Below are 43,439 nucleotides of genomic sequence, written 5' to 3' on the forward strand. Positions count from 1 at the left end.
AAAGGTTGCTCTATCGACCTCTTGGCGAATATTCCAGCCCCAGATCGCAATCGCCCGGTTCGCTACGGCCTAGGACAGCCAACAAACCAATTCTTGCTCAGCCTCGACGGGCAACGCAAGGTCTCGTAGCCCGGATGAGCGAAGCGACATCCGGGATCGACGGTGCGAGCGGCCCCGGGTATCGCTTCGCTCACCCGGGCTACGGCCACGCGCTACGGACCCGCGCGCCTGTGTTGATTTGCGCCACCAGCCCCTGCGTTGGTATGGTTCGTGCAAGCAACCTCAGCCTCTGCAATCTCCGACAGAAAAGACAATGCCAAACCCGATCTTCCCGAGTTCCAGACCCGATCGCATCCGCCATCTGCTCGCCGACCTCGTCGGCTTCGACACGATCAGCGATCGCACCAACCTCCCCCTGATCGCGCATATCGAGAGCTATCTCGCCTTCCTCGGCGTCAAGGGGGAACGCATCGTCGATGCAACGGGGCAGAAGGCCTCGCTGTGGGTCACGATCGGGCCGGAGGACCGGCCGGGCCTCGTGCTGTCGGGCCACACCGACGTCGTGCCTGTTGTCGGCCAGGACTGGAGCCACGATCCGTTCAAGCTGGTCGAGCGGGACGGCAAGCTTTACGGCCGCGGCACCACCGACATGAAGGGTTTTGTCGCGGTGTGCCTCGCGATGGTGCCCGAGATGCTGGAGGCGAAGCTCGCAACGCCGATCCATCTCGCCATCTCCTATGACGAGGAGATCGGCTGCGTCGGCGTGCGGCCGATGCTGCACGAGGTCGCGAAGAAGAAGGTCAAGCCGCTCGGCGCCTTCATCGGCGAGCCGACCGAGATGAAGGTCATCATCGGCCACAAGGGCAAGCACGGCGTGCGCGCGACGTTCCACGGCCTTGCCCGCCACTCCTCGATCGCGCCCGACGGCGTCAACGCGATCGAATATGCCGCCGAGCTGATCGTCGAGATCCGCCGCCGTGCCGTGAAGCTCGCAGGCCAGGCCGAGCGCAACAGCCTCTACGACGTCCCGCATTCGACGCTGCTCACCAGCATCGTCCATGGCGGCGCCGCGCTGAACATCGTGCCCGACACCTGCACGGTGGATTTCGAATGCCGCGGCATCGGCATCACGGAGTCGCGCGAGGTGACGGATGCGATCGTCGCCTGGGCCAAGGCCGAGCTTGAGCCCGCGATGAAGGCGAGACATCCCGAATGCGGCATCGATTTCGAGGAGATCCTCGACTACCCCGCGCTCGACACGAAAGCCGACGCCGCGATCGTCACGCTGGCCAAGAGCCTCGCCGGCCGCAACGACCACGCCAAGGTCGCCTTCGGCACGGAAGCCAGCCTGTTCGCGAGCATGGCCGACATCCCCTCGGTCGTGATCGGCCCGGGCTCGATCGCCCAGGCACACACGCCGGACGAGTTCGTCGAGATGGCGGAGCTGGAGAAATGCGCGGGCTTCGTGGAGAAGCTGATCGCGTATTGTGCGAAGGAGTAGCGGGAGTTCGTAGTTGGCTGTGTCCCGGCTCTGCGCCACAACGCTACGCGTTGCAGCGCGTCCGGGACACGAGAGCGAGGCCGGCCCCCAGCCTAAGAGGACGTTATAGGCGTCAAGAAATCCGGTCTCGTGTCCCGGACGCGGTGCGGCACGAAGTGACGCTCCGCAGAGCCGGGACCCAGAGGCGCTTGGCGACGCCATTCAAATATGCAATCTTAAGTCGAATAACTCATAAGCGCTGGTTGCACAGCAATGCCCTACTTCGTTTACATCCTTGCGAGCAAGCGAAACGGGACTCTCTACATCGGAGTAACGAACGATTTGGTTCGCCGATTGAGCGAGCACAAGGCCAAGCTCATCCCCGGCTTCACGCGGCAGTACGATGTGACGCTGCTGGTCTATTTCGAAACTTTCGAGTCGATTCTCGAGGCGCGAGCGCGCGAGCATACGCTGAAGCGTTGGCGGCGGGCGTGGAAGCTCAAGCTGATCGAAGAGCTCAATCCGGATTGGCGCGATCTTACCGATGAACTGAATACCCTGGCGACGTGACTGGGTCCCGGCTCTGCGCAGCAGCGTTGCACGCTGCTGCGCGTCCGGGACACGAGAGCGGAGCAAGCATGCGCGAAGGTCGCCAAAAGCAAAAAGGGCGCGGCCATCGGCCGCGCCCTTGTTGTTCCTATACCGCGCCCGCCTTCTGCGCGTATTCCCATGATGCCTTCGACAGCGGCACGGTGCGCTTGGCTGACTCCAGCGCCTTGGCGTTGGCGGCGGTGCCGTCGCGGACACGGCCGGCGATGCCTTGGGTGATGCCGGCGAGGCGGAACAGATTGTAGGCGAAATACCAATTGAGATCGGGCACCGTCATCTTGGTGACGTTGCAATAGATCTGCGCGGCCTCTTCCACCCTCGGGATGTTGAGCGCCTTGAGGTCGACGCCATCGAGGCCCGGCATGATCCACTGCATCAGCAGGTACGTGAAGTCGGCCATGGGATCGCCGAGCGTGGACAGCTCCCAGTCGAGCACGGCCTGCACGCGCGGTTCCGTCGCGTGGAAAATCATGTTGTCGAGGCGATAGTCGCCGTGAACGATCGAGACGCGCGCCTGTTCCGGCACGGTCTTCGGCAGCCATTCGGCGACCTTCTCGAACTCGGGAATGTGCTGGGTCTCGGACGCGCGGTACTGCTTGGTCCAGCGGTCGATCTGCCGCGCGAAATAATTGCCGGGCTTGCCGAAATCGCCAAGGCCAATCGCGACCGGATCGTACATGTGGAGTTTCGCCAGCGTCTCGATCTTGCTGGTGAAGATTTTGCGGCGCGCATCGTTGTCCTGGCTCGGCAGCGTCGGATCCCAGAACACACGGCCCTCTTCCATCGACATGATGTAGAAGGCAGCGCCGATGATGCTGTCGTCCTGGCACAGCGCATAAGCGTGCGCGACCGGAAAACCCTGTTTTCCAAGGGCTGCGATGACGCGGTATTCGCGATCGACCGCGTGCGCCGACGGCAGCAATTTGCCGAACGGCTTTCTGCGCATCACATAGGAGCGCTTCGGCGTGTTCAGGCGATAGGTCGGGTTGGACTGACCGCCCTTGAACTGGAGGACGACCAGCGGACCCTCATAGTCTTCGACGTGCTCGCGCATCCACGCCTCGAGGCGCAGCTCGTCGAAGCGATGACGCTCCTCGACCGGCTTGGTGCCCGAGAATTCTTCGTCTTTCCTGACGCCGTCAGCCACGGTGACGCTCCCTCTTCAGTCCTGACCTTGTGCAGGTCGAGCATGATCCTAATCGGTAACCGCTGACGCACTTGCGTCAAGCGGTCATTCCGAATGGGACCATGCCCTGTCGTTTCTTCAAATCGGGAGCGCCGCCTGGCTCTCCCTCTTAGTGACTGGAAGAGTTTGCATACTTCCGAACTTCGAGCCGTGCAATGGCGCGATTGTGCACCTCGTCCGGACCGTCGGCGAGACGGAGGGTACGGATGTGGGCGTAGTCCTTGGCAAGGCCTGCGTCATCGGAGACACCGGCGCCGCCAAAGGACTGGATCGCCTCGTCGATGATCTTCAGCGCCATGTTGGGCGCCGCGACCTTGATCATGGCGATCTCGGCCTGCGCGGTCTTGTTGCCGACCTTGTCCATCATGTCGGCGGCCTTCAGGCAGAGAAGACGCGTCATCTCGATGTTGGTGCGGGCATCGCCGATGCGCTGCTCCCACACAGAGTGCTCGACGATCTTCTTGCCGAACGCGGTGCGCGAGGTGAGCCGCTTCACCATCTTCTCCAGCGCTTCCTCGGCCTTGCCGATGGTGCGCATGCAGTGATGAATACGGCCAGGTCCAAGGCGGCCCTGCGCGATCTCGAAGCCGCGGCCCTCGCCGAGCAGGATGTTCTCCTTGGGCACACGGACGTTCTCGAGCAGCACCTGGGCATGGCCGTGCGGCGCATCGTCGAAGCCGAACACCGGCAGCATCTTCTCGACTTTGATACCCGGGGTGTCGAGCGGAACCAGGATCTGCGACTGCTGCTGATGCTTGGCCGCCTTGAAATCGGTCTTGCCCATCAGGATCGCGATCTTGCAGCGGGGATCGCCGACGCCGGACGACCACCATTTGCGGCCGTTGATGACGTAGTGATCGCCATCGCGCTCGATGCGGGTCTCGATGTTGGTGGCGTCGGACGAAGCCACCGCCGGTTCCGTCATCAGGAAGGCGGAGCGGATCTCGCCGTCCATCAGCGGACGCAGCCATTTGCGCTTCTGCTCCTTGGAGCCGTAGCGGATGAACACTTCCATGTTGCCGGTGTCGGGCGCGGAGCAGTTGAACACTTCCGAGGCCCAGCTGATGCGGCCCATCTCTTCCGACAGCAGCGCGTATTCGAGATTGGTCAATCCCGCACCGCGGAATTCGTCGTCCTCGTGCTCGGACGGCGGCATGAACATGTTCCAGAGGCCTTCGGCCTTCGCCTTCTTCTTGAGGTCCTCCAGGATCGGAATCACCTTCCAGCGCTCGCCGGTGCGATCCTGCTCGTCATAGACGGGCACCGCTGGACGCACGTGCTTGGCCATGAAGGACCGCACGCGGTCGAGCCATTCCTTCTGCTTGGGGGACAGATCGAAATCCATGGGACGCTCCTCGTTTCTCTCTCGCTGATCGTTTTTGCGCCGGACTGTCCTCCCGCCGCACGCGGCCCGCAAGCACGGATGCGGCTTGCGAAACGCTCCGGAACCTTTTCGCCAGTTGCGAACGAGTCCCGATTGCGGATTGACTTTTCCCGGCCTTCAAACGATAGTTTCATACAACTGTTTGAATTGCAACTCCCCTCCCCGAGGGCAAATCCATGGCCAGCGATCATACGAGGTCTGCCATTCTCGCCGCCGCCGAACGGCTCTACGCCGATCGCGGCTTTGGCGACGTGACGCTGCGCGACATCGTCGCGGAGGCGAATGTCAATCTGGCCGCGGTGAACTATCATTTCGGCTCGAAGGACGAACTGATCGCGGAATTATTTGTCACGCGCTCGATCGCGACCAACCGCGAGCGTCTGCGCGAACTGAAGGCGGCGGAAGAAGAAGGCGGCGGCCGCGCGCCGATCGAGGTGATCTTGCGCGCCCTCGTCGGGCCGACGCTGCGCGGCTGCCTCGGGCCGGAGAACCAGCGCTCCACCGCGGCGCGCTTCATGATCCGCGCCTCGATCGAATCCGTGCCGCCGATCCGCCGCATCAAGAACCGCGAGATCGACCATCTGCGCAAATTCGTAGGCGCGATGCGCCGCTCCCTGCCCGACCGCAGCGACGTCGACATCTATTGGGGCCTGAACTTCGCGCTCGCCATGGCCCACCACACCATCCGCGAGAGCGAGCGCCTGACCAAACTGTCGGAAGGCAAATGCGACCTCGACGACGTCGAGGACGTGGTCGCGCGCGTCGTCAGCGTGGCGACGATGGCGCTGACGGCGGGACGCAACGAGGCGAAGGCGCCATCGAAGGTCGCCGCGCGTTAGGCGGCGGTGCGCTCCCTCGCCCCCGCTTGCGGAAAGAGGTGAAGTAACGCCACCCCTCACATCATCGCGATGCAGTCGATCTCGACGTCGAAGGGGCCGAACCATTCCGGCGTGCAGACGAAGATCCGCGCCGGCGGATCCTCAGGGAAATAGCGCGCATAGACCGCGTTGAACGCGGCGAAGTGTTTCGTCGAGGTGCAGTAGACGTTGCACTTCATGACGTTGTCGAGCGAGGCGCCGGCCGTCTGAAGGCACAGCTTCATCTGCTCCATGATGATCTCGCTTTGCCGTTCGATCGGCATCTGCGCGAGTTCGCCCGTCTCCGGGTCGAACGGCGGCAGGCCGGCGACGAAGATCATGTTGCCGGCGCGCGTGACCGGCGACGTCGGCGCCTTCCAGCGGTCGAGGAACGTCGAGATCGGTTCGACGCGGAGCGCTTCGCGTTTCATGAGAGACCACCTTCGGTTCAAGCGAGACTGCCAGCTGACTACATTATTCTGTAGCCGGCATGCTTCGCTTCTGATCGAAGTGTGGTCGCGGGATCAGCCCCGCTGCGGCATCTCCTCGGCCTCTTCCTTGGCGAGCAGCAGCAGCATCTCGATACCCATCTCGCCTTCCTGCGGCGAGCGGATGAACTTGATTTCGTCGGCGCTTTGCCGCAGCGCGGCAATGATCGCGACGGCCTGGTTGGCCGTCGGAGCCTCGGTCGCCAGAATGGCCTTCTGATCCTTCGCCTGAAACCCGATCGTGTACGACATTCCAATTCCCTCCCGCACTCAGTGAGGAGATCGAATCTGAGTCGGGCGCGAAGCGGAAGCCTGTGCGAGTACGGATCGGGTTTATCTGGGGATTGCGCGCAAGCCTCGCATAAGCCGCACGCACGTCATGCTGACGTCACCAGCTTATGCGCAGCGATCCCGTGCCGGCATAGCTCTGGCCGACATTCGAGAACTCGCCGGAAAAGCGCGCCGACAGTTCCGCCCAGGCGTTGAGTGCCAGCCGCGAGCCGAGCTCGACGCGGGCAGCATCGCTTGCCGCACGCGCGCCCTCGACGGTGAAGGCGGATGCCGGCAGCGACACCAGCGCCGCGGTGACGCCGCGCGACGGCGAGAACTCGTGGACCCAGGCCACATTGGCGAACGGCATCCACATCATGCCATTGCCGAGATCGAACCGTGCATCGAATTTGCTACCGAGGAACAGCGGCAGCGAGGAGACGTCGCGCGCGGCATAGCTGAGGCCGAGCACACCGGGCCCAGCGCCAGTGACGCTGGTCTCGGTATAGCCCGCCTGCCACAGCCGTGCGGCCTGCAGCGCGGCGAACGGCGTCACCGCGACCGTGCCGAAGTCATAGGTGTGGCCGAGTTCCAGCCGGCCGCCGAGCTGGTCGCTGCCGAACGAGCCCTTGGCGATCTCGTCCGCGCCGACGCCGCTGATGGTGCGGGTCGTCGTGTTGTTGAAATGGCTGTAGGCGAGCTGCGCCGAGACATAGGTTCCGCCGAAGCGCTGCATCGCATAGGCGCCGACATGGGCGCCGTCGAGCCGGCCCGAGGTGGCGCGATCGCGGACGTCGAACGTGGCGCTCGAGCCGCCGGCGGCGATGCCGACCAGCAGGTCCGGATTGAGGAGATGATCGACGCCCGCCGAGCCGCCGGCAATGCGGTCGCTGAAGCCGGCGCTGCCGGTTGCCGCATCGCCGTTAAGCGATTGGTTCGCCCCGAAGCCGGAGGCCCAGGCGTGCCATTGCGGCTGCACCAGCGGCGGCGCTTTCAGCGCATTGAACGCGGAGGTTACCGGCCGCGCCTCGGCATAGCCGAGCGCGCCCGATCCCGCCGCACCCAAGCGGCCGCCGGCGCGCCAGGCATTCATCTGTCCGTCCATGCTCTGGCCGAACAGGCCGCCGGCGGCGAAGGCGGTGTTCTGCGTGCCGCTGGTGCCCTCGCCCGAGAGCCTGTCGAACACGCCCGCCGAGCCGGTCATCAGCAGTTGCGAATAGAACGCCGCCGCGGTGCCGGTGAGCGCGGGCGAATAGCCCGCCTCGAGCGCGTTGCCGACTGCGCGCTGGTTGGCCGTCTCCCCCGCGACCGCGCCAAAGCCCTGGCGGGTCAGGGTGACGTCGACAGAATTGGTATTGTAGGTCGCCGTCGCCTTGAGGAAGGCCGAGGTCGAGGTGACGTTGGCGAACTGCCCCGTGACCGCGCCGGAGGTCTGCACCACGTCTGTATAGGTCGTCGTGGTCTGATAGAGGCCGGCCTGGACCACGGCCCGGAAAGTGCCGCCGAGCTGGACGGCGTCGTTGGCAAAAAGGCCGTCGCGATTGCCGGCATTGTCGACGCGGAGCGCCAGCGTGCCCTGCGCGCTCTGGGTGAAGGTGCCGCCGAACATGATGTTGCTGGGCGACATCACCGTCGCCGGATCGCTGATCGTCACCAGCCCGTTGTTGGTGAGGCTGTTGCCGGTGCCGATGAAGAACATGCCGCCGTCGATCGTGCCGTTGTTGATGATGGTGTTGCCGGTGGCGCCGAAGGAGAAGAACACCTGGTTGTTGGTCCCGGCCCTGATCGTCCCGTTGTTGACCAGCGTATTGCCGGTGCCGTTGATGCCGATGGCGAGGCTGTTGGGGCCGCTCGCCAGGATCGTGCCGGTGTTGGTGATGGTGTTGCCGTTGTCCCAGACGCTGACGCCGATGCTATTATCGCCGGCAGCGTTGATGGTGCCGCTGTTGGTGAAATTGTTCGACGTCAGCAGGAAGATGGCCTGCCCGTTGGTGCCGCTGGCGCTGCCGATCGTGATGGTGCCGGAGTTCAGGATGGTGTTGCCGGTGCCGTTGGCGGAGATGCCGGTCGAGCCGGTGTCGGTCAGCACGATGGAGCCGGTGTTGGTGACGGAATTTCCGGCGCCGAGCACGTCGATGCCGACGCTCATGGCCGTCGAGCCGCTGATCGAACCCGAGTTGGAGACCGTATTGTCGCTGCCCAGCATGAAGATGCCGGTCGAAGCGGAGCCGATCGCGATCGTGCCGGCATTGGTGAAGAAATTGTTGTCGGTCCCGACCATGCCGACAGCGGTGTAGCCGACCGAGATCGCACCATTGTTGGTCGCGGTGTTCCCGGTGGCGAGATAGATCGCGATCGTGGACGAGGGGACCGTGATCGACGCACCGGACTGAACGGTCACGGCCAAATTGGTCTCGGCGCCGGTGCCGAAGGGGGTGCTGGTCGCCCCGCTGCAGGTGACGACATTGCCGGCCTGCACGCAGGCGGCCATGGCCGGCGTTGGCGCCAGGCTGACGACGGCCGGCAGCGACGCCACGACGGTCAGCGCGGCCAAGGACCGCCTCGCGCGAGATGTCGCCTTTGACTGGGTGTGGCGCGTCCGGCCGATCGTCGTTTTCATGAGGCATTCCCGGGTCTTGTCGAATTGTGGCCGAAGCAGCCACGCGCTCACATCACCCGGGCAGGTTCCGACTGTCTTGGCCCCGGCGGCACCGCATCGGACCAGGCGGCACAACCGTGAGTTTTCTTCACAGCGCTGTTGCGCCCGCGCCACCATCGCGGGGAAATTTTTGTCCTAGACGGAACAGCTTCGAACGCGATGGCGGCACAGTGCGTCAAAGGGCTCGACGCGATGTTTTCTGGCGGGGGCCAATGCAGGACACAGGATCGCTTCGGCGCGCACGTATCTCCACCGACGCATTTCCGGACACCAAGCGCCTGCAGATGTGGCGCGAGGTCTACGGACGCGGCATCGCCGCCGTCGACATCGAGCCGATCGGAGACACCCCGTTCCACGCCGACGTGACCTTCAGCCAGCTTCCCAGCGTTGGCATCGCCGCAGGCTCGCGCTCGCCGGCGCATTACCGCGCCTCCAAAGAGCTCGCGACGCGGGCAAAGGACTTCGTCGTCATCAGCATGCTGCGCTCGGGCCGCGCCAGCGCCACCCAGTTCGGCAAGGAGCTGATCTCAGGCGTCGGCAGCGCCAGCGTGATCGCGCCGCTGGAGCCATCGACCAGCACGATGCTGACGGAGGGCAGCTTCGTCACGCTGATCTGCGCGCTGCCCGTCATCGCCCGCCGCGCGCCGCACTACACCCAGGCGTTCGGCCGGCCGATCCCCAGCTCCAACGCAGCCCTGCGTCTGCTCGCCCGCTACGCCGACATCGTCGCGAACGATGCCTCCGCCGCCGATCCCGCGATCGCACGCAGCGCCTCCGAGCACTTGCTCGACCTCGCCGCGCTCGCGCTCGGTGCCCATGGCGATTATGCCGAGCTTGCGCGCCTGCGCGGCGGCACCGCGGCCCGGCTGACCGCGATCAAGTCGGACATCCTGAAGGGGATCGGCGACAGCGAGCTCTCGACCGAGGCCATCGCCATCCGCCACGGCATCTCACCGCGCTACGTCCGAAAACTGTTCGAGCAGGACGGCTCGTCGTTCTCCGCCTTCGTGCTCGCCGAGCGGCTGGCCAAGGCCCACCGCATGCTGGTCGACCGAAGCTTCGGCCATCTCAACATCGCGCAGATCGCGCATGAGAGCGGCTTTGGCGACGTCTCCTATTTCAACCGCGCCTTCCGCCGCCATTTCGGCAGCCGCCCCTCGGATTTTCGCGAGGCAGCGAAATGCGTGTGGCGGGAGCAGCGGGACTGAGCGCGCTCAGGCGAGCCCGAGCATCGCGCGCGCATCCTGCGCGGTCGCAACCGTCGCGCCCAAGCTCTTCAGGATCCCGGCGGCATGGGCGACCAGCTCGGCATTGGTCTTCGCCAGCACGCCCTTGGACATGTAGAGATTGTCCTCCATGCCGACGCGGACATGGCCGCCGAGCAGCCAGGCCTGCGCCACCATCGGGAATTCGGCGCGGCCGATGCCGAAGCCGGACCAGATCGCACCCGGCGGCAGCAGGCTGCGGGCGTAGAACATCGTCTCGGGCGTGGCGGAGAAGCCGTACTTGACGCCGAGCACGAGCGAGAACAGGCCCGGCCCCTTCAGCGAGCCGTCCGCGAACATGTCGCGCGCCAGATGGCAGTCGCCGGAATCGAACAGCTCGATCTCCGGCATCACGCCGGCCGCCTTCATCCGCTCCGCCATGATGCGGACGTTGCGCGGCGTGTTGATCACGACCTCGCCGCCGGAATTCATGGTGTTGAGGTCGAGCGTGCAAATGTCGGGCTTGAGCAGCTCGATATGCTCGACGCGCTTTTCGGGCTGGAGCAGCGTGGTGCCGGGACCGGCGACGCGCGGATCCTCGATCGAGGGCACGAAACGCCCGCCGGGGCCGGTGGTGAGGTTGATGACGAGGCTCTTGTTGCGGGCGCGGATGCGGTCCACGACATCGCGGTAGAGGTCGATCGACATCGAGGGCCGCCCCGTGGCGGGATCACGCACATGGATATGGGCGATGGCGGCGCCGGCTTCGGCCGCTTCCAGCGCGGAGGTCGCGATCTGCTCAGGCGTGATCGGCAGATATGGCGACTGCTCCGGCTTGGTGAGGTTGCCCGTGATCGCGCAGGTGATGATGGTTTTGCCTGATGTCATGGAAATCAAATGATCCCCTGCTGCTTCAGCTGCTCGATCTTGCCGGCATCATAGCCGAGCTTGCCGCCGAGCACCTCCTGGGTGTGCTCGCCGAGCAGCGGCGGCGCGCGGTAGTCCTTGATCGGGGTGCCCGAGAGGGTCACGGCGTTGCGGATCAGCGACAGATCGGGCTCGAAGGGATGCTCGACCTTCACCCGCATGCCGCGCGACTGCACGTGCGGATCGGCAAATACCTGCTCGAAATTGTTGATCGGGCCTGACGGCACGCCGGCCTCCTCGAGCTTCTCCAGCCAGTAGGCCACCGGCTTCTTCAGGAACAGGCCGGCGAAGATCGCCATGATCTCCTTGCCGTGCACGACGCGGTCGTTGTTCTTGACGAAGCGCTTGTCGTTCGCGAGCTCGGGCTCGCCGAGCACGGCGCAGGTGCGCTGGAATTGGCCGTCATTGCCGACCACCAGCATCAGTTCGCCGTCGGTGCAGCGGAACACGCCGGCCGGCATGCCGCCATTGCCCCAGGTGCCGCGGCGCGGCGGCATCTTGCCGTTGACGAGGAAGATCTGCAGCCAGTGCGACAGCGAGGCGATGACGGTATCGAACAGGCAGACGTCGATGTGCTGCCCCTGCCCGCCATTGACGTCGCGATGATAGAGCGCCGAGAGAATGCCGATCGAGGTGTTCATGCCGGTCATGTAGTCGACGATCGACGGGCCGACCTTCATCGGGCCCTCGCCCGGCTCGCCGTCGATATGGCCAGTGACGCTCATCAGGCCGCCCATCGCCTGCAGGATCGCGTCATAGCCGGCGCGCGGCGCGTAAGGGCCGGTCTGGCCGAAGCCGGTCACCGAGCAATAGATGATGCCGGGGTTGATCGCCTTGATGGTCTCGTAGTCGAGGCCATAGCGCTTGAGATCGCCGACCTTGTAGTTCTCCATGAAGACGTCGGCATCCTTGGCAAGCTCGCGGATGATCGCCTGCCCCTCGGGCTTGGCGATGTTGACCGTGACCGACTTCTTGTTGCGGTTGGCGCAGAGGTAGAACGAATTGTTGTTGTTCGCCTTGCCTTCGGGATCGGTCAGATAAGGCGGGCCGAACGCGCGCGCATCGTCGCCGGTGCCCGGCCGCTCGATCTTGATCACCTCGGCGCCGAGATCGCCCAGCATCTGGGCCGACAACGGCCCGGCAAGCACGCGGGTAAGGTCAAGGATCTTGATGCCTGAGAGCGGCAGGGCCGACATGCGATTTCCTCCGGGAACTGAATCTTGGCGCGGCGGCGAGATCGCGGGCCGCGCTCCTTGCGGATACACCATTTTCAGCCCCTGAGCACTGCATGCCGGGCATACGGCCATCCGCTGCCCCGCAGCGGAGACGGGCCGCCGCGGTGATTTTCCGCACTGCGAATATTACCTGCCAGGGCTCAGGTCGCGGCCGCCGCGGCCACCTGCGGCCGGCGCCGGCCGAGCAGAACCAGGATCAGCACCGTCGCGCAGGAGAAGACAAAGGTGAGACCGAGCGCGCCACGGCTGCCGAACTGGGTGAGCAGGCCGACGAGGAGCGGCGGCGAGATGGCGGAGGCCAGATTGAGCGGCAGCGCGATCATCGACATCGCCTTGGCGAACTCCGCCTGGTCGTAGAACACCAGCGGGATCGTCGCCCGCGCCACCGCCATCGCGCCGCTGCCGGCGCCATAGAGCAGGATGAAGACCGCCACCGCCCAGGTCGCGCCCTCGCTCATCATCAGCAGCAGCATGGCTACCGGCAGCGCCGTTCCGGCGACGAGCCCGGTCGTGATCCCGTCCCAGCGCCCGCCGCCGAGCAGATCCAGCCCGCGGGCGCTTACCTGGATCACGCCGAGCATCGATCCGAAGGCGAGCGCCTGCCCCGGCGCCAGCCCCTCCGCCCGGAGCAGCTCGATCAAGATGGCGCCGATACCGAAATTGACGAAAGCGTTCATCGTGATCGCGGCCACGACGAGACCGAAAGTGCTCCGGGGAATCGCAGGCGGCGGCGCGGCCTTGGCCAGCTCGCCACCATCGTCCTTCGCAATATTCCGGCGCGGTGCGACGAACGCGTAGAGCGGCAGGTTGATGAGCAGCAGCATCGCCGCGTAGACGAGACAGGTGCCGCGCCAGCCGAAATGGCCGCTCAGGAACGACGTGGTCGGCCAGAAGATGCTGCTGGAGAGACCCGTCACCAGCATCAGCCCGCCGATGGCGTTCTTGGCGCCCCGCCCTGCGACCTCGTTCAGCATGATATAGGCGCCGGTCGAGAGCGTCGCGCTGCCGCCCATGCCGAGAATGACCCAGCCGGCGAAATAGAGCATCGGCTCGTGCGCGAAAAACAGGACGACATAGCCGGGCGCGGAGACAACCGTGCCCACCATCATCACTTTGCGTGCGCCGTGCCGCCCGAAGGCCCTGGAAAGCCAGGGCGCACACAGCCCCATCGTGACATAAAGGACCGAACTGCCCGCGAATACCGCCGGCAGGCTCATGCCGAGACCGTCCGCAAGGTCGCGGCCGACGACGGCCGGAAGGCCAATCGTACCCCATCCGATGAGCTGGGTGATTGCAAGCACCAGCAGGACCCCGATGAGCCTGCTGTCAGATTTCAGAAACCGCATTCCAAACGTCGCCTGCCCGGCAGGCGCAGAGCGCGCCTGTGGACGCTGTCTACCCGTAGAGTCGGCGCGCGGGAACTCCGGCTGCCGAATGGCAGAACGCGGCCGGGAGCATGTCAGCAGGAGGCAGCAGCCCTTATCCCACGAGCCCGAGCAAGGATCGCGCCTCGGCCGCGGTCGCGACGCGCCGGCCGTGGCGTGTGACAGCCTCGCAGGCGATGGTCACGAGCTCGGCGTTGCTGGCGGCAAGGCGCGCCTTGTCGATCCTGATATTGTCCTCGAGCCCGGTGCGGACTGCATCAGCGCCTCGCGCCAGCGCCCAGCCCATGACCTCGGCCTGGTGGCGTCCGATCCCGGCCGCGGTCCAGGTCGCTTGCGGGATCAGCCGTTTCAACTCTCCCAGGAGGATGTCGAGCACGTGCTCGTCCGCGGGCATGGCGTTCTTGACGCCCATGACGAATTGCACATGCGGACGCGCGTCGATCAGCCCCGCCTCAATCAGGCGGCGAGCGCCATGCAGATGCGACAGATCGAAGATCTCGATCTCCGGCCGGATGCCATTCGCCTTCATGCCGGTGGCGAGCGTCTCGACCAGGGCAGCGCCGTTCTCATAGACGATCGTCGGAAAGTTCACCGAGCCCGTGGACAGCGAAGCCATGTCAGGCTTCAGGTAGAGCGACGATCCACGCGCCGAAGGATCGCGGCCGCGCCCGCCGGTCGAGAACTGAACGATCATTCCCGGGCAGTGCTTCCGGATGCCCTCCTGCACGAGGGCAAAGCGCCCGGGGTCGGAGGACGGCGTCTCGTCATCGTTGCGAACATGGATGTGGGCGAGCGTGGCGCCGGCCTCGAAGGCTTGTTGCGTCGATTCGATCTGTTCCGACGGCAGGATGGGCACCGCCGGATTGTCCTTCTTGCGCGGAACAGAGCCGGTGATGGCGACAGCAACGACGACGGGGTTCATCCCTTGACCTCATGATGATCGCGCTCGCGCGCGGAAGGTTCGACCAGGCAATCACGTGTCGCCTGCCGCTGCAAACATCACCGATCGCAGCGGCATGGCTTCTTTGCGCTCCCGTCAGGTCGGAATTGCGGCCGCACCGCTCGCCGCCTCCACGCGCTGCCGCTCATAATCGGCGCGCGCCATCGGGACGGCCTTGGGATTGCCGAGATCATCGATCCTGATCCGGTAGGTCTCCCGCGCCGTGACGGCTGCCAGCGCCGCGATGACCGTGATGCCGAAGGCGATCGCCCCGACCGTCAAGGGAATATTGGCCGAGCCGGGAGGCGCCACGGTCGCAAACAGCGCCGGGAGCAACGCGGTGATGGTCGTGCCGATGTTCTGCGAGATCGCCATTGCCGACACGCGGGTGCGCGTCGGAAACAGCTCCGGGTAGAAGCTCGGGAAGATCGCGTTGTAGCCCTGGTAGACGACGCCCCACATCAGCAGCGACAACAGGATCGCGAGCGGCACGTTCCTGATGCTGATGGCGTAGAGATAGCCGAACGCGAGCAGGCCGGAGAGAAGCGCGCCGACGATGATCGGAGGCTTGCGGCCGACCTTGTCGGAGAGATTGCCGACGAAGGGAATGACGAATATCGCCAGCATGTTTCCGAGGACCGGGATCCACAGATAGACGTCCTTGGCAAAACCGATGCCATAGGCCGGCTGCACCGCGTATGCCGCACCGAAGATAGTCGCAACAACGGGGATGACGTTCATCAGGGCCATACAGATGACCCTGAGCATGTCGCGCCAGCTCACCTTGATGGCCTGCACGATGGGCGACCGCGGCGTTTCTCCCCGCTCGTCCTCGCGCGCAAAGGCAGGGGTTTCGTCGACTTCGCGGCGAATGATGTAGCCAGCGACGATAACGAAGAAGCTGAGCAGGAATGGAATTCGCCAGCCCCAGCTGTTGAAGGCTTCGGTCGGCATATAGGCCGCCAGCGGCAGGAACACGGCCGCCGCAAGAATCTGTCCAGCCTGCACCCCCTGAAGAGCGAAGCTCGCATAGAAGCCGCGCCGGCCGAACGGCGCGTGCTCCAGGATCATCGAGCTTGCGCCGGAGATTTCACCGGCCACGGCAAAACCCTGCACGAGGCGAAGGATGACGAGCAGGATCGGCGCCAAAATGCCCACCTGCTGATAGGTCGGCAGAAGACCCACCGCCATGGTCGAGATGCCCATCAGGAACATGCAGACGATGAGCACGGTCTTGCGGCCATGGGTGTCGCCCCAATGTCCGAGCACGAAGGCGCCGATCGGCCGGGCCACGTAGCCGACGCCGTAGGTCGCCAGCGATGCGACGATGGCGACGGAGGGATTGTCCGACGGGAAGAAGATTTGCGGGAAAATCAGCGAGGCGGCGGTGGCGTAGATGAAGAAGTCATAATATTCGAGAGCCGAACCGATCCAGCCGCTGGCAGCAGCCTTCCTGGACTGACTCGTCTGACGGGTCGCGGTCATCTCAAAATTCCTCCACTGGTTTTTTCTGACGTCCCGTTGGCGGGCTTCGTTGACAATTGGGCAGCAATCTCCGGGCGCTCTGCGGAGTTCTCCGCGCGCTTGTCACTGCCGATAGGTGTCTGATTGGTCGCGACAATAGGCCATCGCCGGGCTAACACAATTACCCAGTTATTCGATAAACCTAACATGATGTTATTTTACGCGATGGAACGTTTGAAGCCCGCTGCGCTCAAAGCGCCGTCTTCAACGTCACGCGCGTTGCGCTTCGCCCGATCACTCAGTTTGCGACCGCGCCCTCGGCCGCCGGCTCTTGCGCCGATCCGGCATCGGGTCCATCGCCCGCCAAGGCACGAAGCCAGCGGCGATACTCCACGCCGAGAAGATCGCTTCTCAAGTGGATCTCGTCCTTGGGATGAAGCGGCAAAGTCTTCGGGCGTTGCGACTCGACGATCACGCGATCCTGTTCGTACACCTTGTCCAGGCGCGCCACGATCTGCTCGACGGCGACGTCAAAGCCATAGTTGATCGCCGCGGTCAGATGCAGCACGCAATTTTCCAGATCGACCGGCGTGACGGCCATGAACGTACAGAAGCGCTCAACCTCCCCGGTCTTCTTGTTGAAATAAGCCGTCGTGGGGCGGAAGCAGTAGTAATGATAGACCGCATTGATGGGAATGCCGCGATGATCGCCGTAGGGCTGAAACAAGGTGATTTCGCTCGTGCGCAAGCCTTCATCCGTCAGCACGACATCGTAATCCACGAGTTCGTCGGGATCATCGGGGTTGCCATTCAGGTTGGCGTGCACGAACGGGAAGTGCGCCGGATCGAGGAAGTTCTCCACGGCACGAAGGGCATTTGCGTTGTAATAGTATGGCCCGGCCTGGACCTTGCGATAGCTCGCATCCTCCCAAACGGGAAACGGAGGAACAGCGGCGACTGGATTGCCCATGCAGACCCAGATGTATCCATACCGCTCGACCGCGTGATGGCGGAATGCAGCGGCTCGGCTTGTCGGCCGGGTCGTCGGATGGGCCGGGTAACGGCGGCAGGCTCCATCGGTGCCGTATTCCCAGCCATGGTAGGGGCAGACGACGCAGCCGTCCTTCACCCAGCCGAGCGACAAGCGCGCACCGCGATGACGGCAATAGTCCTTCCAGGCGTGAACCTCGCCGTCATGGCGCCACAGGATGATATCCTCGCCAAGCAGGCACGCCGGCACGATGGCGTCTTCCGCGACTTCCTCGCTTCGGCGGACCACGTGCCATTCGTTGATGATGGCGCGATAATCGGCTCTCGCGGTGTCCCAGGTTGACGCGATCACCATGACCTCACCTCACTCGCCACTGGTCCAGCCGGACGGGCCGTCATCACGCATGCGGTCGCGCGGAGTGACAGGTGGGCCTCCCCTCCCGCAAATTCATGCCCTAAGGATCAATACAACCCCTGGATGCTTATACGTCAACTGGAATCTCGAGATTGCACGACTGCGGATGGGGCGCAGTCACCCTTTCACGTCGGCCTGATACGCCGCGTAGGCACGCGTCAATCCATCGTGCAGCGAAGTCGTCGCGCGCCAGCCGAGCCGCTCGAGACGGCTGACGTCGAGCAGCTTGCGCGGCGTTCCATCGGGGCGCGTCGTGTCGAAGCTGATCTTGCCGCTGTAACCGACGATCTCGGCCACGACACGCGCGAACTCGGCGATGGTGATGTCCTCGCCGGTGCCTATGTTGACCAGCTCTGCGCCGGAATAGGTCTTCATCAGGTGCACGCAGGCATCCGCCATGTCGTCGACATAGAGGAACTCGCGCCGCGGCGTGCCGGTGCCCCACACGACGACGTTTTTAGCACCAGACAGCTTCGCCTCGTGGAAACGCCGGATCAGCGCGGCAACGACGTGGCTCAGTTCAGGATGATAATTGTCGCCGGGGCCGTAGAGATTGGTCGGCATCACGCTGATGAAGTCGCATCCGTACTGGCTGCGATAGGCCTCGACCATCTTGATGCCCGCGATCTTGGCGATCGCATAGGGCTCGTTGGTCGGCTCCAGCGGACCGGTCAAGACCGAATCCTCGCGCAGCGGCTGCGGCGCCAGCTTCGGATAGATGCAGGAGGAACCCAAAAACATCAGCTTCTCGGCGCCGTTCCGATGGGCGGCCTCAATCACATTCGCCGCGATCGCGATGTTGTCGTAGATGAACTCGGCGCGCAGCGTGTCGTTGGCGACGATGCCGCCGACTTTGGCGGCGGCAAGGAAGATCACCTGCGGCCGCGTCCTCGCGAACCAGTCGAACACGGCGGCCTGGTTGCGCAGATCGACCTCGCGCCGGTCCACCGTGACGAGCTTGACGTCTTCCCGCATCAACCGGCGCGCGATCGCGCTGCCGACCATGCCGCGATGGCCGGCGACGTAGACGCTCTTGCCTCTCAGCTCAAAGGTTGCGTTTGCCACGGCCGGCGTCCTGCTTTGCCACAAGGCGAGCGCAGATATTCGGCGAGATAGGCGCCGTCCTGGCCGGTCACGCCAGTGATGAGAGCGATCCGCTCAGACATGTCCGCTACCTGCTCCCGACGCCGTCCAAGGGGGCGGCGGCTCGAATTCCGACCGAGCCCCGCCTTCTTTGACAGAACGGCCGCCGGGGTCAACCCGGCATGGCGGGCATCGCCCAACCGCCGTTGCGGGACATCACGCCCTCAACTATCAAACTGGAGCCGGTATGAACCACACCACGTTCGCACGCGTCGCATCGATCCGGTCTTCCGCCGACTCTTCGCGGCTGCGCGCTGTTGCGGATTGACTGAGGACTCCGAGATGCATCCCACCGATCTGCCTGCCCAACCCGGCGTCGTTCGTCCCGGCGCGATCGGCCACAGCCGCGCGGCCGTCGGCCGCAATTTCGCGTTCGTGCCGCCTGAAGGCGTCCTGAAGAGCCGGCTGCCGGCGTGGTCGTCAACGACCGTGCGCTTTCTGGCCGCGCCGTCGCTCGGCGCCGAGTTTGCCCAGTTCATGCTGGAGATCGAGCCCTCGGGCGGCACGGCCCGGCCGATCTGCGTCGACCTTCAGCATTTCTTCTACGTCGTGTCGGGCGCCGTCAACTTCACCCTCGGCGCCGAAGCCCCGACCTCGCTGACCGAAGGTGGCTTTGCCTATGTTCCGCCGGGCACGTCATTCACGATGTCCTGCCCTCCCACCGCGCCTGCTCGCGTTCTCGCGCTCAAGAAACGCTATGAAACGGCCGAGGACATCGCGGCACCGGCGGCCATCATCGGCCAGCAGCAAGCGATGCCGATGACGAACCACACCGGACTCCAGGGCCGCGGCTTCAAGCACCTGCTGCCGATGGGCGACCTGCGGTTCGATTTCGAGATGAACCTGATGTTCTTCCAGCCCGGCGTCTGCTTTCCGGCCGTCGAGACCCACATCATGGAGCACGGATTGTTCATGCTGGAGGGGCAAGGCCTGTATTATCTCGGCAATAGCTGGCACGAAATCTGGGTCGATGACTTCATCTGGATGGGTTCGTTCTGTCCGCAGCAATTCTATCCCACCGGCTCGAGCCAGTCGGTCTATCTCCTGTACAAGAACGTCAACCGGGATGTCGTGCTCTGACGAGAGCTGCGGGGCAGCGAGCGCAATCGCGCGAGATCATTGGTGCGGGTGGAGGGTTCGAACTCTCGTATTCAGCTTGGAAGTCTTCGAATTTGCCTTACGGGCTCAGAGCCCGTTCTGACAATTCAGAGCCTTCTCATGCGTCCTGCCCTCCGAGCGGCCTCCCTCCATTCGAAGCTGCTTGCCAGCGATACGCTCTGTCCTGGCCATCTCGGCAATCAGAAGCGCTAGCTCGAGGGCCTGGTTGGCGTTCAGTCGCGGGTCAACCGCGGTCTGGTACCGCAGTGACAACGACTCATCCGTGACGGATCCGGCTGTCCGAGCGCAGCGTCGCGCGACCGGATCCAATCTCGTCTCAGTCACCAGGGTACATGCTTCAATTTTTGTACCAGGAAATCCGAGAATACCCTGACCTTTGGCGCCAGATGCTTGCTGCTGCTGTAGGCAACGTAGACCCCCGCTTCGGGCACGCTCGTCCATTCCGGCAGCAAATGGACCAGATCGCCCTTCTCGATACTCTCATGGCAAAGATAACTCGCGACCAGACCGATCCCGCGATGACGTAGCGTGGTCTCATAGATCGCTTCAGAATTGTCGGATCGAAACTCCCCGGACACCTTCACTTCGTCAATCCGATCCTCGCGCTTGAAGCGCCAGACGCTGCCCGACGCGGAGTAGTGGCTGAAGCTGAGACAATGATGCGAGGCCAGCTCTGACGGCTCCTTCGGCGTGCCATGCCGCTCAAGGTAACAGGGCGATGCAACGACGAACCGGCGATTGTCGGAAATCTTGCGGGCGATGAGCGTGGAGTCGGGCAGGCTGCCGATCCGCACCACCGCATCGTAGGATTCTTCGATCAGATCAACGAAGCGATCGGTATAGTTGGCTTCAACCCGGACCTTCGGATAAGCGTCAAGGAATTCGCTGATGATCTCGGACAGCTTGAGCCGACCGAATGCAACCGGAAAGCTGACACGCAGCAGTCCACTCGGTTCGGAATTCAGCGATGCGATCATCGCATCCGCATCGGCCAGATGATTGAATATCTGCACGCATTGTGCGTGATAGAGGCGCCCGGCTTCGGTCAACGCGACCCGCCGCGTGGTGCGCTCGAACAGGCGCAATCCCAACGCGTCCTCCAGCCGCGACACTTTCCTGCTCACCGTCGAAGGCGAAGTGCCGATCACGTTCGCGGCGGCGATGAAGCTCAGATGCTCGGCCACCGATACAAACGAAGCAATCAGATTTAGTCGGTCGACATCGATCGACGATCTGGCGCTTGAATCAACATTCCGCATTGCCACCTCTTGCTCTGGAACCCTCCTCTCCCTTTCTCCGTTGTTGAAGGAGCTAAGCAAGTCGTGTGCCATGCACTCACCGCGGTGGGATACCAGGCGCCGATCCCGGACAGCGCCAATCTATCGGCGCTCCGATCGCATTCGCGGACGCGCGCCCAGGCCGTCACGTCTTCAGGTCGCCTGCAAATCTTGCAGTTGCTCTTGCAGCACGCGCCATGCGCGATGAAGAGGCACTCTTCATCGGCAGGTCCCGATCCTCTCAATCGACGTCACGTTGCGATGTAGACGCGCGCCATGGTTCCTTCAAACCCCTCGGCATCGGTGGTATGATCCTTGATCTTGGCTTGGCTGATGGTCAGCCAGGAGGGCTGTGCGATCGGGAAATTGGGCACGTCGCGCATCACGATCTCCTGGATCTTCTTCCATTTCGCGATACGGTCCGCCTTATCGAGCGACACCGCCGAAGCCTCGAGCAGCTCGTCGACCTCGGGATTGCTGTAACGCGTCCCGTTGGAAAACGGCACGCCCTTGATGTAGTTCTTTGACCAGTAGAGGCGCTGCACGCCCACTTGCGGGTCGAACAGATTGCTGATCGACGCGAGATGGAGCGCGAACCCCCGGTCGGTGTAGACGCGCTTGACGAGCGTGCCCATGTCCTGGCCGCGAAGCTCGACGCCGATCCCCGCGCGTCCGACCGCTGCCCGGAGGAATTCGGCGAGCACACGCTGCTCTTCGCTGGTGTAGTCCAGCGTCAGGGTAAATCGCATGCCGCCGCCCTGGCGCTTGTATCCGGCTTCGTCGAGCAGTTTGTTCGCGGCAGCAACATCGAACGGATAGGGCGTCGGCTGAACGCTGTGAAATTCCTTGTGGTACGGCACGACCGGTGCGGCCGAAGGAATGGCGTTGCCGAAGAACACGATTTTGCAGATCGCCTCCCGGTTGATGCAGTGAGCAATGGCCTGCCGCACCTTGAGGTCTTTGAGATAGTCGTTGTCCAGATTGGCTTCGAGGATGATGATGTTCGGCGGATCGTATTCGTAGCCTTTCTCGTCAAAACTGATCTTGGGGTTCGCCTTCAGCCGATCGACGTCGCGATACGGGACCGGCGTCCGGTAGCCGAGATCGACGTCACCGACCTCGAAGGCGACGGTGCGCGCAGCCGGATCGGGAATGAAGCGCGAGACGATCCGGTCGATATACGGCAGATCCTTGTTCCAGTAGTTCGGATTGCGATCCAGGATGACGTGACTGCCACGCACCCATTCCTTGAACATATAGGGACCGGTACCGATCGGCGCAGTGTTATTGGCATGAACCAGCGGATCGGCATCGCCGTAACGATGTTTCGGTGCGATCGGCGATTCTGCCGATGACATCGCCGTCAACAGATATGGCGTCGGCTTTTCCAACCTGAGAACGACCGTGTATTTGTCCGGCGTCTCGATCGCCTTGACCTGACCGAAGGTCGTCCGGCCGCGCGGATGCAGCTTCTTCAAGACCGAGATCGAGAAGGCGACGTCCTCGGAGGTGAACTCCTGGCCGTCATGCCATTTGACGCCCTGGCGCAAGGTGAAGGTATAGGTGAGGCCGTCCGCAGCGACGTCCCATGCGGTCGCGAGCAACGGCTGCGGCTTCATGTCGAGATCGAACTGAAGCAGGCCCTCCGTGATCCGGGGGCTCAGCACGAGGCTCGCCGTATTGACCAGCGAGAGCAGCGCGGGCGGATCGCCATACTGCACGATGGTCAGCACGCCGCCCTTCTGCGGACCGCTCGCTGCGCGTGCGACCCGCGGGTCGATGACCGTTCCAAGGCCCAAGGCCGGCAGCGAGCAGAGTCCTGCAAGTACGGTACGCCGATCTGGATTCATCTGCCCCAATTTTCCACTCCTCGGTTGCTCGATTTGCGCTGGAACGATCGCTATTCCGCTGCCGCTGGGAGCTCCAGGCCGTAAAGTTCTCGGGCGGCCTCTGCAGAGATCAGCTCGTGGGCGAGATCAACCTCGATCATCGCACGCTCGCGTGTCCTGGGATCGCCGACGCCGCCGCCGCCGGGCGACATGATGATGACGCGGTCGCCGGCCGGAATCCGGTGCTGCCCCTTGCCCGCGAGCCTCGCGCCGGACCGCAGCCGGATGATGCCGGCCGCGCCGAAGTCCCCGCCATCGACGCCGCGCGCCGGATGGTCGACCCGCTCATAGGTCGTGTTGTAGAGGAACGTCTCGTCGATGGTGTTCTCGATCTCGATGACCTGGCCGAGACCACCTCGCGTGCGACCCGCGCCCCCGGAATCCTGCCGGTAATGCTTGCGCCAGACGATCACCGTGGACATCGATTCGAAGATTTCGACCGAGCCACCGCGCACGCCGCTCGGAAAGCCGGTTGCGGACATGCCGTCGCGGAACGGCAGCGCCCCCATGCCGCCGGTCGTGGTGATCTGAACCTGAAAGCGCTCGTCAACCCTGGCCGGGCTGGTGCGCGGTCCCATGATCGTGATGTTCCACAGTGCGCAGGCGCCCTCCGCAGGCACCCGGTCCGGAATGGCCTGGCGCAGGCAGCCGAACACCAGGTCCGGCAGCATCAGGCCGACCTGGCTGCGGGAGATCACCGCCGCCGGCTTGATGGCGTTGAGGATGCAGCCTTCCGGCGCGAAGATGGTGCGCGGCTCCAGCGAACCGGCGTTGTTGGGAATGTCGCGGGCAATGATGCAGCCGAGCGCGTAGGACGTATAGGCCAGCGTGTAGCAATACGGCACGTTGAAATTGTGCCGGGTCATGCCGACCGTGCCGGTGTAGTCGACGTGAATGCGATCATCGGAGATGGTGAGCGCGGCCTTCAGTTCGATCGCCTCGCCCTGCCCGTCCAGTGCCAGCGAAGCATGCCAGGTGCCTTTGGGAAGTTTTGCGATCTGCGCCTTCACCGCGGCGCGCGAGGCATCGATGACGTGGTCTGCGAGTTCATCGAGGTCTTCGAGCGCGAACTCGTTCATCATCTCCAGAAGACGCAGGCAGCCCACGTCGTTGCAATTCATCAACGAATAGACGTCGCCGACGGTCTCGACCGGCTGGCGCGTATTCGCGCGGATCACCGCCATCAGGGATTCGTTCAGCACGCCCCCATCGACGATCTTGAGAATGGGCAGATACAGCCCCTCCATGAAGACGTCGGTCGAGCTGTGCCGGTCGACCAGCCCGCCAATGTCCATCAGATGGCTGTTGCAGGCCAGGAATCCGACCAGTTCGTCACCGCGAAAGCATGGCGTGGTCAGCGAGATGTCGTTGGTGTGCCCGGTGCCCATCCAGGGATCGTTGTGGATGAAGACGTCGCCGGGCTGCATGGTCTGGATCGGGTAGTGATCGATCACATGGCCGACTGCCAGCGCCATCGAGTTGATATGACCCGGCGTTCCGGTCACGGCCTGGGCCAGCATGCGTCCCTTGGCGTCGAACACACCGGCAGCGAGATCGCCGGATTCACGGACGATGGTGCTGAACGCGGTGCGCTGCAGCGCCTGCGCCTGTTCCTCCACCACCGCAATCAGGCGGCTCCACATGATCTGCTTGTCGATGAGACTGGTGCTCATTGGCCCATCCTTGCCTGCATTATTTCGCAGCCTCGACCAGTTGCGGCTCCGGCCGCGCCACGTCGAGCCCATAGAGCTTGCGCGCGGCATCCTGCGAGATCAGCCCGTTTGCGAGATCCGCCTCGACCAGGGCTCGCTCCCTCGTGCGCGGATCTCCGATGCCGCCGCCGCCGGGCGATGAAATGATCACGCGCTCGCCGACCGGCACCAGATGGCGCCCCTTGCCCGGCAGCTTCCTGCCGGAGGACAAGCCGACATAACCGGCGGCACCGTCCAGACCGCGATCGAACCCGCGCGGCGCGAATTTGATGCGCTCGAACGCGCAATTGAAATAGAACGGCTCGTCGATTCCGTTCTGCATCTCGATCGCCTGCCCTAGACCTCCGCGCGTCCGTCCGGCCCCACCGGAGTCTTGCCTGTATTCCTTCCGCCAGACGATGACCGTGGACATGGATTCGAAGATCTCGATCGGACCGCCGCGCACACCGCTCGGAAATCCGGTTGCCGAAAGACCGTCGCGGAACGGCAGCGCGCCCATGCCGCCGGTCGTCACCACCCCGACCATGAACTCCTCGCCGAAGCGCGCCGGGCTCGATTTCGGACCGCTGGCACCGATGTTCCACAGCACGCCAGCGCCCTCAGCCGGCACGCGATCCGGGATGGCCTGCCGCAGACAGCCGAACACGAGATCTGGCAGCATCAACCCGATCAGATGGCGGGCGACCACGGCGGCCGGCTTGATGGCGTTGACGATCGAGCCTTCCGGAGCCGACACCGTCCGCGGCTCCAGCGAACCGGCATTGTTGGGAATATCGCGCGCGATGATGCAACCGAGCGCATAGGACGTATAGGCCAGCGTGTAGCAATACGGCACGTTGAAGTTATGCCGGGTCATTCCCGACGAGCCGGTGTAATCGACGTGGATGTTGCCGTCAGACACAGTCAGGGCCGCCGTCAGTTCGATCGGATCCGCGTGCCCGTCGACCATGATCGAGGTCCGCCACGTGCCCCGCGGCAGCTTCGCGATCTCCGCCCTGACCGCCTCGCGCGAGGTACTGATGATGTGCTCGGCGAGTTCGTCGAGTTCCTCGAGCCCGAACTCGTCCATCATCTCGAGAAGACGGGTGCAGCCGACGTCATTGCAGTTCATCAGCGAATAGACGTCGCCGATCGTCTCCATGGGCTGGCGCGTGTTGGCACGGATCACCGCCATCAGCGATTCGTCGAGCACGCCGCCATCGACCAGCTTGAGAATCGGCAGGTACAGCCCTTCCATGAAGACGTCGGTCGACGCGGACATGTCTCGCAGGCCGCCGATGTCCATCAGATGGCTGTTGCAAGCAAGAAAGCCAACCAGTTCGTCGCCGCGAAAGCATGGCGTCGTCAGCGAGATATCGTTGGTATGCCCGGTCCCCAGCCAGGGATCGTTGTGGATGAAGACGTCACCGGGCTGCATGCCGTGCGCCGGATACTGGTTGATGACATGGCCCACCGCGAGCGCCATCGAATTGATGTGACCTGGCGTGCCGGTCACGGCCTGCGCCAGCATGCGCCCTTCCGCGTCGAACACGCCGGCCGCAAGATCGCCGGACTCGCGCACGATGGTGCTGAAAGCGGTGCGCTGCAGGGTCTGTGCCTGCTCCTCGACGACCGCAATCAGTCGGCTCCACATGATCTGCTTGTCGATGACGTTGAGACCTGGCTTGCTCACGCGTTCATGCCCTTGCGTTCCATCACGATCGACCCAAGGCTGTCGATCCAGGCATCGAAGCTTTCGGTGATGAAAGTCGATGTCTCTTCCTCGGCGATGATCGCCGGGCCAGCCAGACGAGCCCCGACCGGGAGCTTGTCGCGGCGATAACGCGACACGTCGATCGGCTTGCCGGCCTTGCCGTCGAAGATGCGAATGCTTTCGCCGGCCTGAGCCGAGGAGAATTGCGAGACGTCCTTGACCTGCTCGGGCAATCGCGAAATCGTCGAGACGTTGACGGACCAGGCCATGATCTCGATCGCCGCCGCCGGGATCGCGCGGCGGAACAGCTTCTCGTAATCCGCTTCATACCGCGCACGTAACGCCACGGTGTCGGTCGCATCGAGATCGCGCAGCGGCAATTCGACCGCGATCTCGTGTCCCTGCCCGACATAGCGCATGAAGGCGACCCGCCGCTCCGCGACGGGCTCCCCTTGCGCCGCCGGCTCGACCCAGGCGCGGATGTCACGCGACATGGCAGCCAGCAGTTCCGTCGCGGCTGCTGCGTCGAAACTCTCGAGTCGCATGTATTTGGTCTTGACCATCTCGTACGAGATCGGCGCGGCCAGGAACCCGACCGCCGACCCGACGCCGGCGTTCGGAGGCACGATGACCCGCTGCGCGCCGATCTTTTCGGCCACCCGAGCCACGTGCAGGGGCGCGGCGCCTCCAAACGCGATCACAGTATGGTTGCTGGCGACCACTCCGCGCTCGACGGTATGAACCCGCGCCGCGCTTGCCATGTTCTCGCAGACCATCTCATAGACCGCGTAGGCCGCCATCTCGGCGTCCAACCCCAAAGGTTCACCTATGGCGCTCTGAAGCGCAGTCTTGGCAAGATCGGGATAGAGCTTGATGGTGCCGCCGGCGAACGTCGCCGGATCGATCAAACCGAGCGCGACGTCCGCGTCGGTCACCGCGGGATTTGATCCGCCTATATTGTAGCAAACAGGTCCGGGCACCGAAGAGGCGCTCTCGGGGCCCACCGTCACACGCTTCAGATTGTCGAGCCGTGCGAGCGACCCGCCGCCGGCGCCGATTTCAACCATCTCGATGACCGGAATGCGGACCGGCAGACCACTGCCCTTGAGGAACCGCGCGGCGCGATCCACTTCGAACACGCGTGAAGTCTCGGACCTGTACTCGTCGATGATCGACACCTTCGCCGTTGTGCCGCCCATGTCGAAAGCCAACACCTTGCGCTCACCGAGCCGCGCCGCCACCTGGGCCGCGAACACCGCACCGCCGGCCGGCCCGGATTCCACCAGTCGCACCGGAAATTTGCGTGCAGTATCGACCGACGTCAGTCCGCCGCCCGACGTCATCAGGCACAGCGCGCCGCGAAAGCCCATCGTGTCGAGCTTGGACTTCATGCGCGCCAGATAGCTGTCCATCAACGGCTGCACATAGGCATTGGTGACGGAGGTCGATACGCGCTCGTATTCGCGGATCTCGGGGCAGACCTCCGACGACAGCGTGACGTAGAGGCCCGGGATGACCGATCGCAAGAGCTCGGCGGCAGCCTTCTCATGCGTCGGATTGGCATAGGAATGCAGGAACGCGATCGCCACGCTCTCGATCCCATGGGCCGCCAGCTGCTCCGCCACGGCACGCACGTCCGCTTCGTTCAAAGCGAGACGGATCTTGCCGCGAGCATCCACGCGCTCGCGGATCGTGAAGCGCAGCGGCCGTTCGACCAGCGGCTTGGGACGTATCAGCGCAAGCTCATATTGATCATAGCGGCTCTCCGTGCCGATCTCGAGCACGTCCCGGAACCCGTCCGTGGTCAGCAGTGCCAGCTTCGCGCCACGACGCTCGATGATCGCATTGGTCGCGAGCGTCGTGCCGTGAACGAAGATGTCGACATCCGCAATCGATCTTCCGGCACGCGTCAGGATCTCCCCGACACCACGCAGCACGCCCTCTTCCGGCGACGCCGGCGTCGTCAGCACCTTGCCGGTCCAACGCTGCGCCCCATGCTCGAGAACCACGTCGGTGAAAGTCCCGCCGACATCGGCAGACAGTTTGAGCTTCGGTTCGCTCATGGATCTCACGCCCTCCATCATTGCGGCACGAGGTCGCACCGCTCACGAACCACGGCGTCATTCCTCACACGGCAATTTCTGACATGAGCGGCGTCACGATGAATAGTTTCATTTTTGAAATGATCTTTTGCAAAAGACCCAGCAAAGCGACACCGAAAGCGATGGCAAAGCAGGCGGCCATCTGCACTAATCATCGGCGCGGGATCGACATTGATCGATACCGCAGTACTCATCGTCAGCTGACTAGCCAACGCATCCGGTTCTCGGTCCACATGCCCCAATCGATCGAATATTACTTCTCCATCAGCTCACCGTGGGCCTATCTGGGCCTGGAACGACTGATCGCTTTGGGCCAGCGCACCAACGTCACGATCGAGCCGCTTCCGATCACGACCATCGATGAGCACGGGTGGATTCCGATGAAGCGCAAGTCCGCAGCGCGCCAACGATACGGCCGCGCCGAGATCGGGCGCTGGAGCCGACATCTCGGCATCGCCATGCAGCAGGACCGGCCGATCGATATCAAGGATCCGACACCCGCCGCGAGAATGGTCGTCGCAGCAGACGTCGATGGAAAGGATGCGCTGGCGCTCTCGCTTGCCCTGCAGCGCGCATATTGGGAGCGCGCAGCAGACATCGGCGCGCCGGCCGTTCGGGGCGAGATCGCCGATGCGATGGGATACGACGGCCGGCGACTGCTCGACGCGGAAAGCAGCTCTGCAGTGGCTGCGAAATGGCAGGACAACAGAACCCGCGCGATCGAACTCGGCGTGTTCGGATCGCCGACTTACGTGTTCGACGGCGAACTGTATTGGGGTCAGGACCGGCTGGACTTTCTCGAACGTCATGTCGTCGAGGGCGCTCCGGCATGACCACGGCAAGCATTCCGGCGCCGCGCGGCCGCGCAGGGAGACGTTAAACGCATGGCACTCGGCCCCGCCCGACGGATGTTTCAGCGCGTCGCGGTTCAGGCGATCCCGACGATGCTGGGAATCATCGCCCTGAATTTTGTGCTGCTCAATCTGATGCCCGGCGATGCCGCCGATGCAATCGCCGGCGCGTCCGGATCCGCAACCGTGGAAACGATGGCGGCGCTTCGCCGCACACTCGGGCTGGATCAGTCGCTGCTGACGCGCTTCATCAACTACGTCATCAATGTCGCCTCGCTCAACCTGGGAACGTCGAGCAATTACGGCACACCGGTGATCCAGGTGATCATGGAGCGCCTGCCGAACACGCTGCTGCTGATGTTGTCGGCCTTCGTCATCGCGGTGACGTGCGGCATCGTGCTGGGCTGGATCATGGCTGCGTTCGCCAACAGATGGCCAGATCGCCTCCTCACCACGATCGTGCTGCTGTTCTATTCCGCACCGGGATTCTGGATCGGCCTCATGGCGATCGTCTTGTTCTCGGCGCGGCTCGGCTGGCTGCCGTCCGGAGGCAACGAGACGATTGGCGTCGGGCTGAGGGGGCTCGCGATGGTGCGCGACCGCGCCGCGCACCTGGTCCTGCCCGCCTTCGCCCTGGCAACATTCTTCATCGCAATCTATGCGCGCCTGACCCGCGCTGCGATGCTCGACGTGCTGCGGCAGGATTTCATGCGCGCGGCGACGGCCAAGGGCCTGCACCCTCTGGTGCTGCAATTCCGGCACGCCCTGCGCAACGCCCTGATCCCGGTGACGACAGTGGCCGGCTTGCATCTGGCCAACCTTCTGAGTGGCGCGGTCGTGGTCGAGACCGTGTTCAACTGGTCCGGGCTCGGCCGCCTCACGATGGATTCGCTGGTCGCGCGCGACTTCAATGTGCTGCTGGGCATCCTGCTCCTGTCATGCATCGTCGTGATCGTCACCAATGTCATCATCGACTGGATCGTGATGTGGCTCGATCCGCGCATCGAAATGTGAGTTCCAACCGTTGGCAGATGATGCATGACAGACGCCGTCGCTGAGAGATCCGGCGCATCGCCCTCGCCCGCGAGCACCGTCGCTCCGCCCGTGTCGAGCCCGGCACGGCGCCTGTTGCTCAACTGGATTCGGGATCCTTTTCTTTGCGTCGCCACGTTCCTGCTCCTCGGCGTCATCGCGGTCGCGGTCGCCGCCAATGTGATCTTCCCCGGCGATCCGCTCGATATGGTCGGATCGCCCCTGCTCTGGCCCGGACAGGATTGGGAATTTCCGCTCGGCACCGACGCACTCGGTCGAAACCTCGCCGCCGGCATCGTGCACGGCGCGCGGGTCTCACTCCTGGTCGGCATCTTTGCCGCGCTGATCGGCCTCTTCATCGGTACGACAATCGGGGCCCTTGCCGGGTATTTCGGCGGCATCATCGACAACATCCTCGTCCGGGTCACCGAACTGTTCCAGACCATCCCGGCGATTCTGCTGGTGATCGTCATTCTGGCAATCGGCGATCCCTCGGTGTTCCTGATCGTGCTGTCGATCGGCATCGCATCGTGGCCGATGATCGCGCGACTGGCGCGCTCGCAGTTCATGGCGTTGCGCGACGCCGATTTCGTGATGGCGGCGCGCGGGCTCGGATACAGCACGCCTCGCATTATCGTCAGTGAAATCCTGCCCAACGCGTTACCGACTCTGGTGGTCGCAACCTCCGTGCTGGTTGCGAACGGCATTCTTGCCGAGGCCGGGCTTTCGTTCCTCAATCTCGGCGATCCCAACCAGGTCAGCTGGGGCAGCCTGATCGGCAGCGGCCGCACCATGCTGCGTAACGAATGGTATATCAGCGGGCTGCCAGGGCTTGCGATCGTCCTCACGGTGCTCTCGATCAACGTCATCGGCGATCGCCTGACTGACATCCTCAATCCGCGATCGGGGGCCAGATGAATTCGTCGCAGCGGCGTCATCCGGTTCTCGAAGTGCTGGACCTCAAGGTCGGCTTTCCCCAGAGCACCGCGGTGCACGGCATTACTTTCGCGATCGAGCACGGAAAGACCATGGCGCTGGTCGGTGAGTCCGGCTGCGGCAAATCACTGACCGCGTTCTCGATTCTGCGACTGTTGCCGCCAACGGCCGCGATCCTCGGCGGCCAGGTCGTGTTCGACGGCCAGGACCTCGCGACCGTGTCCGCGCGCGAGCTGCGCCGGATCCGTGGCAAGGGCATTTCCATCATCCTGCAGGAGCCGATGACCTCGCTGAACCCCGTGCTGACGATCGGCACACAGATCTGCGAGATCATTCGGCGGCACGAAGGTTTGTCGCGCGCCAAGGCCAAGGCGCGCGCGCTCGAACTGCTCGATCTCGTCGGAATCGCCGAGCCGCAGCGACGCTTCGATCAGTTTCCACATCACTTCTCCGGAGGCATGCGTCAGCGCGTGATGATCGCGATCGCAGTCGCCTGCAATCCCCAGCTGCTGATCGCCGACGAGCCGACCACCGCACTCGACGTCACGATCCAGGCTCAGGTGATGGAGCTGTTGAACACGCTGCGCCGCCAACTCTCGATGGCCATGCTGCTGATCACGCATGATCTCGGCGCCGTCGCGCAATGGGCAGACCGCGTCGCCGTGATGTATGCCGGCCGGATTGTCGAGCAAGCCGACGTCGCCGAATTCTTTTCCGACCCGAAGCATCCCTACTCCCAGGGCCTCCTGGCGTCGTCAGTCGGCGAGGACGCGCATTACACCGAGCGGCGTCTGACCGAGATCAAGGGCTCGATCGCCTCGGCGGCGGGCGCCACCGGATGCGCATTCGCGCCGCGGTGCCCAAAAGTCGCGGCGGCCTGTCACCGCGCGCCGCCGGCTCTCGAGGTGATCGGCGGCGGAATCATCCGCGGCGGCTGGTCGGTCGCGTGCTGCCAACTCCATGCCACGGAAGGCCATCACGATGCCGTTGCTGTCGGTTGAGAATCTTCGCACCAGCTACACCTCGCGCGGCCATACTTTCCATGCCGTCGACGGCGTGACGCTCGACGTCGCGGAGCACGAGACGGTCGGGCTGGTCGGCGAATCCGGTTGCGGCAAGTCCACGCTCGGCAAGACCGTGGTGCGTCTGCTGCGTCCCAGCGCGGGTGCCATCCGGCTGGATGGCGAGGACATCAGCCAGCTCGGCGAACATGCCCTGCAGCCGCTACGGCGCCGCGTTCAGATGGTATTCCAGGATCCGTTCGGCTCGCTCAATCCGCGCCAGAACATCGGCACCATTCTCGATACGCCGCTGAAGGTCCATGGCATCAAGGATCGGGAGGCGCGACGGCGCCGGGTGCTGGACATCGCCGGCAAGATCAGCATTCCGCAGTCGGCGCTGCAACGCTACCCGCATGAATTTTCCGGCGGTCAGCGCCAGCGCATCGGAATCGCGCGGGCGCTGATTCTCAATCCGAAGCTCCTGGTCTGCGACGAGCCGGTATCCGCGCTGGATCTGTCGATCCAGGCCCAGATCCTCAATCTGCTGGTGGACCTGAAGAAGGAGCTCGGACTGGCGTATCTCTTCATTTCGCACGACCTGTCGGTGGTGCGCTATTTTGCCGACCGCGTGCTGGTGATGTATCTCGGCCGCATTGTCGAAAGCGCCGATCATCGCGCGCTTTGGCGCGACCCGCGTCATCCCTACACCCGCGCGCTGCTGGCCGCGATCCCCTCGGCCCGCCCAGACAGCAAGCCAGCGACGGTTCTCGCCGGCGAGGTCGGACAGGGCACTCCCGAACGCGGCTGCCGGTTTCGGATGCGCTGCCCGATCGCCGTCGAGCAATGCAAGACCGACGATCCTGCACTACGCAAGCTCGCAAATGGCAATGCGGTGGCCTGTCATCTCGGCTAGGCTGCCCATTCCTCCCCTTCTGTCCCCGGATCTCATTGAAAGCGTTGTGACCGCCACCATGCCCCAGCCCGAGCCGATCCACTTCGAATTGTCCGAGACCGCTCTGCGGGCGCGCCGCAACGCCAAATGGAACCAGTACGAACCGGGCGTTTTGCCCGCCTTCGTCGCCGACATGGATTTCGCCGTCGCCGCGCCGATCCAGCTGGCGATCGAGAAGATCGTGCATGCCGGCGACTACGGCTATCCGATGCGCGACGGACAGAAGCCCGATCGCAGTGTCTCCATCGCCTTCTCCGCGAGGATGAAATCCCGCTACGGCTGGGAGTTGTCACCCGACCTGGTGCTGCCGCTGGCCGATCTCGTCCAGGGGACTTACGCCCCGATCCTGGCCTTCTCCGACCCCGGCGACGGAATCGTGCTCCAGGTCCCGAACTATCCGCCGTTCCGAGATGCCATCACGACCACGGAGCGCCGGCTGCTGCCCCTTGCGATGCGCGACAACGGCAGCCGCCATGTCGTCGACATGGACGAGCTGGAAAAGCTGGTGGATGCACGGACCCGCATCTTCATCCTCTGCAATCCGCAAAATCCGACGGGGCGCGTCTTCACGCGGGACGAATTGACCGCGTTGAGCCATTTCGCGGAAGCGCACGATCTGATCGTGATCTCGGACGAGATCCACTCCGACCTCGTCTATCCCGGTCACGAGCACATCCCCTTCGCCTCGCTCAGCGCCGAGGCCGCAGCCCGCACCATCACGCTCAATTCGGCGACCAAGAGCTTCAACATTCCGGGCCTCCGCTGCGCCGTGATCGCGTTCGGCAACGCCGCGCTCCGGGAGCGCTTTCACAAGCGGATTCCGCTGCGGCTGACCGGCTCGGCCAATGTCGTCGGTGCGGATGCCACGATCGCCGCCTGGACCGAAGGCCAGCCCTGGCTCGATGCTGTGCTCGCCCATCTTCTCAAGGCGCGAAATCGCGTCACCGAAGTGCTGTCGAAGGAAGCACCCCAGATTCGCTTTCACGCGCCGGAGGCGACCTATCTGACATGGCTCGACTGCAGCAGGCTCGAGCTCTCTGCCTCGGCGTTTCAGTATTTCCTGAACGCCGCGAAGATAGGGTTTTCCGCGGGCGAGACCTTCGATCCTGCGTGCCCGCAATTCGTCCGCTTCAACTTCGCGACCTCAATGCCGATCCTGGACGAGATGCTGGACCGCTTCGTCACGGCCACAAGGCGAAACGCACGTTGATCGCGTGCTACGGGCGACGGGTTGTCCCTGCCAAATGTGGCGGCTGCGCCTCAGGATGGTGCAGAGGTCTCGATTAGCCAACCGGAGCTTAGCGCCCCCCGGTTCCATCCCGCCGAGAGTCCCTGTAATATCGTCGCAGATCAGCATCTGACGCGGGGGCGTGCGTTGGAATTCTTTTCCCATTTGCCGATTTTGACGTCCTTCGCGCTGACGTTGATGCTCACGCTGGTGCTGCCCAGCCTCATGGAGCGCCTGCATCTTCCTCGTCCGGTCGGATACATTCTCGCCGGGGTCCTTCTCGGCCCCAACGTGCTTTCTGTCCTCAATCCGGATGGAAAGGTCGTCAGCTTCTTTGCCGAGCTCGGCAAGCTCCTGCTGATGTTCTTCGCCGGCTTCGAAGTGAACTTCGCGCAGTTTCAGCGAGCCCGAAACAAGGCGGCGACTTTCGGCCTTCTCACATTCGCCTTTCCCTTCATCTTCGCGATCGGCATGGCGGCAACGATCGGCTACTCGGCCAACGCATGCGCGGTCATTGGTGCCATCCTTGCCTCCCACACGCTGCTGGGACTGCCCATCATCAAGGACAGGGGATTGATGGGCCTGGACGCGGCTGTCGTGACCGTGGGGGCGACGCTCTTCACCGACATGCTGTCGATCCTGGTGCTTGCGATCTGTGTGCCGATCCACGTCCAGGGCTTCGAGCCGGTCGGCGTGCTCAAGACCATCGCATGGCTCGCGATCTACGTGCCCGCGATCCTGATCGGCCTGAGCTGGCTTGTCGAGCGCCTGTTGAAGACTTTCGGCACGAGCCGCGTTTCCAGCGCGTTGATCATGCTCGTGACGATGGCCGTTTCCGCGCAGGCCGCGGAATGGATCGGCATGGAAGGCATCATCGGCGCCTTTCTTGCGGGCGTCAGCCTGAAGCGAGCGTTCGGAGAATTGAAACACGACGATTCGCTCGAGGTCATGAGCCAGGCATTGTTCATCCCGGTCTTCTTCATTGCCGCCGGCTTCCTGGTCGACTTCAAGGTCTTCTTTGGCACGCTGAGCCACCAGCCCTTGCTCGTGCTGGGGGTGCTTTCCGCCCTGTTCGGCGGCAAGTGGCTTGCCGCCGAGGCCGCCGGCCGATGGCTCGGCTATAGCCGTCCGGAGCGGGACCTGATGTTTGCGTTGACCGTTCCTCAAGTCGCGGCGACTCTGGCCGTTGCGCTCGTGGCGTACGCGACGATGAACGCGTCCGGCCAACGGCTGATCGACCAGGCCATGCTGAACGCGACCGTGGTCCTTGTCATCGTCTCCTCGTTGGTCGGCTTGGTCCTGACCGAGCGCGCCGCCCGGCTGGTCAAGCAAGAGCCAGCTCAGGCACCGATCGCGTCCGCCGGCCTTGCCGATGCTCCACCAAGTGCCGAATAGCGTCGTGTTTCAGCCGCGCCCCTCACTCACCTCCATTGCACCGGCATCCTCGTTCGAGACCTCGCCGAGAAGCTCGTAGACCCTGGTCTCGGCCGCCATGCCCTTCGCGACGACGGTGTCGACGAACCTGCAGCGGAAGGTCTCCTTCACACGCAGATAGACGCCCTCGCTCACGAGAATCTGAGTGTCGTACTGCTTGTTGAGCCCTTCCAGGCGAGCCGCGAGATTCACGACGTTTCCGAGCGCGGTGTAGTTCATGCGCTCCGACGAACCGAGATTTCCGACCACGGCTTCGCCAACGTGAATGCCGAACCGCGTGAAGAAGGATGGTAGCCCCTCCGCTTCGAATTGCCGGTTGACCTTCTCGTTGGCGGCCCTTGCCTGCAGGGCAGCGCGGCAAGCACGTTCGCAATGATCGCCCTGGGGGTTCGGCGCATTCCAGAACGCCATCACGGCATCGCCGATGAACTTGTCGACCGTACCGCCCTGAAGCAGGATGACGTCCGTCAGAGCGGTGAAATAGCGGGACGTCTGCTGCATCAGAACATCGGGATCGGCATTCTCGGCGATCGTGGTGAAGCCTCTCACGTCGGTGAACAGCGCCGTGATCTCCTGGCGCACGCCGCCGAGCTCGGTGGAAATCGAATTATCGAGCACGCCTCTGACGATCGCGCGCGGCGCCAGGCGCGAGAACAGCCAGATCGCCCGTTGGGATTTGTGAATTGTCAGCGCCAGAATATCCAGCTCCCTGATCAGCGAGCCGATCGGCGCATTCGGCGGTGGCGCCATCGTCTGCAATCGGGCGGCCTCGGCCGTGATGTCGCGGATCGTCGTCGACATCCGCGTTCCGAAGATCCAGGCTGCCGGAATGAACAAAAGGCAGGCCAGCAGCGCAATCAACCGAGCTTTTCGATCGAGCGCCCGGATGCCCTCGGCGAATTCGTCCTCGGGCGCGACCAGCAGCACGTTGGCCGGGAGGTTCGGCCCCAGCGCGATGGTTTCAAGGCGGGCGAAATACTGCTTGCCGTCCTTCCAGGCGAGCTTTTGCCTGTATGGACTGCTCTTGTCCCAACTAGCGATGATCTTCCCTTCAAGCGTATCGCGAAGATCGGTCGCGCCGGGAAGTCTCGGGCCCGCCGGGTCGGTGGATGATTTTTCAAAGAGCGCCGAATAGTCCGGATGAACGATCAGCGTGCCCTGATCGTCGAAGATCAGCAGATGGCCCTTCTTCCCGAATTTCACGATCGGGGCCGATTTGCTGTAGCTGTCCAGCTTGAGGTCTAGCCCCACCACGCCGCGCGCCTGACCATCGACCGGCACGCTGAAGGTGATCATGGGGACGCCGAGGTTGAACGAGAGATAGGGCGCAGAGGTCACCAGGTGTCCCGCCTTACGGGCGTCCAGATACCAGTTGCGCTGGCGCGCATCATAGCCACGCGGTGGAATGTCGATCTGTCCGAGCGGGTTGCCGGTCTTGTCCTGGAACACGCGTCTGGTCGGCAGTTCCTCGCCATCCAGCCATTGCGTCGTCGTCACACCATACGCTGCATCGGGCGGGCCGCCGACCCGGTCGCGCTGCGGGCCGCTCATCCCGCCCAGTCTCTGCACCTGGAGCCAATGGCCATTGTCATACCCGACATAGATGCTGTCGAGGGCCGGCCATTGCGCCAGATTTCCCCTGAGGACTCCTACCGTCGGGCTGGTGTCGCCGGGCGTCGAGGAATTCATGATCGCCGGCGTGAAGGCCAGCGCGCGCGACATGCGCGACAACATTTCGACCTGCAGCTGGAGCGAGGAGATCGTGCTGCGGCTCGTGGCATCCATGGTCGAGGTCGCCGCCTCCTCCGTGGCGAGATCGAGCGTCAAAACCTGAACGAAAAGCAGCAGCGCGGCCAAAAGGCCGATCATGAACATCACGCAGGCCGTGAGGGTGAGGCGAAAGCTCATGTTCGACTTCGCCGTTTCCGTTGCGAGACATTGCCTTGGGTCAATGATGGTCATTGACCCAAGGCATGAAAAAAGGTCCGTCTCCCGATCGAGGTTAGATACCAAGTGCGCGGGAGATCTCGCCAAGCGTTGCCTTCTCGGCGTCACTGACCTGAACGCCTCCGCCAAACAGGCCGCCGCCTTCCGATGCAGCCTCGGCCGTTTTCTGGCTGATTTGACGCAGCCAGCCATTGAAGGCCGCCGCGTCACCCGGAGCCTTCGCGGCCAGAAGCGCCGCAACCTCATGCAGGGAAGCGATCGTCTTGCTCTTGATCTCATCCGGCTTGCTGTTGGCAAGTTCCGCCTTCAGCCCGTCATGAGCCGCCGCCCGGCCTTCACTGGTCTGGAAGTCGGCAACCACAGCCTTGACCAGCGAGTTGGCATTGGCATCGGTCGCCACCTTGGCAAGCGCCGCGCCTCCGGCGAACGATTCCTTCAGAAGGCCGAACAGGCCGCTCGGTTCAGCGGCTGTAATGGCCATTCCCGCATTCATCGGGCTTCTCAGAAGCAGCGCCCATTCATCCTTGGTAAAATTGGTCTTGTCGGTCATGGATCTCTCCCTTGTGACGGGCAACCTGACGCGGTCAGGGCGTCGCGTCGCCGCGGGTGGTCACTGGATTGGTCGTGCCGGTTCTAGACCTTCGCCAGCGCGTCGAGCTTGGCGCGCAGATTGTCGATCGCGGGCTTTGCGACCGTGCCGGCGGGCGTCGCCATGACCTTGTCGCACATCTGGTTGATTGCCGGGGTCGCCGCGATGATCAGCTTCGCAAGCGCGCTCCGTGCGTCCGGAGAAAGCCTGGCCGCCCGCGCGGTGATGCTATCGAGCTGCGCAACGGCATCGTCGATCTTCGGTAGCGCCGCCGTCGCGCTGCTTTGATCGGTCATGGTCGGCAAGGCCGCCTTCAGCGCATTGACGGAGGAGCTGAACTGACTAGCCAGGTTCACGCCGTCAACAGTCATATTCGCAGGCGCCACGCCCACCGTTTCAGTTGCGGACCGCGTGGCGGTGGGAATTTCAGGAACCGTCTGGCCCGGAAGCAGGTACCAGAAAAGACCGCCGAGGATGACCAGCGCGGCGAGCCAGTATGGCCATTGCCCACCGCGGGCGGCAGACGCGGCCTGGCTCGCGCCGGCGGCAGCCCGTTCGGAAGCGCTGGCGACCCGGCTTCCTGCAGCGGCGGCCGTGGCCATTCCGCTGCGCACGCCCGCTCCCGCCTTGTCGATCAGGCCGGCGGTGCCGAGCTGATCGGCGAGACCCGGCGGGATCGCTGCCATGATCTGGTCCTTCTGCGAGCGCAGGACCGAGGCCAATCCGCCGGCATCCAGCCCTGCGTCACGCTGCTGCTGACCGAGGGTGCCCAGCACGAGCGGGCCGACGAGGGAGAGCAGCGACTTGCCGCCGCTCTCGCCGGTCCCTGCGAACCTGCCGACCGCCTGGGCCATGGTGTCCATGGTGCCGCTACCGAAGAGCCCGGACAGCATGTTCGAACCCGTCTGGGCCAGGCCCTGGGCGCCGGAGTTGCGCAAGAGGTCGACGGGACTGGCGCCTTGCTGTTGCGACAACAGTTTCGACAGCTGGTTAGCGCCGGCCGGAGTTCCGACCAGATCGGCCAGGCTCGCCAGTATTGTCGGGATCGACGCTCCCACAGCCTTTTGCGCTACGCTTTTGTCGATGCCGAGAAAGGACGCGATCTGTGCGATGACGTCAGGAGTCAGGAGTTGGCTTGCAATTGCACTGAGATTGATGGCCATGGCGTTTTCTCCACTCGGTTACAGTTGGGTTAGCCCCCCACCGCAAATCGATGAGAAAGTCCTCTCTCATCGAAAGTAGTCGCTTCCGCCGATCAGCTGTTGAAAGTCGAATATGCGCCGCCAAGCAGGTTCAAATTCGACGCGTCGAGGCCCTCGCAGCTCGAACGTCTCAAACCGACTGCCGTCCCTCCGCAATGAATCCATCGGTCATAAGTCTGCTGCGCCGGATCGAGCTGCAGCACATGTTCGCCGTCGCCAACGGCGGTGGCCGCGATCACCGTACCGAGCGCAATCCCGCCGGCGATCTTGCCATAATAAGGCCGCGGCGCCCATCCGCGCACCGGGCGAGCGGGTCAGGTTCGTTGTCATGTCCGTGCCACCCTTTCTGTGATCGATCACCATGACGCGGCTTCTTGGAATCCTGCGCCCGATGAGAGCCCGAGAATGTGGGTGTAAGGCCCCATCCATACGCTGTGGATTGATTAACCGGCGGCCAAGGCCTGTTTGCAGTACGGACCCAAGGCTAGCTAACGAAGATAAAACGACTTGGATCTGAGAGCTGAGTTTGCCTTCTTGTGATGTGGATCGCTACGGTGCGGGAGCGTGCTTCCACGACATCGCCGAGCATTCTTCTCTTGCAGACAATTATAAATAGAATAATATCTCAATATAGCTTTTTAATTGCTGCGCCGCATCTTGTTGGGAGCGAACCCATGAAAGACGTGCGCCTTTGCCACCGGGTTACCGCGAGTCTTTTGAGTGTCATTGCGCTTGGCGCGGCTTGGCTCTTGCCTTCGTCTGCTGTCGCGCAGGCGCCATGCGCGCCACCAATCGCCGCGCCCAATTTGGACGCGCCGGCGGCCACGGTGATTCCTGCCGACGTCTGCAACACGGCATCCTTCCCGGGCAATCCGATCGCCTTTTTCGACGACTATTCCTGGCGCACATTCATTGCACTGATGTGGCCGGCGTTGGGCGGGCAACGCGGCAAGCCGGACCCGAACCAGCCGCTCACGGCTGTCGACGTGCCGCTCGTGTTCGAGACCTACAAGGCCGACTGGGAAACCTTTCAGCCCGGTGGAGCTCCGCCATCCGCGTTCGACAGCAATGCGAGCTTCTGGACCAGCAACCCGTCGCAATCGCCGTGCCCGCAGGCACAGCCCGGTGACTTCCTGCTGGCGCCGATCTCCAAGTTCGGCAATGTCGGCCTGGCTGGCACTGGCGATCTCGTATCTGTCTTGATTGCACAGAACGGGACTTTTGTTCGCTACATCGCGGCCTACAACGAAGTCGAATTCAACCAGATCCTGGCAAAGCAACTCTATCTGGCATCAAACCTGCCGCAGAACCAAAATCCGGCCGGTCCCGCGATCGTGTTCCAGAACGGGGCCCTCGACGTCAAATCGTCCTGGATCGATATGAAGAGCGTTGCTCACCCGGAGCGCTATCACACGCGCAAGGCGTGGCTCGTCGATCCGATTTCTGGCCAGTGCGGCGCGACGCCTGCGACCGTCGGCCTTGTCGGACTGCACATCGTGCAGAAGACCTCGTCGCGACCGCAATGGATATGGTCGACGTTCGAGCAGATCGACAACGTGCCGCCGCCGGGCTATGTGCCGCCACATCCGCCGACACCGCCGAGCCAGATCTTCACATTCAACGACGGTACCGCGACCCCGATGCCCGGCGGCATTCCGCCGAGCTTCGTCTGGGCGACCGCCAAGAACAACCCGACGCCTCCCCAGCCCGTCAATCTCCAGAGACTGACGCCGATCAATCCCAGTACCGTGGCGACAAATGCTATCTGGGAGGGAGCGCTCAAGGCGAGGAACAGCGTCTGGCAGTTTTACCAGCTCGTGATGACGCAGTGGCCCGTCAAACCCAATTCGCCCGCAGATCCGGGAACGCCGGGCTTCACCTTCCCCGGCACCGGCGCCACCTCGGCCTTTGCCAACACGACGCTCGAGACCTGGGATCAGACTAATATCCGCACTGGCTGCATGAACTGCCACAACATCGTGCAGAACAACGACTTTCTGTGGTCGTTGCAAATGAATGCCTTCACGCCTGCGCAGGTCTCGTTCGGGCTCAGGCCGGCATCGTCGGCCGTCGGCGAATTGAGGAGCTTGCTGAACGAGCAACTCAAACAGGCCCGCTAGAAGGGACAAACTCGTGGAGAACGCTCATGGCAAATCCGCCTATCGACTCCTATAACGGAAACGGACTGACGCTTGCCGCTTATCTCGACGGCATCCTTCAGCGAAACAACGAGACGAGTGGAGTTCCCGGCTCGCCTCACAAGAATTTCTGGAAAACGCTTAACTACCAGCAGTTCACGACGGGTAACGTCCCAGGCGTATCGTTTGGACCGTCTCCGCCCTATCCCATTCTGATCGTCGGCAATGCGGCGCAATCCAACTTCGTGCTCGCGCTTCAGGGCGTGGGCCCGCTGTTCGACAACGACACCGGCGCATTCGGAGAAATGCCGGCCAACGCCAACCCGCCGACAATGCCTTTCCTCACCGCGGCTGAGGTCCAGCCGATTGTCGACTGGATCAACAACGGCTGTCCCAACCCGGGAGGCAGTTGACGATCCGAACCTGCGAATCTTGTTACGGAGGAAAATGGACGGTCGACAGCTTCAGAATGAACCGATCCGAAAAAATCACGACTGGAGCGAAAAATCACGACTGGAGCGGGTGAAGGGAATCGAACCCTCGTATTCAGCTTGGAAGGGTTTCGACGGCTGAAGCCGATCAACGCCCGTTTGGACAAATGCAGCCTTAAAGCCGCATTGGCGCAACAGTGCTTCTTGCCACTGTCAAAACGACGGGGCGATGGAGACCGGTGCCGAATGGGCGCGACGACCCACGGTCACGCACCTGAGCCGCAAGGTCAAGGAAGTGATCCGCGCCGCTGGCCTGCGTGACGCGCTATCGTTCACCTCATTCCGTCACGGCGGATTCACCGAGACCGGCGACGCCGAGCTGACCGACCGCGAGATTATGGCGCAAGGTCGGCACAAGTCGGTGAAGGTGCTACCGAAATATGTAAAGCGCACCACGCGGCAGGTGACGATTGGTGCGCTGAAGCGGCGCGCGGCGCGTGAAACGAAGACGGAAACGTGAGATGAACGACCCGATGGAGAATGTAACGGATGAGTTCATCCGTGCGAATGTTCTGACGACGCCAACTCTCATCCGTAGACGGCTAGTTGACCTTGCATTCCTTAGTCAGGCGCGCAAACGCCTTCGCGTTTCCCTTAGTATTAAAGACAGTCGTGTGTGAGACACCCCGATTGCTTTCCTGTCGCACGGCAATTTCCTTGCCGTCGCGTATTGAGCGGACGACCTCAGCTGTCACGTCCACCTGAATAAGCGTTTCGTTTACTGCTACGCCTGTCAGTTCGAGCACCGGCTGCTTATCTACTCGCAGCTTGATATAGAATTCGTCGCCGACTTTGTATTTTCGAGTGGCATCATTTATTCCGCCTGTACCAAGCGAGAGAGCCTTCTCGATGCACCGCACTGCGAACATATTCCCCGCGCCATCACCAGTGACGGCAAAAAATGTTCCGCCGCTCTCGAAGCGATCTTCCTTCTCACTAACTAGCCAATTACCAACTAACTTTGTACCATCTGCTAGTCGCGTCTCGCTGTCGTAGCCGCTCAGATCGGGAATGCCGGGCGACCTTTTGGAAATGCCGGGCGACCTTTTGGGAATGCCGGGCGAGTTGCGCAGCGAAGCGATCTGCCGGTTCAGGCACGCGCCGTAGGCAACGGGTCCGTTTGTCCGTTCCACAACGCAAGCAAGCTCGATTGTATGTCGCGTCTCGTCGTCGTAGCCACTCAGTTTGGGGATGCCGGGCGACCCTCGC

General features: G+C 63.4%; 38 protein-coding genes. 15 read left to right on the plus strand and 23 right to left on the minus strand.

What is annotated here, in order from left to right; all coding sequences use genetic code 11:
• The first annotated feature begins 313 nt into the window (after positions 1–313).
• Together argE and VGR99_RS26050 are read left to right on the plus strand one after the other, a co-directional pair.
• Positions 314–1,501 carry an acetylornithine deacetylase gene (gene argE, locus VGR99_RS26045; RefSeq protein ID WP_326902523.1) on the plus strand — a complete coding sequence of 396 codons (1,188 nt, stop codon included), beginning with the start codon at positions 314–316 and terminating at the stop codon, positions 1,499–1,501.
• A 252-nt stretch (positions 1,502–1,753) separates the two neighbouring features.
• Complete coding sequence (locus VGR99_RS26050) at positions 1,754–2,050, plus strand: GIY-YIG nuclease family protein (protein ID WP_326902524.1); 297 nt, start codon at positions 1,754–1,756, stop codon at positions 2,048–2,050.
• A gap of 127 nt (positions 2,051–2,177) precedes the next feature.
• On the opposite strand, the gene VGR99_RS26055 is transcribed toward VGR99_RS26050, so the two are convergent.
• Together VGR99_RS26055 and VGR99_RS26060 are read right to left on the minus strand one after the other, a co-directional pair.
• Complete coding sequence (locus VGR99_RS26055) at positions 2,178–3,236, minus strand: phosphotransferase family protein (RefSeq protein ID WP_326902526.1); 1,059 nt, start codon at positions 3,234–3,236, stop codon at positions 2,178–2,180.
• Between the two features lie 148 nt (positions 3,237–3,384).
• Positions 3,385–4,620 carry an acyl-CoA dehydrogenase family protein gene (locus VGR99_RS26060; protein WP_326902528.1) on the minus strand — a complete coding sequence of 412 codons (1,236 nt, stop codon included), beginning with the start codon at positions 4,618–4,620 and terminating at the stop codon, positions 3,385–3,387.
• A gap of 215 nt (positions 4,621–4,835) precedes the next feature.
• Between VGR99_RS26060 and VGR99_RS26065 the strand changes: the two genes are divergently transcribed.
• On the plus strand, positions 4,836–5,498 hold the full coding sequence (locus tag VGR99_RS26065; protein WP_326902530.1) for a TetR/AcrR family transcriptional regulator: 663 nt from the start codon (positions 4,836–4,838) through the stop codon (positions 5,496–5,498).
• Positions 5,499–5,554: 56 nt separating this feature from the next.
• Here VGR99_RS26065 and VGR99_RS26070 read toward each other — a convergent pair whose 3' ends face one another.
• The 3 genes from VGR99_RS26070 to VGR99_RS26080 form a co-directional block, all read right to left on the minus strand.
• The gene (locus tag VGR99_RS26070; RefSeq protein WP_326902533.1) at positions 5,555–5,947 is read right to left on the minus strand and encodes a RidA family protein; all 393 of its coding nucleotides are present in this window, start codon (positions 5,945–5,947) and stop codon (positions 5,555–5,557) included.
• Positions 5,948–6,040: 93 nt separating this feature from the next.
• Complete coding sequence (locus VGR99_RS26075; RefSeq protein WP_326902534.1) at positions 6,041–6,256, minus strand: hypothetical protein; 216 nt, start codon at positions 6,254–6,256, stop codon at positions 6,041–6,043.
• A gap of 136 nt (positions 6,257–6,392) precedes the next feature.
• Complete coding sequence (locus tag VGR99_RS26080) at positions 6,393–8,828, minus strand: autotransporter outer membrane beta-barrel domain-containing protein (RefSeq protein ID WP_326902536.1); 2,436 nt, start codon at positions 8,826–8,828, stop codon at positions 6,393–6,395.
• Between the two features lie 317 nt (positions 8,829–9,145).
• Here VGR99_RS26080 and VGR99_RS26085 point away from each other — a divergent pair, with 317 nt between their 5' ends.
• Positions 9,146–10,141, plus strand: coding sequence for an AraC family transcriptional regulator (locus tag VGR99_RS26085; protein WP_326902537.1), 996 nt, complete (start codon positions 9,146–9,148; stop codon positions 10,139–10,141).
• A 6-nt stretch (positions 10,142–10,147) separates the two neighbouring features.
• Here the strand turns inward: VGR99_RS26085 and VGR99_RS26090 are convergent, their stop codons facing one another.
• The 7 genes from VGR99_RS26090 to fcl all read right to left on the minus strand — a co-directional run bounded on the left by VGR99_RS26090 (position 10,148) and on the right by fcl (position 18,559).
• Positions 10,148–11,026 carry a 3-keto-5-aminohexanoate cleavage protein gene (locus tag VGR99_RS26090; RefSeq protein WP_326902538.1) on the minus strand — a complete coding sequence of 293 codons (879 nt, stop codon included), beginning with the start codon at positions 11,024–11,026 and terminating at the stop codon, positions 10,148–10,150.
• Positions 11,027–11,031: 5 nt separating this feature from the next.
• Complete coding sequence (locus tag VGR99_RS26095) at positions 11,032–12,261, minus strand: CaiB/BaiF CoA-transferase family protein (protein ID WP_326902539.1); 1,230 nt, start codon at positions 12,259–12,261, stop codon at positions 11,032–11,034.
• Positions 12,262–12,440: 179 nt separating this feature from the next.
• On the minus strand, positions 12,441–13,646 hold the full coding sequence (locus tag VGR99_RS26100; protein WP_326902541.1) for an MFS transporter: 1,206 nt from the start codon (positions 13,644–13,646) through the stop codon (positions 12,441–12,443).
• A gap of 133 nt (positions 13,647–13,779) precedes the next feature.
• Positions 13,780–14,607: a 3-keto-5-aminohexanoate cleavage protein gene (locus VGR99_RS26105; RefSeq protein ID WP_326902542.1), complete on the minus strand. Its 828-nt coding sequence runs from the start codon at positions 14,605–14,607 to the stop codon at positions 13,780–13,782.
• A gap of 114 nt (positions 14,608–14,721) precedes the next feature.
• Positions 14,722–16,110, minus strand: coding sequence for an MFS transporter (locus tag VGR99_RS26110; protein ID WP_326902544.1), 1,389 nt, complete (start codon positions 16,108–16,110; stop codon positions 14,722–14,724).
• 277 nt (positions 16,111–16,387) lie between these two features.
• On the minus strand, positions 16,388–17,434 hold the full coding sequence (locus VGR99_RS26115) for an aromatic ring-hydroxylating dioxygenase subunit alpha (RefSeq protein ID WP_326902545.1): 1,047 nt from the start codon (positions 17,432–17,434) through the stop codon (positions 16,388–16,390).
• A 177-nt stretch (positions 17,435–17,611) separates the two neighbouring features.
• On the minus strand, positions 17,612–18,559 hold the full coding sequence (gene fcl, locus VGR99_RS26120) for a GDP-L-fucose synthase (RefSeq protein WP_326902547.1): 948 nt from the start codon (positions 18,557–18,559) through the stop codon (positions 17,612–17,614).
• Between the two features lie 360 nt (positions 18,560–18,919).
• Here fcl and allE point away from each other — a divergent pair, with 360 nt between their 5' ends.
• A complete protein-coding gene (allE, locus tag VGR99_RS26125; protein ID WP_326902549.1) occupies positions 18,920–19,717 on the plus strand; it encodes a (S)-ureidoglycine aminohydrolase in 798 nt (265 codons plus the stop codon).
• Between the two features lie 105 nt (positions 19,718–19,822).
• On the opposite strand, the gene VGR99_RS26130 is transcribed toward allE, so the two are convergent.
• The 6 genes from VGR99_RS26130 to VGR99_RS26155 form a co-directional block, all read right to left on the minus strand.
• Positions 19,823–20,080: a 3-deoxy-7-phosphoheptulonate synthase gene (locus VGR99_RS26130; RefSeq protein ID WP_326902550.1), complete on the minus strand. Its 258-nt coding sequence runs from the start codon at positions 20,078–20,080 to the stop codon at positions 19,823–19,825.
• Positions 20,077–21,015 carry a LysR family transcriptional regulator gene (locus VGR99_RS26135; protein ID WP_326902552.1) on the minus strand — a complete coding sequence of 313 codons (939 nt, stop codon included), beginning with the start codon at positions 21,013–21,015 and terminating at the stop codon, positions 20,077–20,079. Before VGR99_RS26135 ends, VGR99_RS26130 begins: the two co-directional genes overlap by 4 nt.
• Positions 21,016–21,284: 269 nt before the next feature.
• Positions 21,285–22,883 carry an ABC transporter substrate-binding protein gene (locus tag VGR99_RS26140; protein ID WP_326902554.1) on the minus strand — a complete coding sequence of 533 codons (1,599 nt, stop codon included), beginning with the start codon at positions 22,881–22,883 and terminating at the stop codon, positions 21,285–21,287.
• Positions 22,884–22,933: 50 nt separating this feature from the next.
• Positions 22,934–24,595 carry a hydantoinase B/oxoprolinase family protein gene (locus VGR99_RS26145; RefSeq protein WP_326902557.1) on the minus strand — a complete coding sequence of 554 codons (1,662 nt, stop codon included), beginning with the start codon at positions 24,593–24,595 and terminating at the stop codon, positions 22,934–22,936.
• 19 nt (positions 24,596–24,614) lie between these two features.
• Positions 24,615–26,306, minus strand: coding sequence for a hydantoinase B/oxoprolinase family protein (locus tag VGR99_RS26150; protein WP_326902560.1), 1,692 nt, complete (start codon positions 26,304–26,306; stop codon positions 24,615–24,617).
• On the minus strand, positions 26,303–28,390 hold the full coding sequence (locus tag VGR99_RS26155; protein ID WP_326902562.1) for a hydantoinase/oxoprolinase family protein: 2,088 nt from the start codon (positions 28,388–28,390) through the stop codon (positions 26,303–26,305). Before VGR99_RS26155 ends, VGR99_RS26150 begins: the two co-directional genes overlap by 4 nt.
• A gap of 83 nt (positions 28,391–28,473) precedes the next feature.
• Here VGR99_RS26155 and VGR99_RS26160 point away from each other — a divergent pair, with 83 nt between their 5' ends.
• The 7 genes from VGR99_RS26160 to VGR99_RS26190 all read left to right on the plus strand — a co-directional run bounded on the left by VGR99_RS26160 (position 28,474) and on the right by VGR99_RS26190 (position 35,824).
• Entirely contained in the window at positions 28,474–29,262 is a 789-nt protein-coding gene (locus tag VGR99_RS26160) for a 2-hydroxychromene-2-carboxylate isomerase (protein WP_326902563.1), read from the plus strand.
• Between the two features lie 51 nt (positions 29,263–29,313).
• Positions 29,314–30,294, plus strand: a complete 981-nt coding sequence (locus VGR99_RS26165; protein ID WP_326902564.1) for an ABC transporter permease — start codon at positions 29,314–29,316, stop codon at positions 30,292–30,294.
• A 24-nt stretch (positions 30,295–30,318) separates the two neighbouring features.
• Positions 30,319–31,230 (plus strand): ABC transporter permease, encoded by a 912-nt coding sequence (locus VGR99_RS26170; protein ID WP_326902566.1) that lies wholly within the window; start codon positions 30,319–30,321, stop codon positions 31,228–31,230.
• The gene (locus VGR99_RS26175; RefSeq protein ID WP_326902568.1) at positions 31,227–32,249 is read left to right on the plus strand and encodes an ABC transporter ATP-binding protein; all 1,023 of its coding nucleotides are present in this window, start codon (positions 31,227–31,229) and stop codon (positions 32,247–32,249) included. Before VGR99_RS26170 ends, VGR99_RS26175 begins: the two co-directional genes overlap by 4 nt.
• Positions 32,230–33,162 (plus strand): oligopeptide/dipeptide ABC transporter ATP-binding protein, encoded by a 933-nt coding sequence (locus VGR99_RS26180; RefSeq protein WP_326902570.1) that lies wholly within the window; start codon positions 32,230–32,232, stop codon positions 33,160–33,162. Before VGR99_RS26175 ends, VGR99_RS26180 begins: the two co-directional genes overlap by 20 nt.
• Before the next feature lie 46 nt (positions 33,163–33,208).
• Positions 33,209–34,411 (plus strand): PatB family C-S lyase, encoded by a 1,203-nt coding sequence (locus VGR99_RS26185; RefSeq protein ID WP_326902572.1) that lies wholly within the window; start codon positions 33,209–33,211, stop codon positions 34,409–34,411.
• A 165-nt stretch (positions 34,412–34,576) separates the two neighbouring features.
• Positions 34,577–35,824, plus strand: a complete 1,248-nt coding sequence (locus VGR99_RS26190; RefSeq protein WP_326902574.1) for a cation:proton antiporter — start codon at positions 34,577–34,579, stop codon at positions 35,822–35,824.
• 9 nt (positions 35,825–35,833) lie between these two features.
• Here the strand turns inward: VGR99_RS26190 and VGR99_RS26195 are convergent, their stop codons facing one another.
• The 4 genes from VGR99_RS26195 to VGR99_RS26210 all read right to left on the minus strand — a co-directional run bounded on the left by VGR99_RS26195 (position 35,834) and on the right by VGR99_RS26210 (position 39,903).
• Positions 35,834–37,771, minus strand: a complete 1,938-nt coding sequence (locus VGR99_RS26195; RefSeq protein ID WP_326902576.1) for an adenylate/guanylate cyclase domain-containing protein — start codon at positions 37,769–37,771, stop codon at positions 35,834–35,836.
• Between the two features lie 94 nt (positions 37,772–37,865).
• On the minus strand, positions 37,866–38,360 hold the full coding sequence (locus tag VGR99_RS26200) for a hypothetical protein (protein WP_326902577.1): 495 nt from the start codon (positions 38,358–38,360) through the stop codon (positions 37,866–37,868).
• 83 nt (positions 38,361–38,443) lie between these two features.
• Entirely contained in the window at positions 38,444–39,562 is a 1,119-nt protein-coding gene (locus VGR99_RS26205; RefSeq protein WP_326902579.1) for a DUF937 domain-containing protein, read from the minus strand.
• 92 nt (positions 39,563–39,654) lie between these two features.
• Positions 39,655–39,903, minus strand: coding sequence for a hypothetical protein (locus VGR99_RS26210; RefSeq protein ID WP_326902581.1), 249 nt, complete (start codon positions 39,901–39,903; stop codon positions 39,655–39,657).
• A 234-nt stretch (positions 39,904–40,137) separates the two neighbouring features.
• Here VGR99_RS26210 and VGR99_RS26215 point away from each other — a divergent pair, with 234 nt between their 5' ends.
• The 3 genes from VGR99_RS26215 to VGR99_RS26225 all read left to right on the plus strand — a co-directional run bounded on the left by VGR99_RS26215 (position 40,138) and on the right by VGR99_RS26225 (position 42,690).
• Positions 40,138–41,721: a hypothetical protein gene (locus VGR99_RS26215; protein ID WP_326902582.1), complete on the plus strand. Its 1,584-nt coding sequence runs from the start codon at positions 40,138–40,140 to the stop codon at positions 41,719–41,721.
• A gap of 26 nt (positions 41,722–41,747) precedes the next feature.
• Positions 41,748–42,152, plus strand: a complete 405-nt coding sequence (locus VGR99_RS26220) for a hypothetical protein (protein WP_326902583.1) — start codon at positions 41,748–41,750, stop codon at positions 42,150–42,152.
• A 247-nt stretch (positions 42,153–42,399) separates the two neighbouring features.
• On the plus strand, positions 42,400–42,690 hold the full coding sequence (locus tag VGR99_RS26225) for a hypothetical protein (protein WP_326902584.1): 291 nt from the start codon (positions 42,400–42,402) through the stop codon (positions 42,688–42,690).
• Between the two features lie 82 nt (positions 42,691–42,772).
• On the opposite strand, the gene VGR99_RS26230 is transcribed toward VGR99_RS26225, so the two are convergent.
• The coding region (locus VGR99_RS26230; protein WP_326902586.1) for a hypothetical protein at positions 42,773–43,439 on the minus strand (667 nt) is incomplete at its 5' end.

The sequence above is a fragment of the Bradyrhizobium sp. genome, assembly GCF_035935975.1.
In the GTDB taxonomy this organism is placed as follows: Bacteria; Pseudomonadota; Alphaproteobacteria; order Rhizobiales; family Xanthobacteraceae; genus Bradyrhizobium.

Excerpts from the sequence above, each read along its gene's own strand:
- argE (WP_326902523.1), top strand. The coding sequence starts at position 314 with ATGCCAAACCCGATCTTCCCGAGTTCCAGACCCGATCGCATCCGCCAT.
- VGR99_RS26050 (WP_326902524.1), top strand. The coding sequence starts at position 1,754 with ATGCCCTACTTCGTTTACATCCTTGCGAGCAAGCGAAACGGGACTCTC.
- VGR99_RS26060 (WP_326902528.1), bottom strand. The coding sequence starts at position 4,620 with ATGGATTTCGATCTGTCCCCCAAGCAGAAGGAATGGCTCGACCGCGTG.
- VGR99_RS26065 (WP_326902530.1), top strand. The coding sequence starts at position 4,836 with ATGGCCAGCGATCATACGAGGTCTGCCATTCTCGCCGCCGCCGAACGG.
- VGR99_RS26070 (WP_326902533.1), bottom strand. The coding sequence starts at position 5,947 with ATGAAACGCGAAGCGCTCCGCGTCGAACCGATCTCGACGTTCCTCGAC.
- VGR99_RS26075 (WP_326902534.1), bottom strand. The coding sequence starts at position 6,256 with ATGTCGTACACGATCGGGTTTCAGGCGAAGGATCAGAAGGCCATTCTG.
- VGR99_RS26085 (WP_326902537.1), top strand. The coding sequence starts at position 9,146 with ATGCAGGACACAGGATCGCTTCGGCGCGCACGTATCTCCACCGACGCA.
- VGR99_RS26090 (WP_326902538.1), bottom strand. The coding sequence starts at position 11,026 with ATGACATCAGGCAAAACCATCATCACCTGCGCGATCACGGGCAACCTC.
- VGR99_RS26095 (WP_326902539.1), bottom strand. The coding sequence starts at position 12,261 with ATGTCGGCCCTGCCGCTCTCAGGCATCAAGATCCTTGACCTTACCCGC.
- VGR99_RS26100 (WP_326902541.1), bottom strand. The coding sequence starts at position 13,646 with ATGCGGTTTCTGAAATCTGACAGCAGGCTCATCGGGGTCCTGCTGGTG.
- VGR99_RS26105 (WP_326902542.1), bottom strand. The coding sequence starts at position 14,607 with ATGAACCCCGTCGTCGTTGCTGTCGCCATCACCGGCTCTGTTCCGCGC.
- VGR99_RS26110 (WP_326902544.1), bottom strand. The coding sequence starts at position 16,110 with ATGACCGCGACCCGTCAGACGAGTCAGTCCAGGAAGGCTGCTGCCAGC.
- VGR99_RS26115 (WP_326902545.1), bottom strand. The coding sequence starts at position 17,434 with ATGGTGATCGCGTCAACCTGGGACACCGCGAGAGCCGATTATCGCGCC.
- allE (WP_326902549.1), top strand. The coding sequence starts at position 18,920 with ATGCATCCCACCGATCTGCCTGCCCAACCCGGCGTCGTTCGTCCCGGC.
- VGR99_RS26135 (WP_326902552.1), bottom strand. The coding sequence starts at position 21,015 with ATGCGGAATGTTGATTCAAGCGCCAGATCGTCGATCGATGTCGACCGA.
- VGR99_RS26140 (WP_326902554.1), bottom strand. The coding sequence starts at position 22,883 with ATGAATCCAGATCGGCGTACCGTACTTGCAGGACTCTGCTCGCTGCCG.
- VGR99_RS26145 (WP_326902557.1), bottom strand. The coding sequence starts at position 24,595 with ATGAGCACCAGTCTCATCGACAAGCAGATCATGTGGAGCCGCCTGATT.
- VGR99_RS26155 (WP_326902562.1), bottom strand. The coding sequence starts at position 28,390 with ATGAGCGAACCGAAGCTCAAACTGTCTGCCGATGTCGGCGGGACTTTC.
- VGR99_RS26160 (WP_326902563.1), top strand. The coding sequence starts at position 28,474 with ATGAGCGGCGTCACGATGAATAGTTTCATTTTTGAAATGATCTTTTGC.
- VGR99_RS26165 (WP_326902564.1), top strand. The coding sequence starts at position 29,314 with ATGGCACTCGGCCCCGCCCGACGGATGTTTCAGCGCGTCGCGGTTCAG.
- VGR99_RS26170 (WP_326902566.1), top strand. The coding sequence starts at position 30,319 with ATGACAGACGCCGTCGCTGAGAGATCCGGCGCATCGCCCTCGCCCGCG.
- VGR99_RS26175 (WP_326902568.1), top strand. The coding sequence starts at position 31,227 with ATGAATTCGTCGCAGCGGCGTCATCCGGTTCTCGAAGTGCTGGACCTC.
- VGR99_RS26180 (WP_326902570.1), top strand. The coding sequence starts at position 32,230 with ATGCCGTTGCTGTCGGTTGAGAATCTTCGCACCAGCTACACCTCGCGC.
- VGR99_RS26195 (WP_326902576.1), bottom strand. The coding sequence starts at position 37,771 with ATGAGCTTTCGCCTCACCCTCACGGCCTGCGTGATGTTCATGATCGGC.
- VGR99_RS26200 (WP_326902577.1), bottom strand. The coding sequence starts at position 38,360 with ATGACCGACAAGACCAATTTTACCAAGGATGAATGGGCGCTGCTTCTG.
- VGR99_RS26205 (WP_326902579.1), bottom strand. The coding sequence starts at position 39,562 with ATGGCCATCAATCTCAGTGCAATTGCAAGCCAACTCCTGACTCCTGAC.
- VGR99_RS26220 (WP_326902583.1), top strand. The coding sequence starts at position 41,748 with ATGGCAAATCCGCCTATCGACTCCTATAACGGAAACGGACTGACGCTT.
- VGR99_RS26225 (WP_326902584.1), top strand. The coding sequence starts at position 42,400 with ATGGAGACCGGTGCCGAATGGGCGCGACGACCCACGGTCACGCACCTG.